This is a genomic window from Adhaeribacter terreus (assembly GCF_042657365.1).
GTDB lineage: Bacteria > Bacteroidota > Bacteroidia > Cytophagales > Hymenobacteraceae > Adhaeribacter_A > Adhaeribacter_A terreus.
Genome location: NZ_JBHSKT010000005.1, coordinates 230,687 through 288,357 on the forward strand (window position 1 = coordinate 230,687; position 57,671 = coordinate 288,357).

Here is a 57,671-nt window from a genome sequence, read left to right on the forward strand (position 1 = left end):
CTGGCTCCGGAAGTTGCGGTATTTTTCGCCTTGCCAGAGTTGTTTGAAGCTTTGGTTTTTCAGGTCGCCCAAACGGTATTCGGCATCTTTATCGAAACAGCACGGCACCACCAGGCCATCCCAGGTAATTACGCAGCTATGCCACATTTTCCAGCAATGGTCTATCAGCTTATTCTTTAACGACCATGTTCCGTTGCCATTGTTCTGGTAGCGCGAATAATAATCGATGGTAGGAATAAGCGGCGACCCGTGCTGGTAATCGTAGATCTGCGCCGTTTTGAACCACACATCGTCCACGCCAATTTCCTTGCCGAGCTGCTTTACATCGGCTATCTGATGCTCATTCGGTTTTACTACCAGAAACTGAAAAATAATAAACGGCGTCTGCGATTTCAATTCCTTTTTCCACTTCACCAGGTTGCGCGTGCCTTCCAGCACTTTATCCAGCTTGCCGCCTACCCGGTAATTCTGGTAAACTTCCTGCGTAGCGCCGTCTATGGAAATAATAATTCTGTCGAGGCCGCTTTCTACCGTTTTACGGGCGTTTTCATCGTTTAAATAATGGGCGTTGGTGGAAGTTGCCGTATAAATTCCTTTACTGGAAGCGTATTTGGCCAGTTCTAAAAACCGCGGGTGCAAATAAGGTTCGCCCTGAAAATAGAAAATGAGATAAAGCAATTTCTGGTGCAGTTCGTCTATCGTTTTTTTGAAAAGATCGTCCTGCAGCATACCGGTGGGCCGGGTGAAAGAGCGCAAACCGCTCGGGCATTCCGGGCATCGTAAATTACAACTGGTAGTCGGTTCAAAAGAAATGCTCAGCGGGCTGCCATAATGGTTGGCTTTGCCGGTTATTTTGGAAAGCACGTAACTACCTACCACCTGCGCCGCGTTAAAACTGCGTTTCAGCGTAAGTTTAGAGAGGAAATTGAAACCGTCGCGTACCTTCGAATTCATCTGGAATGGCTTTCTACGTAAAAGTAATCAGAAAAATGCCCGCGCCCAATCTTATTCTGAAATCAGGAAGCTATTTGAATAATGCTCTGGTTTTAAAGCAAAAAAGCCTACCGTTTTGTGGCAGGCTTTTCAGGCTTATCATACTGTTTTTACCAAAGAGCCTTGGTCTGTGCGCCACAGACCAAGGTGAAGGCAAATGCTATACTTTTTTAACAAAAAAGCCTACCGTTTTCAGGCAGGCTTTTCAGTTTTAGTAGCTCAACAATTTAACAATTAAGCCATTTAACAATTAGTTTATTTTTTCAGTGCAGTTGCCGTATTAGCTGCTTTGCCAAAACTCTGGGCAATTTCGTCGGTAGAGCCGTGGCTGCTTGGGCGTTTCGGTTTGGTATTCAGGAATGTACCGTCTTCGGCAATTAAAAAGTAAGACGGGTTTTCTTTCAGTTCGTAAAGTTTTTTCAGGTCTTCAGAAGCAGTTTTACCAAAGGCATGTACGCCTAAAAGCTGCTTTTTGGTAACCATGTTGCGCCACGCTTTTTCGTCTTTATCCATGCCGATGTTCACAAAAACAATGTCGCGGCCTTCCATTTTCTTGGCCAGATCCTGCGCATACGGCATATCCATCAGGCACAAACCGCAATTCGTTTCCCAGAAGCTCAGGTAAACCAGCTTGCCTTTAAAATCCTGCAGGCTTACAGTGTCGCCGGAAACGGTGGTCATTACAAAATCCGGAGCCGGGCTACCGATAGCAAATTTTTTATTGGCTTCGTAGGTGTCGTTTATCAGCTTGGCAAATTTTGGGTTGCTGTTGCTTTTGTTGAAATCGCGGAGCATGCGGTCGGTAAACCCAATATGGCCGGTTTTGCAAGATTCGAAAATAATGCGGGCCTGCACTAAATTCAGCGCGTTGCCGCTTAATTTGTTTTTAGCCAGTTCAAAAAGCTGGTAGAAATAATCCTGATCGGTTTTCTTGAAATTGCCTGCCGTTGCCAGGTAATGCAGGTAATTCATGGCAAAATCGTTGTAAACCGGGCTAATAAAAGCAGCAGGGTTATTCAGGTCGAGCGTTTTCAGGAATTCAAAATAAGCGGGCGTCATTGTCAGGCGCTTCTCGGCAAATACGATCTTTTCGCGTAAATCCGGGAAGGTCAGACGGTCGTTAGCCCAGGTAAATTCGATCTGTGCTTTGGCGTATTTCTGAAAGGCTTCGGAAAGCGGGCTTTTGGCAATATATTTTTGCAGAAAAATTTCCTGATCCTCTTTCTTCGCGTTTATGAATTTCGAGAACTGTTCTTCACGCATGTAAATATTATCGGGCAAAACCTGATAATCTTCGTTCTCTTCAAATTTCTTTTCCTGCTCGCGCAGATATACGTTTTCTGCTTCGCCCTGGCCTTTAAATTTTATGGTTTTTACCACGTTGTCGGCGCTGAATTTCAGTTCCAGGTTGTCGCCGGGCTGTAAAAAAAGCGTAATGCCGTCTTCGCCGTTGGTCAGGTCGGCCAGTACTGGTTTCTCCAGTTGCAAGGTCATCCGGAATTCGCCTTTTTCGTTCAGGGCAGCATACGTTTTATGCGTGCGGGCGTCAAAAGGGTTGTCGGGAATTTGTAATAAAATGCTATCGCTTTCAGCGTTGCTTACTTTGCCGGTAAGCGTTACGTTCTGGGCCGCCGCCGAAAAACAAATGCCTGTTAAAATGGTGAGGAGTAATCCTTTTCTCATAAATCGTTGCCTATCTCTTTGCTTTGTCTTAATTCTGGAAAGCGATCCGGCTCAAAATGGTTTGCAGAGCCTTGTTATCAGTATGCTTCAGCAGTTTGCGGCTAAGGTATATTGAATTTGTTTCCTAAAGATATTGAAACACAGACAAATTATTTTTAAAAAAATTCGATTCTCCTGCATCTTTTTAAAAGAAATTAAGAAACAAGTCTGTTTGCGGAAATATGGAAGGAACTTATGTTACTATTTAAAGAATTTTTGAATTTAAGCATCAGCCAAACAGGCCGCTTAACACCTCTTCCAGTTTGCTAACTGTGTGAATCTTAATGCCCCGGTTCTTTAAGTCCAGTCCTTTAACATTAAACTTCGAAATATAAATTTCTTTAAAGCCCAGTTTCTCCGCTTCGCTTATCCGGTTCTCGATCCGGTTCACCGCCCGTATCTCGCCGCTCAAGCCAACTTCGGCCGCAAAACAAGTGGTGCTTGGTATGACTAGGTCGTCGAAGGAAGATAAAATAGAAGCACAAACGGCCAGGTCTATAGCCGGGTCTTCCACTTTTAAACCGCCTGCAATATTCAGGAAAACGTCTTGCGTACCCAGTTTAAAACCGCCGCGTTTTTCCAGCACAGCCAGCAACATATTTAAGCGTTTGGCATCGAAGCCGGTACTGGAGCGCTGCGGCGTACCATACGTGGCCGGGCTTACCAGGCTTTGCACTTCAATTAAAAACGGCCGGTTGCCTTCCAGAGTCGCGCCAATAGCAATGCCGCTCAGGCTTTCTTCGCGTTGCGAAATGAGTATTTCCGAAGGATTGTTCACTTGCCTTAAACCGCTGCCCTGCATTTCATAAATACCTAGTTCCGAAGTAGAGCCAAAACGGTTTTTGGTGGTGCGCAGAATACGGTAGGTCATGTGGCGGTCGCCTTCAAACTGCAGAACCGTATCTACCATGTGCTCCAGAATTTTCGGGCCGGCCAGGTTTCCTTCTTTTGTAATGTGGCCAATTAAAAATACCGGGGTGCCACTTTCTTTCGCATATTTTAAAAGTTCCGCCGTGCATTCTCGTACCTGCGAAATGCTGCCCGCGCCGCTCTCAATAAAAGAAGAATGCAACGTTTGAATAGAATCTACGATCAGCAATTCGGGTTGTAATTGTTCTATCTGTTTGAAAATATTCTGCGTGCCGGTTTCGGTAAGAATGAAGCAATTGTTTGGCGTTGGCCCCAAGCGTTCGGCGCGCATTTTTATCTGCAATTCACTTTCTTCGCCGCTTACATAAAGTACCCGTTGGGTTTTAAGCGAAAGTGCAATTTGCAGCATTAATGTAGATTTCCCGATTCCCGGTTCGCCGCCAATTAAAATCATAGAGCCCGGCACGATGCCGCCGCCCAAAACCCGGTTCAGTTCCTGGTCGGAGGTTTCTATGCGGTGTTCTTCCTGGTAGCTTATTTCGGCGAGTGGCTTCGGTTTAGCAGCAATTTGCCGGCTTGAAGAAACCGGTTTCCAGGCGGCTACCGTATTGGCTTCCTCCCGCTGAATTACTTCTTCCACGTAGGTGTTCCATTCGCCGCAAGCCGGGCACCGCCCAATCCATTTTGCCGATTGCGCGCCGCAATTCTGGCAGAAATAAGAGGTTTTAATCTTAGCCATTTACAAATTTAACAATTACGCCGCAGCAATGAGCTTTTTATTAAGTACGGTTGCTGATAAAATGTTTCCCTTTTTGAAGTTGCAGGCCAGATTCAGTAAAAAACGCTATGGTTTTGCACTAAAAAACTGCTTGTCAGGTTTATGCGCCATGTGGCTTGGTAAATACTTTCACAAATAAAAATTGAAGTATTCGGGCAACGAATAATTTTTTGGCGGAAGTATGGAATTATGAATTTATAATTTTTGTAGTGGCTCAGAATACTTACTTTTTTGTCCGAAAACCATAGCGTTTTCCCATGTTCCTGTTAAAGTGCACTTGTCAGAAAAGCAGAAAACGCCATTTCAGAACATTGGGTTAGAGGATTTTTTAAAAAGATGAGTCTTTTTAAACTGTACTGATTGTGTTGCCGGATGTTGGCTGCTTTTTGGTGAAAATGAATGCAGATTACTTGTGTTTTCTGACTTAACTTGTTGAATTTCACTTTTCTGAGTTTGAAAGGAAATATATTGTTAAGTTTTCAAATACTTTAAAAGAAGTAGCTTGAATTATTTGAAAATTGTAGATATTTGATTGACGAAATTCTGCCTGATTCATTCTTGTGTTTTGCTTGGTCGGAATTGTAGTTATTTAAGAAATGTAGCTAGTGGCTTTTATGAATAAAATTGTACTCATAAAATTAATTTTTGTTCTTACTCTTTTTAACGCTTTCGGCCAAACCAAGCCGACGCTCGGGACAATGGGTAATTTTACCGTGTTGGCTGGTACGCATATTACCAGCACCGGCAATACTATTATCTACGACAATATTGGTGCCGGAACTTACTTCAGTGGTTTTACATTTACTACCCCACCTCAAAGTACACCAACCGGCCCCGGAATTATAACGGGTGCGCAGCATCTTAACAACACGGCCTATCAATCTGCCATGACGGATCTGACGGCTGCTTACAACCAGGTTGCGGCGCAAACATTTACCCAAAACCTCAGTGGGCAGGTTTTAGGCGGGCAGGTAAAATCCGTTACGCCCGGCGTTTATCGTTTCAACGGCAATGCCACCCTTTCCGATACTCTTACCCTCAATGCGCAGGGAAATCCGAATGCCGTATTTATTTTTCAGGTTCTCGGTAATCTTACCACATTGCCTAATGCCCTGATCAGTATGCGTCAGGGAGCCCGTTCGCCGAATATTTTCTGGCAGGTAGGTAACTCGGTAATAATGGGTGCCGGTACCAATATTAAGGGTTCCGTTTTTGCAAATCAGAGCATTACCATGGGTAACGGTGCCATTATGCAGGGCCGTGCCATGTCGCTTAATAGTTTTGTGCAGCTGAATAATAACCCCATCACTATTCCGCCGCCCCGCTTCAACTCCGATATTTCTGTTACAAAAACGAAAACTCCCGGCCCATATGCTGTAGGTTCGCAAATTACATACACCATTGTTGTAAAAAACTTAGGCCCGAATAATGAAACCAACCTGCTTGTAAGCGACCTGTTGCCGCCGGGCCTGACTTTTATCAGTGCTACTACTACCAATCATACGCCTTACAGCCAGACAACCGGTTTCTGGTCGGTAGATGAACTGAATAACGGCGATTCCGATACATTAACCATTGTAGCCACTATTACTGCGCCGAACTTTATTACCAATACCGCCACGGTAGCCGGCGATGCGATCGACAATAATCAAAGCAATAATGCTTCCAGTGTAACTATTTGCGCGGTTCCTACCAAACCCGGCGTTATTACCGGCCCTGCTGTACTTTGTATCGGCGGAACGGGAAACACATATTCTATTGCTGCAGTGCCAGGTTCTACCCGTTATAACTGGAGTGTGCCAACCGGCTGGATCATTACTAACGGGCAAAATACAAATTCTATAAGCTTGTTGCCGGGGCCTGATACCGCTTCTGCTGTTATCTCAGTAACTGCTGTAAACTCCTGCGGCGAAAGTGAACCAAGTACGAAACGCATCCGGGCAATTCCGCCTCCGCCACCAGTTCTTCCTCCGATAGCCGGAAATCCTTTCCCTTGTCGTAATTCTACTGGTAATGTATATAGTATTCCACCGCTACTGGCAGTAAACAATTATTCCTGGACGGTGCCAACTGGCTGGACCATTACCGCCGGTCAGGGAACGAATAGCATTACAGTTACGGCAGGTAGCCTGGCAGGAGTGATCAGTCTTACGGTTAGTAATGACTGCGGAACAAGTGGTCCCAAAACCTTGAACGTCAATCCTGCTACCGGACCACCGGCACTTCCGGGTCCTATTACCAGCAACAATGCCGGAGATCCATGTGTCAGCCAGGTAGGTTTGGTTTATTCAGTGCCTGCACTTGTAAATGCTTCTACTTATTCCTGGACTGTACCAACCGGCTGGACTATTACTGCCGGCCAGGGAACGAATAGCATTACTGTTTCTGCCGGTGCTAATCCGGGTGTGATTTCTGTGTTTGCAACAAATGGTTGCGGTAACAGTCCGGTAGCTACTTACATCGTAAATCCGGTTACTGCGCCGCCGGTTGTAACCGGACCAATCACAGGTCAGTTCGTGCCTTGTATCGGTCAGACTTCTATTACATATTCTGTACCGGCTCAAAGCGGAGTTGGATCTTATAACTGGACTGTACCTGCCGGCTGGACTATTACTGCCGGACAAGGAACAAATACAATTACCGTAACAGCTGGTAGCTCTGCCGGTGCTGTGAGTGTAACCGCTACAAATGGTTGCGGGACTGGAGCAGCCGTTGCGCAAGTAGTTACCCCGGCAACAACGGTTCCTCCTGCTCCTGGTGCCATTGTGAGTACCACTGGAGGAAATCCATGCGCAGGCCAGACGAATCTGGTTTATACATTGGTGCCGGTAAGTGGTGCTTCTACTTACAACTGGACCGTGCCAGCCGGCTGGACTATTACCAGTGGTCAGGGTACATCTTCAATCACCGTTACTGCCGGTTCTACTTCCGGGCCAATTTCAGTAGTAGCGGTAAACGGTTGTGGTTCGAGTGCAGCCAGTACCTTAGGTCTTACACCAACCACCACTCCGCCACCTGTTCCAGGTAATATTGCTGGTAACACCGTGCCGTGCGCCGGAAGCACTATGAATGTTTATAGTATTCCGGTAGTAAGTGGTGCTTCTTCTTATAACTGGACTGTACCTGCCGGCTGGACTATTACTTCCGGACAAGGAACAAATACGATTACAGTAACTGCAGGAAATTCTAATGGAAGTATAAGTGTAACGGCATCAAATGCTTGCGGCGCCGGTTCGGCCAGTACTTCACTGGTAATTGCAGCAACAGCTGTTCCTCCGGTTCCAGGGGCTATTACCGGAAATGTAAATATGTGTATCAACCAGACTGGTATTACTTATTCAATTGCACCGGTAAACAATGCTTCAGGTTATACCTGGTCAGTGCCTGCAGGCTGGACTATTACTGCTGGTCAGGGTACTAATACTGTTACTGTTACAGCTGGCACAAATCCGGGTAATATTTCGGTAGTTGCGACAAATGGTTGCGGCAGCGGTCTTTCAACGGCACTTGCTTTGGTCCCGATCACAAATCCGCCGGCTACACCTGGTAATATTACCGGAAACCTGGTGCCTTGTACCGGCCAATCGAACGTAACTTATACTATAGCTCCTGTAACCGGAGCAACCGGGTATAACTGGACCGTGCCTGCCGGCTGGACCATTACAGCTGGTCAGGGTACAACGAGCATTACAGTTACCACCGGAAATAATTCAGGTAATGTGAGTGTTAGTGCTACAAACAGTTGTGGACCTGGTGCACCCCGGACTCTAAACGTTACTCCTTCTTCAACAGCTGCGCCTGCTCCCGGACCGATCACGGGTATTGCTATTCCGTGTATTGGCCAGACAGGATTAACATATTCAATTGCAGCAGTAGCGGGAGCTTCCAGCTATAGCTGGACAGTGCCTGCCGGCTGGACCATAAACAGCGGACAAGGTACTATCTCAATTCAGGTAACTGCCGGAAGCGTAGCCGGTAATATTTCGGTGGTAGCAGCTAATGGTTGCGGAACCGGTATTGCCAGCACTCAAGCTGTGCAACCAACCTTTACCCCGCCAGTTGCGCCGGGAAATATTATCGGGAATAGTGTGCCATGCTCTACAAGTGGTAATTTAACGTATTCTGTGCTGCTTGTTAATAGTGCCTATGCTTATACCTGGACGGTGCCTGCCGGCTGGAATATTGTGAGCGGACAGGGAACAAATAGTATAACGGTAACTCCAGGCACTGGCGCTGGTACTATTGCTGTAACGGCAACAAATGGTTGTGGTACAAGCCCCGCTTCCAGCCTGAATGTGATGATCTCAACAACTGCGCCTCCGCAGCCAGGACAAATAACGGCACCATTTAGTGGTAGTCCGTGTGCTGGCCAAACGGGGTTAGTATATTCTATTAGTCCGGTAGTAGGTGCTTCTTCTTATAACTGGACTTTACCAACCGGTTGGACGCTTGTTAGCGGACAGGGAACAACTTCAATTCAGGTAACAGCCGGAACTTCTTCCGGATTAGTTTCAGTAGTAGCATCAAATGGTTGTGGCAGCAGCAGCGCCAGTACATTGGCTACTACACCTACCTCCAAACCGCCCTTAACTTCCGGTGTAATTGAAGGACCACTTTCGCCATGTACCGGAAATGTTGCTACTACTTACAGAACTACCGGCGTAAACGGTGCAACGGGTTATACCTGGACGGTGCCTTTAGGCTGGCAAATTACTGCCGGACAGGGAACCACTTCTATTACAGTAACCCCTGGAACCAAAGCCGGAAATGTAGGAGTAGTTGCTTACAATGGTTGCGGAGCCGGAACTCCAAGTGAATTAAATGCTACCCCAACAAACCAGCCGCCAGTTATAATTGGTAATATATTGGGTAATACAACGCTTTGCGCTGACGAAAAAGGAGTGATTTTCAGTATTGCCGGAGTTGCAGGCGCCGATTCCTTTAGCTGGGAAGTGCCTAAGGGCTGGAATATTGTAAGCGGGCAGGGTACCGATTCTATTGTAGTGAATGGTGGAACGAATAGTGGTGAAGTGGTGGTAGTTGCAATGAACGGTTGCGGTGCCAGCGCAGCAACCCGTCTGGCTGTAACTGTTCAGGTACCATTGGTTTTCACAAACGAAATTAAAGATGAAAGTTCGCCATGCATTGGCTTACGCTATTCGGTAGATCCTATTCCGGGAGCTGTAGCTTATAACTGGACTGTTCCGGCCGATTGGCAGATACTCAGCGGTGCCGGTACAACTTCTATTGTGGTGAAAGCCGGTTCGGCTGAAGGACAGATCTCGGTGGTTGCGCAAACAGCTACCTGCCAGGGCTTGCCAATAGAAGCGAAAATGAAAGCCAGTGCCTCTGACCCTGACCTTAAAATTCCTAATGCTTTCTCGCCGAATAATGATGACGTGAACGAAAAATGGGTGGTTGAAAATCTGGAGAATTACGATGAAAATGAACTTACGGTAATAAACCGTTGGGGTAATGAGGTTTTCCGCCAGAAGAATTATAAGAATAACTGGAATGGCCAGGGCCTGAGCCCGGGAACCTATTATTATATTCTACAGGTGAAGGTTTGCGATAATTCTGAAAAAACAATGAAAGGTTACGTGATGATTGTTCGCTAACCCAGAAAAATGGTATTAAATATTAGTAAAAAAATGCGCCGTATTATTATAGTTTTAGGAATCTGGTTGGTAGCAGGGAGTGCATACGCGCAGCAGAGTGCCCAGTATACGCAGTATATTTTTAACGGCCTGGTCGTGAATCCGGCTTATGCAGGCAGCAAGGAAATCTGGAATGTGAATGCTATTTACCGGGATCAATGGAGCGGGCTGGAAGGCCGGCCTACTACCCAGACTTTTAGCGCAGATGGAAGTATTAAAGAGAATAAGTTAGGTCTGGGCTTCCAGGCTATTAACGACCAGATAGGGGCAGATGGGCAACTAAGCCTGATGGGAAGTGCGGCGGTGCGGTTGAATGTGAGTGAAACCAGTAAATTCCGGTTTGGTATTTCTGGGGGGATTACCCAATTTTCCCGTGACTGGACCAAGATAAAAATGACGGATATGAACGACCAGGTAAACCCGGGTACGAAAGTTACCGCCATTGCTCCAACCTTAAAGGCCGGGGTTTATTTTCATACCGAACAATTTTATGCAGGTTTTTCGGCAGCTAATTTAATACCAGTAGAAAATGAGTTTGTGCTGACACCAACCCGCCATTATTTCCTTACTTCGGGCTACGTGTTTAACCTGGGGCAAAATGTTAAATTTAAGCCGAGCTTTTTGCTGAAAGAAGATTTTAAAGGCCCGACCAACCTCGATCTGAATGCATTTGTGCTTTTTGCTGAACGGATCTGGGTAGGATCTTCGTACCGAACCGGCCTGAACCTGATCCATAAAGTTTCTACGGAAGATAAAGTAAACCTTTCGAGCGCCTGGGCAGGCATTGTAGAATTATACGTTACGCCAAAACTGAAACTGGGGTACGCTTACGATGTTACGCTGACAGGCCTGAATAATTATGACAGCCACGAAATTTCGCTGGGCTTTTTCTTCCTGAAAAAAGAAGAGACCAATATGCTTTCGCCGCGCTATTTCTAAAATTCCCCTCTGCCCTTGAACATGAACTTACGCTTACTTTTTCTACCCTTTTCCCTGGTGTTTTTTCTGGGTCTTTCCCGGCCGGTTTCCGGACAGACCGATCTGAAAGTTGCTGACCGCCTTTACGATGAAATGGCTTTTGCGCAGGCAACGGAAGCGTATAAAAAACTGCTCGATAAGAATGAACCGAGCCTGGAAATTATCCAGCGCATTGCGCATGGTTACCGATTGATGAATGTGAGCAAGGAAGCTGAATTCTGGTATGCGCAGGTGCTTGCTTTTCCGGGCGCGGCTAGTATCAATACCTTCTTTTATGCCGAAGCAGCGCGCCGGAACGGGAATTATGAAAAGGCGAAACAACTCTATCTGCAATATGGCAACCAGGTAAAGTCCGATCAGGCGATGGCTATGAAACTGGCTTATGCCTGCGATCAGGCGCAATACTGGACCAAAAATCCTCAGCCGGTGGCTTTAACTGCCGAAACTTTTAATTCGACGAATTCTGATTTCAGCCCGGTATTTTATAAGAATGGCATTGTGTTTACTTCAGACCGGGAAAAACAGGAAAAAGGCGCCGATAATGAAATTTATGCCTGGACAGGCAAACCGTATCTGCAGCTGTATTATTTAGAAAAAGACAAGGATAAGAACTGGGGAAAAGTGCAGCCGCTGCCGGAACCTGTGAACAGTACGTATCACAACGGCGCCGCGGTTTTTTCAGCCGATGGAAATACCGTTTTTTATACCCGTACCAACAAAGAGAAATACAAGAAGAAAAAAGTAAATACGGATCCTACAAGCTGGGCTAATCCGCCTTTGAAAGATGCGCCGGTTAGTCGCCTGGAAATTTACATTTCGCAGTTTAAAAATAACGAATGGACCAAGCCTAAACCTTTTGCTTATAATAAACCGCGGGAATATTCTGTTGGTCATCCGGCACTTTCGCCCAATGGTAATATTCTTTATTTCGCGTCTGATATGCCGGGCGGTTTTGGAGAAACAGATCTTTATTACTGCACCAAAGAGGCCGATGGCAGTTGGAGCAAGCCGGTAAACTGCGGCAATGTAGTAAACACTGTCGGCAAAGAATGTTTCCCTACGCTGGCGCCGGATGGTACTTTGCACTTTTCTTCGGACGGGCATTTGGGTATGGGTGGCCTGGATCTGTTTTCGGCAAAAGGTACCAAAGCAAAATGGCAGGCTGTAACCAATCTCGAAACACCTTTTAATTCAGGTGGCGACGATTTCGGGATCATTTTTGACCCGGAAGGAAAAGGAGAGACCGGTTATTTTTCTTCGAACCGCGGCAGCGAAAGTGGTACGGATGATATTTATTCGTTCAAATCGAGCCGCGTGCCTTGTACATTGGCGGGTTTAACCGTTGAGCAGCCAGAAGCGAAACAAGCGCAGACGGAAGGCAAACCGCTTAGCAACGTAACGCTGCGCCTTTACCGGGCCGGCGATACTACCGCTTTGGTTTCGTATTCAGATAAAGATGGTAAGTTTAGTTTCCCGATTCAGGGTGGGGTAAAATACATTGTAAAAGGTTCGAAGGAAGGTTATTTAACCAAATCGGTAGAAGTGATGCCTGAATGCCAGAGCGTATTGGATCTGGCAAAGCTGGCCCTGACGCTGAATAAGAATAAAGTGAACAGCTCTTATATTGTAGAGAACATTTACTACGATCTGGATAAGAGTGAAATACGGCCAGATGCGGCCCGCGAGCTGGATAAGCTGGTGGTGATGTTGCAGGATAACCCGGAAGTGAAAATAGAGCTGAGTTCCCATACCGATAGCCGCCAGACCGATCATTATAACCAGATGCTGTCGCAGTTGCGGGCCGATGCTGCCGTAAAATATATAATTTCCAGAGGCATTGATTACAGACGTATTACGGCCAAAGGTTACGGGGAAAGTCAGTTGCGTAACCGGTGTAAAGACGGCGTAAACTGCTCGGAAGATGAGCACCAGCTGAACCGCCGGACCGAATTTAAACTTATTAAGTAAGTTCGGGTTTTAGTGGCTTCAGGCATAGCGTTTCGGGTTTCTATGAGTTTTTGAGGCTGAAACCATACCGTTTTTAAATAAAAGCGCCCGCTATTTTTATAATAGCGGGCGCTTTTATTTAAGCCTACGTTAAATTACTTTTCGCTGAAATTGATCTCGGTATTGTCTCCGATATTAAGGCTGTAACTCAGGCCTTTGAGGCAGGAATCGTTGCCAATGATGGAGTCGTGCATAACGGTATTGTGCAATTCGCTGTATTCGCCGATGATGGAATTTTGCAGCACGGTATAATCTATAATTGTATTCTGGCCGATGGCAACGTTCGGGCCGATCACGGAATTGGATATGGTACAGCCCTGCCCGATGCTTACCGGCGGAATAATAATGGTGTTCGGGAATTCGGGTTTTTCAGCCTGCAGGAATTCGGGACGGTTGAGCAGAACGGCGTTGGTATGAAGCAGACTTTCTTTGCGGCCGCAATCGTACCAATGGTCTACTTCGCAGGTACTAATCTTTTCGCCATGTTCTATCAGGTCCATGAGCGCGTCGGTCAGGTGGTATTCGTGCTGCGTTTTAATGCCTTCTTTTATAATATATTCCAGGCTTTGAGCCAGCTTTTCGGGATGAGCAATTTTATACAAACCTACCAGCGCAAAATTCGATTTGGGGAAACTTGGTTTTTCTACGAGCTTGGTAATATGGGCATGTTCGTCGGTTTCGATGATACCGAAAAGGGATGGTTGGTTTACTTTTTTTACGCACAGCATCGATTGCTGCGAATCGATGATCTTTTGCATATCTACGTCGATGATCGCGTCGCCGAGCATGATGAGGATGCTTTCTTCGTGGCGGAAACTTTCGCGGGCAACCCAAAGAGCATGGCCTAAACCTTCGCGCGGTTCCTGCACTACAAATTCAGCGCGGATGTTGGGGTAATTCCGTTTTACGTAGGCTTCTACTTTACCTCCCAAATACCCGATAATGAAAACGAAATCCTGAATGCCGGCCTGTTGCAGCCTTTCTATAATGTGGCCGAGTATGGTGTTGCCAGCTACCGGAATAAGCGATTTAGGTTGGGTGTGGGTGTGCGGGCGCAGTTTTTTACCGCTGCCAGCTACCGGAATTACAGCCTTCATACGTTCAGGGTTTTACGCAATATAAACAATTAAAATTGGTTTTGTTGGTACATTAGCAGGATTTTGGCTTCTATGGGCATGAATTTGAACTCTGCACCGGCAGGTTTTCAGACTTTTTAAGCCCTAAACCCTACCGTTTTTTTGTATGGAAAACCGGCTCCGGAAATTTTTAGAATAACTGCAAACAGGTAAATCCGTACGTTAAGCGCAGAACGGCGGGCGTGCCACTTTTTAGGGCGAAAACCCTACCGTTTGTTTATATTGCAGAACCAAAATATTCAAATCAACTCAAAAACTATGAAACGATTATTGCTTTACTTTTTCGGCCTGGTAGTGTTGCTTTCGCAGACTTCGTGTGGCTATAACGAGATGGTGCAGAAAGACGAAAATGTAGCCGGAAAATGGGCCAACGTGCAGAATGCGTATCAGCGCCGTGCCGACCTGGTGCCGAACCTGGTGAATACCGTAAAAGGGGCCGCTAATTTTGAGAAGGAAACACTTACGCAGGTAATTGAGGCGCGCGCCAAAGCTACGAGTGTGCAACTTAACCCCGATCAGCTCACGCCGGAAAACATGCAGAAATTTCAGGAAGCGCAGGGCCAGTTAAGCGGTGCATTGTCCCGGTTGTTAGTAACGGTAGAAAAATATCCGGAGCTGAAAGCGAACCAGAACTTCCTGGAATTGCAGGCGCAGCTGGAAGGTACGGAAAACCGCATTTCGGTGGAGCGCATGAAATACAACGAAGCTGTGCAGGATTATAATACTTACATCCGCTCTTTCCCACGCAACTTCATTGCCGGCTGGTTCGATTTTGAGCGCAAAACGCCGTTTGCCGCCGATGCCGCCGCCCAGAAAGCCCCAACAGTTCAATTTTAATTTAAGTGATTAGTGATTAATGAATTGTGATTAGTCTTCTTTCCGGCGGAAATATTCCTTCCAAAAACGGTATGGTTTTGCATTAAAAAACTGCCTGAAACGCAAACGCTGAAATGATACTAATCTAGATTTACTAATCACTATTCATTAATCACTAAAAAAAGATGCGCGACATTATTACCGAAGATCAGGAAAAGGAAATTGTGGAGGCCATTGCGCAGGCAGAAGCCAATACATCCGGGGAAATACGGGTGCATATTGAGAATAACTGCCAGGTAGATCCGCTGGACCGGGCTGTGGAAGTTTTTGCGAGCCTGCACATGCATCAAACCAAATTGCGCAACGGGGTTTTGTTTTACGTAGCTCTGAAAAGCCACAAATTTGCCGTGATCGGCGATGCCGGGATCAATGCCGTTGTGCCCGATAATTTCTGGGACGAAACTAAAACCACGGTGCTATCGGAGTTTAAGAATGGTAATTACGGCGCCGGTTTGGTGAAAGGCATTTTAATGGCTGGCGAACAACTCCGCACCTTTTTTCCGCACGATCCCGAAACCGATACGAACGAATTGCACAACGATGTTTCCTTCGGGGAATAAACCGGTTTGCAACTTTTATTACCTGTAACTTCCCGTTCCGGCGAAGTTGCCAATAAGTACCTTATGAAAAAGTATTTCCTTTTTTGTTGTTTCCTGTTTCTGGCTTTGCTCAGTTTTGCGCAGGATGCCAGCGATATTCCGCCGCGCCCGAATCCGCCCAAACTGGTGAACGACCTGGCGAATATGCTCGCTCCGCAGGAAGTGGAAATGCTGGAACAGAAACTGGTAAACTACAACGATTCTACTTCCACGCAAATTGCCATTGTAACCGTTACCTCGCTGGGCCCTTACGAAGTAGCCGATTTTGCGTACCGCATTGGTGAAACCTGGGGCGTAGGGGGCAAAGGCAAAAATAACGGCATTCTGATATTGGTATCGAAAAACGAACGAAAAGTCAATATCTCCACCGGTTATGGTCTGGAACATGTAGTGCCCGATGCTTATGCCAAACGCATTATTGAGCAAATAATTAAACCGGCTTTTGCCCGTGGCGACTTCTACCATGGCCTGAACAGCGCTACCGACCAGATCATTTTGCTGGCCAGCGGCGAATACAAAGCGGAACCGAAAGATTACGGCGATGGTGGCAGTTCGCCGATATTGTTCTGGGTGATCATCGGTATTCTGGTAATATTCATTATCTCCAGAATGTTTGGTGGCGGTAAAGGTGGCGGTCGTCGTGGTGGTGGCATGCGCACACTCATGAATCCTTACGGCGGCTTTGGTACGTTTGGCGATTTTTCTTCCGGTCGTGGTCCGTTTGGCGGCGGTGGCTGGGGCGGCGGTGGCGGTGGTTTCGGCGGCTTTGGTGGCGGAAGCTTCGGCGGTGGCGGGGCCAGCGGCGACTGGTAATTTTTCAGGTTAAAATTGATACTGTTCAGAAGCACCGGGGAATTTATTCCGGTGCTTTTTTATGCCAGTTAGCTTAATTTATGAGGGAAGGAACAAGCGGTAAATAAACATCAGGAAAAGTAAATGGTTTTATTTATTCCGGTTGATTTATGGTGAAATGTTTAAATAAACACCAGCCGGAATGAAGAGTGACCTTACAATCTTTAAAAGCTTTTCCTATGAAAAAAATATTTGTGCCTGCTACTTGTATGCTCTTTTCAAGCGTCGTATTTCTAAATGCATGCAATAATGCCGGAAAACCAGTTGAAACAAACGAAAACCAAGCCAATGTAGAACTGGCCGACTCTGGCGAGAAAAAGCTGAGCACCGAAGAATTAGTAACAAAAGGCGAGCACCTAGTAACGGTTGGTGTCTGCGACGATTGCCATTCGCCCAAAAAATACAAAAACGGAATACCGGAGCCGGATCAGGCTAAACGTTTATCCGGCCATCCGGCTGGTCTGAAGCTTGCCCCATACGATGCTAAAACTGTGAAAAATGGCTGGGTGTTGGGCAATGAACATTTTACGGCCTGGGTTGGGCCTTGGGGTACTTCTTTTTCCGCCAACCTCACGCCCGATACTGCTACCGGAATTGGAAATTGGACCGAAGAGCAATTTTTTATATCTATTCGAGAAGGCAAATTTCATGGGCTGGAAGATGGCCGCATGTTGCTCCCACCTATGCCCTGGCCGAATTTTAAAAATTATACCGACGAAGAGTTGAAAGCTATTTTTGCTTACCTGAAATCTATTCCGGCGGTAAAAAATGCTGTGCCGGCTCCAATTCCACCCAAAGGCGCCTGAGTTTTTGTGGTTAAAACCATAGCGTTTTGAAATGGTCGGTAAAGCTGCGGGCTATTTTTTTGTTAGCGGAAGTTCAAATATTAAATAAAATATATGTTTCAGTTAAACGAAGCTAGCTAATTTTGTAAGTTGCTTCCCGTTTTAAATGAACCAGCAAAATTGCGGAACCTGAGAAATGGCTGAGAAAAAAAGAAGAAAATTTAACGACTGTCCGAATTGCACCTACCAGTTTAGCGGTATAAATAACTATTGCCCCAATTGCGGCCAGGAAAATCATAACCTGGATGTGCCTTTCAGCCACGTAGTTATGGAAGTGCTGGAAGGAACGCTGCATTTTGATACCAAGATCTTCAGAACGCTTAAGATTCTTCTGTTCAAGCCCGGGCAGTTAACCGAGCTTTTTATTCAGAACAAGCGGGCTGCGTTTGTCCCTCCTATCCGGATGTACGTGTTTATCAGCTTTATCTTTTTTCTGATCATTGCTGCCGTTTCCGGGCAAGAATCGGAGAAGGACGAAAGCGATGTAAAAATTGGTGCAATTATTTCTGAAAACATGAAAAAAGATAATTTTAGTATTCAGAATATGGCCACCATGTCCGATGCGGAATTAACTGCCCGAATTAAAAAAGCTGGTTTCGAGCCAACTGAATTCAATAAAAACCTGGGCCGCAAGATCGGTAAGTTTTCCGCGGCCAGCACCGAAGAGCGAAATCATAAGGTCTTCAAAAATGTATCGCTGCTCATGTTTGCCCTCATGCCACTTTTTGGCCTCATTCTGCAGAGTGTTTACTTCCGGCAAAAGAAACATTACATTCAGCACCTTATCTTTTCCATCCATTTTCATTGCTTCGCCTTTATTACATTCTCTGTATCGCTGTTGCTGGGCTATTTTACGCACCTGGAAGGGTTTGGCCGCGCCGCATTTTTAATCTGTTTAGTTTACCTGCTGCTGGCCTTGCAGCGCCTCTTCAAGCAAAGTTGGTCACGCACTATCCTGAAAACCATTTATATTTCGGGGGTATATTTATTAACGTTGGTGGTGTTCATGTTAATTGCCATTGGCATCAGTTTGGTCCTTATTTAATGCATTAACCGAAATATGGTGATCGAATTCTGTTTATCAAATAACCGTTGATCGAATTACGTTGATCGAATCTGTTTATCGGATACCGTAGAGACAAGGCAATTCCTTGTCTCTACAAACCACGATTAATAATTCCCGGTCTGCAATTTCCAAGCATGCTTTTTCGGATATTTGTATCCGAAAACCAACTGCTGCGGATTTATCAATCCGCGTTTCTGCGCATTTAACCGGCACATGCGGGGCAATAGACACGCCACAGGTTGCTTCCGGATTTAAAAATCCGAAAGAGCAGCTTCAAATTCCCATCACAGTATTGCGTAAAAAGTCCTCCCCTGAATCAGGGGAGGATTTAGGGAGGTACTTTTTAACCCCAAAACCCTACCGTTTTTACGCCAATTTCTAATTCGTAATTTCTAATTTCTAATTCTTAGAATTACCTTTGGAAATGGCACGTAAAAAACTCTTCCTGCTCGATGCAATGGCCCTTATTTTCCGGGCGCATTTTGCGTTCAGCAAAAATCCACGCATCAATTCCAAAGGCATGAACACGGGCGCTGCGCTCGGGTTTACCAACACGCTTCTAGACGTTCTGAACCGCGAAAAACCGGATCATATTGCGGTTTGCTTCGATGGTCCGGAGAAAACCTTCCGCCACGATAATTTTGCCGAATACAAAGCCAACCGGCAGGCCATGCCCGAAGACCTGGCTATTGCCATTCCGTACGTGAAAAAGATCGTGGAAGCCTTCAACATTCCCATGATCATTTTGCCGGGTTACGAAGCCGATGACCTTATTGGAACCTTAAGCTGCAAAGCTGAAAAAGCCGGCTACGATGTGTATATGATGACGCCGGATAAGGATTATTATCAACTCGTTACCGAACACGTTTTCGTGTACAAACCCGCTTTTTTAGGCAATGCCATCGATATTATTGACGTGCCGAAAGTGCTGGAAAAATGGGAAATCTCGAACGTGAAGCAGGTGATCGATATTCTCGGTTTGCAGGGCGACGCGGTAGATAATATTCCCGGCATTCCCGGCATTGGCGAGAAAACCGCGAAGACCTTAATTCAGAAATACGGTTCGGTAGAAAACCTGATTGCGAACGCGCACGAGCTGAAAGGCAAGCAGCAGGAAAACGTAATGAAGTACGCCGAGCAGGGTTTAATGTCGAAGGAATTAGCCACGATCCATTTAACGGTTCCGGTAGATTTCGACGAAGAAAAGTTTGAATACAACGGCCCCGACGAGGAAAAACTGAAAGCGCTTTTCGACGAACTGGAATTCCGGACGTTGGCGCAGCGCATTTTCGGAAACGCTACCCCTTCAGCCCCAAAAACTGCCAAAGCGGCTCCAGCCAAAATGGTGAAAGGCCAGAAATCGGATCAGCAAATGTCCATCTTTGATTCGCCGGAAACCGCCGTTGCCGAAGCTGACGGAGAAGGCGAAGCTGTTCCAAGTTTCCGTCGCGACATTAATAATTCGCCGCACGATTACCACTTAATAAACACCCCGGAACTGCGCCAGAATCTGATAAAGTACCTGAAGCAGCAAACCGAAATTTCCTGGGATACCGAAACCGACAGCATCGATCCGATCACGGCACGTTTGGTGGGCATGTCGTTCAGCTATATTCCCGGCGAGGCGTATTACGTGGCCATTCCGGAAGACGAAAAAGAAGCGCAAAGCATTGTAAATGAGTTCCGGGAGATCCTGGAAAGCGAAGAAATTCTGAAAATCGGGCAGAACATTAAGTACGATATTCTGGTGCTGAAACGCTATGGTATTTCGGTGAAAAAGCCGATTTTCGATACCATGATCGCGCATTATTTGCTCGAGCCGGATATGCGCCACAACATGGATCTGCTTTCGGAAACCTACCTGAATTATACGCCGATCTCCATTACCGAATTGATTGGAAAAAAAGGTAAAAAGCAGATCACCATGGCAGAACTTTCGCCGGAAGAAATTTCGGATTATGCCTGCGAAGATGCTGATGTAACCTTAAAACTGAAGCATTATTTCGAGCCGCTGCTGGTTAAAAACAACCTGAAAAAACTCTTCGACGAAGTGGAAATGCCTTTGATTACGGTTTTAGCTGAAGTCGAAAAAGAAGGCATTGCGATAGATTCCAAAGCCATGGCCGAAAGCTCGAAAGAACTGGAAGGCTACATTGGTGAAATTGAAAAACGCATTTACGAACTGGCCGGCCAGGAATTCAACATCGGCTCGCCGAAGCAGTTGGGCGAAATTCTGTTCGATAAAATGGGCCTGGGCGGTACGAAACTGAAGAAAACCAAGACCGGACAAGCCGCCACCGGCGAAGAAGTGCTTTCCAAACTCGCTTCCGAACACGAAATTGCGCAACTTATTCTGGATTACCGGCAGCTAAGCAAGCTAAAATCTACGTACATCGATGCGCTGCCGCAGTTGGTTTGCAAGCTCGATGGCCGCGTGCATACGTCTTTCAACCAGGCTGTGGCCGCAACCGGACGATTAAGCTCTACCAATCCAAACTTACAGAACATCCCGATCCGGACGGATAAAGGCAAGGAAATACGCAAAGCATTCGTGCCGCGCGATAAAAACCACGTGCTGCTTTCTGCCGATTATTCGCAGATCGAGTTAAGAATTATTGCGCATTTCAGCGGCGATGCGACCATGAAAGAAGCGTTCCAGAAAGGCATGGATATTCACACTTCAACGGCGGCCAAAGTATATAAAGTAAAGCCCGAAGAAGTTGATTCGGAAATGCGTCGGAAAGCCAAAACCATCAACTTCGGGATCATTTACGGCATTTCTGCATTTGGTCTGGCCGAACGTCTGAAGATTCCGCGCCGCGAAGCTGCCGATATCATTGAAGCGTATTTCCAGGAATTCCCGGCTATAAAGGAATACATGGATAACGTGATAAACGAAGCGCGCGAACAGGAATACGTAGAAACCGTTTTAGGCCGCAGAAGATACTTGCGCGACATCAATTCCCGGAACCAGACTGTGCGCGGTTATGCCGAACGAAACGCCATAAACGCGCCAATTCAGGGAACCGCCGCCGATATCATCAAAATTGCGATGATCAACGTACAGGACTGGCTCGAAAAAGAAAAGCTGCAAACTAAAATGATATTGCAGGTGCACGATGAATTGGTGTTTGACGTACCGCTGAACGAAGTAGACAAAGTAGCTCCGAAAATTGAAGAGCTCATGAAAAATGCCCTGCCGCTAAGCGTACCGATGGAAATTGGTTTAGGCACTGGTAGCAATTGGCTCGAAGCGCACTAAAAACGGTAGGGTTTTGAATCTGAAAAGTGCTGGTTATTGCAATTGCTTAAAAAAACGTAGGGTTTTCAGCAAAAAAAGTATAGTAAACAAAAAAGCGAAGGTGGTGGCCTTCGCTTTTTTATTTGAGATAGGTTTGAATTACTGAGCAGTGAAAGTAGTGATAGCAGTATAAGTTATACCTTGCTCTGTACCGCTGTCTTTAACCACCATTTTAGTAGCGGTCAATTCAACAATCTCCATTTCAGTTTCATCTGTGCCTTCAGTAATTTTTATTTTAGTTTCGTTGCTCGTAAAGGCCCAGGTGCCGGTAGTAAAGGTCTGAGAATCAGCTGTGTCGCATTTTGTAGCGCCTTCATCTACCGTATAAGTGCCGTTAGCTGCAAACTTCTCCAGGTTGTCTAATTCACAAGCAGTATAGAAAGTATTGGTAATATCTATATCTCCGGAACCATTCATGTTCAGGGTCTGCTTCGTCATTTTCCAGTCTTTGGCTGAGATCAGCTGCGTTTTGGTTGCCGCCGGAGTTACAGGAGTTGGGGTTGGATCTTCTTTTTTGTCATCGCCACAAGATGTAAAAGTAAACGCGGACGCCGCAGCCAACAGGAATAAATAATTTTTCATAAATGTTGTTAATGAAAGTTTAAGTGTTTTTAGGTGATTGTTGTTGTGCCTAAAAATACAGGGTTTATGTGTAATTGCAAGTTTGTTCACCGCTATTTTCCCTTGTTTGCCGTAATAAATGCAGTTTGTTAAATCCCGGATTTTCCTGAAACGAATAAGTTTAAACTATGCAGTTCCTATAAACCAAAAAAGCGAAGGCCATAACCTTCGCTTTTTTGGTTTTCTATACTTTGTAGTTTGTTAATGAATATAAGTAGATATTCCAATAGTACCGTTATACTCTTCTCTTAACACCAAGGTGGTAGCTGTTAATTGCATTACTTCAAAAACGGAACCGTCAAGTACTAATTCTGTGTCGTTTTTGTTTAAAAACCAGTACCCGAAACCGATATTGTACGGGTCTGATGGATTGCATTTGGTTGGGCCCTCATAAAGGTAATACTGATTATAAGAATAAGTCCATCTGATGTCTATTATATTATCTCTTTCGCATGCAGGCATTGAGCTGAATACATCTGTAGGCTGTCCTCCGGGAGATTGCATGGTCATGGCCGATAATTTCCATGGTTTTGAAGTCAATAACTTAATTTTAGCAACAGAATGCCATATTTCATAGGTTGCTGTATATTCATTGCCATTTACAGTTTGTTTCAGGATCATTTTAGTATCATTCAGTTGCGTAATACTAAAATCTCCGGTAAGGCCGGTTTGCGACTGATTTGGGTCAGTTATAGTCAGGGTGTTGGCATTTTTCAAATTCCAGCTTCCATTTCTATCCGGCTCTGCCGGGGTGCATTCACCAAAACCCACCTCGATCTTAAGTGTATTATTTTGCGTTTCAAAAATATAAAGGTCATCTTGTTGGCAACTTGGATAGGAATTATTGTACAAGTCAGTATAAATGGCCTGGCCGGCTACATTCTGAGTCAAAGCAATTAACCGCCATTTCTTTGTTGTAAGTAATTGTTTAGTTAACTCAATAGCAGCCGGGTCGTCAGCCGGGTCTGGCTGAACGATAGGGGCTGGATCCTTATCGCTGTTATCATTACAAGAAGTAAGGCCAAGTGTAAAGGCCAGTAGAACAAGAAAATAAAAGTTTTTCATGCGTAAACTGAAAAGTAGCAGATATGAACTTAGGTTTGAAAAAGATAAATGTACTAAATATTTAGTATTCAATGTTGCCATATCGGGTAATTATATTTTGTAACGTTGCCACTATAAAATGGTAGAGTTTAAGCTGGGAAAACCCATAAACAAAAAAAGCGAAGGTGGAGGCCTTCGCTTTTTTTGTTTGTTGTTTAAATTAAAATTGTGCTTCAAAAACGGTTAACTTTTCAGTATTGCCAACTAAACGGCGGAGTACCATTCTTCTTTTTGTTAATTCCACTATTTCATCGTTCAGCGGTAAACTTTTAAAGCCGGCATCCAGATTACGTTCCTGGTTCAGAAACGACCAGCGCGCTACTTCTACAATCTGCGGTTTGCCTTCCTCTTTGGTTGGCCCTTCATCACGCACTGCTTCGCCGTTTGCCTTAAACCGGAAAATATCGTCGCGGGAGAAAGGACTGGTTTTGAGCGCATCGGGCAAATCATTAAAAGCTATCTCATCGCTGGAAACCAAGGTCCAGTTCGTGCTCGTGATCAGTTCCATGCGCGAAGCGGTTGGTGCAACGCTGTTTACAGCGTCATCGTCATCGTTGTCGCATGCAGTTAGGGCCAGGCATGCGATTCCTGCCATAGTGAATAGTAAATTTTTCATAAGTTTGTTAGTTAAAGTGCTTGTAATATGATAATTATAAATACGAGACTGGTGTTTTTTTAAGACAGGTTTTCACCCGGTTTTTTTATCAGTTGCCTTAAAAATTGTTGAAATCTATTTCCTGATCTTTCAGGCAGAAAAAAATAAACCCCATAAAAAAATGCGAAGGTTTAGTGCTTCGCATTTTTTTATGGGGTTCTATCTGTAAAGGGCAAAATTATTGCGCCGTAAACGTAAGGGTGTATTCGCTGTCGTTAACCGTTTGCTTAAGGATCATTTTTGTGGCCGTAATTTCTGAAACGGCAAAATTACCGGTCATGCCGATCATGGTTTGCGAAGGGTTGGTAATTGTGAGGAAAGTGCTGTTGTTGTTCAGATTCCAGGTGCCGCTTTTTTCAGTTTCGCCGGAAGAGCATGTGTTTTGCCCCGGCGCAACCACTAACGCATCAGGCGAATTGAATTTATAAAGATCGTCCTTCTGGCAATTCGGGAAACCAGATTTGTAAAGGTCCGCCTGTAAAGCCGATCCGGGTGCACCTTGAGTAAGGCCGGTCAGGCGCCAGGATTTAGCCTGCAGGTATATGATCTTGGGAGTAGTGTCGGTTTCAGGGGGTGTATTCGGAGTATGGGTTATAGGCTTGACCGGATCTTTTTTTTCGCAGGAATAAAATGCCAGGGAAGCGCCCAAGGCAAGGAACAATGTATATTTTTTCATCTTGATTAATGGTGTATTAACTAAAGCAGATTGTAAATATAACAAAGAATTTAAGATTATGGCTTCCAGAAGCATAAAAATCAGCAGCATTAATAATAGCGCCTGAAAACAAAAAAAGCGAAGGGAATGCCCTCGCTTTTTTTAATTCAACTCATACATTTTTGTCTGACGGTATGCGATTGTGTTTAGTGCTTATAGGTTGAAGTAAACGTGTATGTGGTGCCGGTGCTATCTGCTACCGATTGACTAAGAACTAACGTGTTGCTGGAAATTTCCGTTATTTTATAAGTAGTAGCTGAAGACGTATTGCTGGCAGTTGTTGTCAATTCAGTATCGTTATTTCCCAACGCCCACGTTCCGGAGCGGAAAACCTGCGGATCGGCCGGGTCGCATTTGGTAGCCCCTTCTTCTTCCGAATACGTTTTGTCGGATCTGTAAATCGTAATATCGTCTAAGGTGCAGGCTTTAATAAATTGCGTAAGGTCGGTTTCTATTGTGCCATCGCCATTAAAATCGAGGGCCGGGTTTACTGTAGAAGACGTAATTTTCCAGGAACCTGATGTCAGCAACTGCGTTCTGTTTGGATTTACATCTTCATCGTCGTTGTCGCAGGCAGTGAAAATAAAGACACAGGCAACTGTTAGTAAGCGTAAATAATTTTTCATAAGCCTTATAAGAAACCGTTTAACAATCCATTTATAACGAAATGCTCATGAGGAGCAACAGAACTATTACGGAAATATTAGTTCACTGTTTAGTTAAGTCATTGCGTATCACTTACCGGCTGTTTTCGAGGTTTAAATCAATCATATTAAAAACGGTATAGTTTCCAGCCTGAAAAGTCAAAAACGCTATGCATTTCACTGCAAAAAGTAAGGCTTCAATAATTTCCCTAATCTGTTGAGTTTTCATAACCTCTGAAGCTTACCAGTTCTAAAAACGGTATGCTTTTAGGCCTGAAAAGTCAGGGCATAAAAAAAAGCCCTCCGTATTTACGGAGGGCTTTTCTATTTTAATTCAGCAGCAAGCTTATTCTACGATGAGCTTGTTGATCTGCACGCCTTTTTCAGAAACTACTTTAAGCAGGTAAGTACCGGCCGCCAGGTTCTTCACTTGCAGTTTGGTTACTTCCTGTCCGGCTTTCACGTTTTCCTTCACGATCAGCTGACCAGTCAGGCTGTAAAGCTCTAAAGCAGCATCGTGTTTGTAACCAACCAGCTTCACGTTGAATTTACCGTTGCTTGGGTTCGGGTAAACACTTACGCTCATGCCCGCCATGGCACCTTTAATACCGGTGTTGGTAATATTCACCGCAGCCGAAGTATCAGAAGGACAACCTCCATCCGTTACTACAACTGTATAGTTACCATTAGCAGTAGTCTGGTAAGTCTGGGCAGTTGCACCAGTAATAGCTGTACCATTCAGATACCACTGGTTGCCCGTAGCCGCAGAAGAAGTCAGTTCCTGACCAGAATCACCACCTTGCGTAATAGTTGGCGTAGCCGGACGAGGATTTACCGTAACAGCAGTAACCGTAGAAGTATCGGTACAACCTGAAGCATTTTCAACCACTAATCTGTAGTTACCCGCAGCTTTAGCGTTGAAGGTAGCTGTAGTCGCACCAGTTACTGCAGTGCCGTTCTGTAACCACTGATACGTTACACCGGTGGTTGTAGTAGCACCCGTCAGCATTACCGAATCGCCGGTACAGATAACGGTTGTGCCGCTGGCCGAAATAGTTGGCTTGGCTGGTGCAGGCGTTATAGTTACCGTAATGGCATTAGAAGCGGCGCTGGTAGCTATTCCTAACGTTGCAACGGCAGTATAAGAGCCGGCTGTAGTTGCAGAATAAGTAGCAGCAGTAGCACCCGGAATAGTTACGTTATTGTTCAACCACTGATAAGCAACCCCTGGCGTAGTAGAAGCGGCAGTTAAAACTACCGAGCCACCCGGGCAGAAAGTAGTCGCGCCACCGGCTGTAACGGTTGGCGTAGCCGGTTGTTCGTAAATGGCAATGTCATCAAACGCAAAACCTTCTTCTTCCGTGTATAAATCAGAAGCAAAAGCAATACGTAAACGCACATTAGCCTGACCACCCAGACCGGTCAATGCGTGTGAAGCGGTAACCCAACCGCCACTGCCGTCGGTGCCTGTACCAGACCAGCCAATAAAATTGCCGTTCAGTGAAGCAGGTTGATTACCTGGGTTGGCATCTATGCTATCTGAATTGTACCAGTTATTCGGATCGCCGAAAGCACCTACAGTCTGCCAGGTTGTGCCGCCATCAATAGAAGATTGCAGTATCGCACCATCCCAGTCAGTTTCAATGCTCCACCATACTTTCATGGAAATGCCAGGGTTGGTAAGGCCGGTAAAGTTGAAGCAAGGGCTGGTTACTGCCGAACTTTCAAATGCATTATGATCGCTGGTTAAGCTCGTAACCCATGAATTTGTGCCGGAAGCAGCCGAATTGATAATGGTTTTTGCCGGAGTTCCTAAAGCCCAGGAAGAATTTCTGCCGCCTGCTAACCAGCCTCCGTTACCACTATCAAAGTTCTGGTTGTAAGGGAAAGTGGCTACTACCGGAACAGAATTGATGGTAATCTCGATAGAATCGTTATTTGCCAAAGCATCGCCGCTCAGGTCTGTAGAAGCTGCCAGTGTATAAGTACCGGCAGTGGCAAGGTTAGCGGGCGTAGGGAAAGTAAAGTTAACAGAAGCACCCGACGCAAGCGGACCAGGTACAGTTCCGATTACCGGCGTGCCATTGTTCAATGTGTAATGCACCGGAATATTGGTCTGAGAAGCAGTACCCGAGTTGAAAACGGTAATAGTTACGTTTTCCTGCGCAGATAAGCCGCAACCAGAAACCGGTGCCGTAATTGCAGTTACCCCTACATCGTTAGCTGCTAGATCAAATTCGTAAGCGCCAATGTCCGGAGTGGTAGCGTTACGGGTTGCGCCGGTAATATCGGTAGTTACGGCTGCTAAAGGCTGGCCGGCATTGTTCAACGCATAAGCTGTTGGTTGCAGGTTGCCCGTAGCTACATTTACAAAACGCGGATCTACCGAAACGCTGTTCACATCGAATGGAGCTGTTGTATTAGCAGTTTGCCAGTCAGCCAGGGTAGCGTAAGTAGTGCCATCGTAAATACCTATTGTGCCTTTCGGTACCCACAGGTTATTGTTGTTGCTTTGAATAACGGAAGCTACCGTGTTGAAGTACAGCGCCCGCTGATCTGCAAAAGGACTACCGGTGTTTATTGCAATGTTGTTGTTAATGAATTTGATGTTGGTAGCAGCAGTGGTTTGGTGGAAACCGCGGGAAATACCGGTGCTGGCCGCGTTATCAAAATTAACAGTATTGTGGTAGTAATAAACGCCGTCGCTGCCTGTGTTGTAAAAACCATAAGTAGTGCCCGTATTGTTGAAATTGTAGATCAGGTTGTTCTTGATAACGTTTTCCGATCCGGCCACAGCGTCGCTGGATGTAGTATAAATACCATAAGCAGTTCCGGTAAGCGAAGTTGCGCCGTCGTGCGTATTATGAATGCGGTTACCATCTATAATAGAACCAGTAGAGTTATCGCCCATATAAACACCATAGAAGGTTGTAACGGTAGCTCTTGCCGGCCGACTGATGTTGTTGTTGCGGATCACAGTGTTGTTTGCCTGATCCAGTTCAATACCAGTGCCATAGAAATTCTGGATAATATTGTTGATGATCTGGTTGTTGCCAGCGCCCGGAGTTGCGGCCGAAGCATTGCCATTCACGTGAATACCTTTGTGACCGCCACTGATCGTATTGCCGGTAATCAGGTTGTTATTGCCATTATTACCATTAGTGGTTACCGCAGTAGCAGAATTCGTAAATACAATACCAACCGAATTGCTTTCCGAAGTGCTCAGGGAACCAATATTGATGGTATTATTGCTGATGGTGTTGTTATCAGCGCCATTCATAAAATGAATACCCCAGCCATAATCTGAAGTTCCGGTACCGGTTGTAGCAATGGTAAAGTTGTTGATCGTAACGTAGTCGGCGCCATCCAGTTTAAACATGGCACGGGTAGCAGAAACCGGAGCTGCAGAAACGGTATTGCCATTGCCATTAAAAGTCACGGTATTGGTAGCGCTTGCCCCCAAAATTTCCGGAATTACCACCTGCTCGTTATAAGGACCAGTGCCCGTAACCACATCGAACGTTACCGGGCCGCCAATGCCGCATGCAAGCGAATTAATAGCATCTGCAAAAGTCTGGAAGTTGGTTGCACTGGCCGGCACGTTTTTATTGATCGTAAAATTGCCGCTTATCAGTGCCGGAGAAGTTACAGAAACAGCCGTAGAATATGCCGTTTGGCCGCTACAAGTAACTGCTGCGCGGTAGTAATGCGTGCCGGAAGTTTGAGAGGTCGTAAATATCGGGCTATTTGAGGATGGACCAACTGCAGTCCAGCCGCCTGTACCGGTTGCTGAGGTTTCCCATTGATAAGTCTGCCCGGTTCCAAAAGAGCTTCCCGTTAAATTTAAAGTGAAATCAGTATTGGCGCACAAGTTCGTTTCGCTGGTAGTAGCTGTACCTGCTGTTGGGGGCGCAGTACAGGCAGTAGTAGGAATAATATCCATACCGAAATCATTGTGAGTCGTATTCGCGGTACCGGTGGTAGCTGTTAAAGACTGACCTGAAACACGTTTGTTGCCGGTGCTGGTAGAAGTAGTGGTGCTTATGCCACCGGTTTTTGCCGTGTATTGGATTTCAATGATCAGAGATTGTGTATTATCATACTGAAAATACGGTGCCTGAAGCGGGATTTCGAACCATTTGCCGGCAGTATCACTAGCTGTAACCGTTTGTAGCGCGGCATAATGCACAGTAGTTAAGCCAGTGTAGAAAGATGTGCTTGGAATTGAGGCATCAGCGTTTTGCAAAAAGCTTACCTTAAAATTACTGTAAGTTGCAGACGCGCTTGCCGCAGAATTCCGGAAATAAATCTTGGTAATATAACCCGAAGATGGAGTTGCGTTAAAATCGCCGGGTGCATAAAGGAGTTGCGTTTTCTGGCTCGCCTGGTTTAATGGAATGGTGTTTCCGCTTGTACCGGTTCCGGTTTTATAAAAACCAGGGGTTACTCTTTGCGCTTGTGCCTCTTGTGCAACACCTGCCCAGCCAATGGCAAAGAGCATAAGTAGAAGCCTGGAAAAGGCTTTTCTGTTTTTCAGCTGCTGCTGCCGGGGCGGCTTGGTAGCGCTGTAAAAAGATAAAAGTTTGTTCATTGTGTTTTAGATAAAAGGTGATAAAAGATTGATCATGAATCGTTCCGCAGAAACGGGGCTACTTTTTTGCGGAGAGTTCATCAGTAGTGAAATTCCGGGAAAACCCGGCGTAACGGAGAGCAAGTAAAGCTGCTGAACGGTTGAGAACGAAAGCAGGCTTGAGAAAAAGAAAACCTGAAATGGTTTCCCGAGTGGTTTTTGAAATGTTAATTTCTTGCAGGAAGGCGGACTTTTACTTCAGAAAAGGATGAGAAAAGTATATGGCCTGCGTGCTTTTCAGATGTTAAGCAGCTTGTTGTAAAGTGTCGGCTATGATCTATTTCCGTTCCCGGAGTGCCTGCCAATAGAATAATAGTGTAATATAGTTTGCATCATAGTAGTAAGGTTGGTGATCGAAAAGCTGCTTGTTTAAGCTGTATCGCCAGATTTATCTTAGTAATTCTTTTAATAATCTTATAACAAGTGTCCAAATATATTAAATATTCCTTATTAATCAATTTACTATCAGGAGTTAAGCTAATTCCATAGCAGGCAAATTTGTATTTTTCTGTTTCACGAACCGGTTGTTTCTGAAAAACGGTATGCTGTAAAAGCAAAAAAAGTCGCCCGGTTACGAGCGACTTTTTTGTGGTAAAACCATAGCGTTTTTTCGGTTAAGGGAAAAGCACTGCGTTATAAGCGTTCACATTTACCGTAGGAAGTTTGGCGTTATATTTCGCGTTAATGGTTTTAATGAACTCGTTGGCTACCAAGGCATAACCACGCGGCGTTAAATGCACCCCGTCCAGGCTGAAAATATTACCTGAAATGAAGGCCGGCGTATAATTTACCGCATTAATAACCAGGGCAGGCTGTCCGTTTACCGGCAGAATAGAAGTGAAGAACGGATTTACATCGAATACTCCCAGGTTGTTATTGCTGGCAGTTTCCTTAATAATAGAATTGAATTTATCGGTTGCAGCGGTTACGTTGGCTATTTCGGAGTTGTCTAAGATCAGCGAACTAGGTAGCGGGTTTTCCATGCTGAAACCGAACGCTTTGGTGGTATCTGTAACGCCATACTGTGCCAGCAATACAGGCAAAGCTAAAGCCGGAAGCTGCTGTCTTTTCAACAGGTCGCGCCAGTATTTGGCTGTTGGCAAACCTAAAAGCGGCAGGTAAGCGCTGGCCGTTAAAGGAACCAGTACCGTTCCGCCGGAGGCATCTTTAATGCTGGTTGTTGGCAACGGTATTTTAGTATTTCCCGAACCGGTAAGAATTATCATGCCCGGAAGGCCTTTGGCTGCCAGGGTTGCTTTTAAAGTAGGGCCAACCGTGGTAAAGAACGGAATAAGGGTTACGTCCGGAATGGTTGCTACCACACCTTTTGCGCCGCTTTTGGTAAGTGCCTTCGTTAGGTCTTCGTAATTGGTCCGGAAAGTAGCTTCGTCGGTAATGGAAGCGGTGCCCGTCATACCGCCCGCGGTAGCGTAGCCAAGCACATCGTTATTGCCGAGCCAGTTGGTGAAGAATGTCGGATTACTAGCTTCAACGCGCTCCAGATACGTCTGGTTCTGATTATTATCCGGAGTAATGCGTTCGAAATACGGATTGCCTGCGGTGCTGCCGTAACCTGCTGTTTTAATATCAGCGATCCGGATATCGGGCACACCCAGGTTTTGTACCGGGCCAGTATATTCAATATAAAGCGGAGTGCCTTTGGAATTAACGCCTCTGATCGCCAGGTTATCGGTTACGGTTGCAATTTTAGGCGTGCCATCAGCATTAAAACCGGCTAAACGCAAATAACCGGAACCATTCGCTTTATCTTCCGGGAAAAGTGGTTGCGGGAAATCGCCGCCGCCAGCCAGTTTAAATTGGCCCGCCAGAATATTAGGGTAAGAATTGATCTGTCCGGAACGATACAAGCCCCCATCGGCATAACCTGAGGTCAGGGAATTGCCAACAGAAACATAACGGGTAAAATCGGCGTCGCCTTTGCTTATTTCCGGGGCGTCAATTTCCGGGTCGCAGCCGGTTAAAAAAGCTGCTGCCGCCAGAGCGGCTAATCCTGATCGGGTTATGTGTTTTTTCATGATTTTCTGCTGCTATTAAAATTTGTAACTAACGGCCAGGCCCGGAATGTTAACATTGGTTTTATAGGTGCCGCCAATGCCGCCGGAAAGATCCGAAAGATCGGTCCGCTCTTCTTTGCTGATGTACAGGAACGAGGCATCGATCTGGAAATTATCGCTAACCGCATAGCCTAAGCCACCCGAAATTCCGATCGCATTCGCATCCGGCGTTTCCGGCGTTAAATAACCATCCTGCACAGGCGTATTATCGTAGTAGCCGCCGGCGCGTAACGCAAAAGCATCGGTTATTTTATATTGGGCGCCCAAACGGTAAATATACACGTCTTCGTAATTGCGGGCGTTTTCGGTAAACGTACTGCCGTTAATGGCTGCTCCGTATTCAAAACGCAGGTTCTTGTAAGCACTCCAGTTCACGCGCTGTACATCGGCTGCAATGGTCAGGGCTTCGGTTGGCGTAAAACCAATGCCCAGCGTAATATTGGCAGGCAGTGGCAGTTCGGTAGTAAAAGTAGTATTCGGGAAACGCGATGCCAGGGAAGAAGCCACCTGGAACGTTGCATCTCCTTCGTCCACTTCCATGTTCACCTTAGAACGGTAGGTTAAACCCACCGAAAACTTATCGTTTGGTTTAAAATAAATACCGGCATTATAACCCCAGCCGCTCGCGCTGCCATCCAGTTCAGCGTGGCCGTCGTTGGCGTCCTGGTCCTGCACCGGAATGCTGCGTTGCAGGTTTACGCCGCCGCGACTGTAAACCACGCCCGCGCCAATACCAACTTTATCTCCAATTTTATAGCTAACCGTTGGCTGAATAAAAATTGCACTTAATTCCAGCTCATTCAAACCATAACGGCCGATCCATTCATCGCCCCATTTTACTTTGCTTCCGAAAGGCGTATAAACCCCCAGGCCAAATTTCAGGCTGCTTTCTTCTTTTCCGAAAACGCCATAAGCCGAGAAAGGCGTGCCTGTAGGGTTGTCAGATTTAGCGGTAGTGTTGCCGGGAGCCGTTTCGAGGTAAGCAATTTTAGAAATTATGCCGCTGGCGCCCAACTGAAACCCGTTTTGCCGCAGATGACTCATGGCGCCGGGGTTAAAAAATACGCTGGCTTCGTCTAGAGCCAGACCGGTGCCCGCGTGCCCCATGCCTATTTGTTTTTGCCCCTGCAGGTTTACCTGGAAACCGCCGGCCTGCACCATTCCGGAAAGCAAGGCACAGCCCAGAAAGGTTAGTAATTTTCGTTTCATAGTTAAGAATAATGATATAGTAGTCCGCTAAATGTATAAAACTATTTCATCATTTCCATAGACTTTACCCAAATTTATTATGCTTGCCGATTACTGTTTTTGAAAGAAGTTTGCCTAAAACGGTAGGGTTCTGGTGCAAAAAAGTAAAAGGCTGTTCCGGAGAATAAAAACGCTGTCATTTTCAGCCTGAAAACCCGACCAAAACTGCGAAAATTCCGTTAAGCGAAAGTTATGCAAAACGAACACACATACGATGTAATGATAATTGGCGGCGGACCGGCGGGCCTGAGTGCTGCCATGGTTTTAGGCCGCTGCCGCCGCAAAGTAATTCTTTTCGATACGCACAAACAACGCAACCGCTTTTCCGATGCTATGAACGGCTTTATTACCCGCGATGGCATTAAACCTTCTAAATTTATAGAAATTGCACGCGAAGAACTGGTTGAATACCACGTGGTTTTGCGGGCCGCTACCATAAAGAAAGTGCATCATACCAAAGGCGGTTTCGAGGCCGAAGATGAAGTTGGGGAGAAATTCCGGTCGAAGAAATTACTGCTGGCCACCGGCTTAAAAGACCGCGTTCCGGAAATTCCCGGCATTGAAAAAATGTATGGCAAAAGCGTGCACCACTGCCCGTATTGCGATGGCTGGGAAAGCCGCGATAAACCCATTGCCGCTTACGGCAAAAACCGCAACGGCGTAGGCCTGGCTTTATCTTTAAAAACCTGGAGCGACCACGTAACGCTTTTCACCGATGGCACCGATAAACTTACCAGCGACGAAGTTTCGCAGCTTAAGCGGAACGGCATTGGCATAAATAAGAAAAAAATAGCCCGGCTGGAAGGAGAAGAAACGCAATTAAAGCAAATTGTTTTAGACGATGATACTTCCGAAAAATGTGAAGCCATGTTCTTTAGCACCGGCACCGACCAGCAATGCGATCTGGGAAATATGCTCGGCTGTGAGTTTACCCGGAAAGGCGTAGTAAAAACCCGCAAACTGCAAAAAACCAACGTAAAAGGTCTGTTTGTGGCCGGCGATGCTTCCCGCGATGTGCAGCTTGTAATTGTAGCCGCTGCCGAAGGTACCAAAGCCGCCGTAGCCATTAATATGGAACTTCAGGAAGAAGACCGGCAGTAAAAAACGCTATGGTTTGAGGGGTAAAAAGTCCGGAGCCATAGCGTTTTTTAGTTGAAATATAAATTGAACTGATAAACGATCTCGCCATAAGAGGCTGTTGCTATATAATGGGTAGCGGTTTTGTCCAGGATCCGGTATTTATACTGGTCGCCTTTCTGGCTGAACTGCCCTTTATTAGGGTCGGTGCTTTCCAGGAAAGTTAAAATGAATTCGCAGTTGTTTTTGGGTTTAAAATCGAGCCGGGAAACATATCTGGCTTTGCCAACCGTTTCCTGCCATACTCCGCCCGATAACGCAACCCGGGTAGTATCGCCGTTGCCTTCTATGTAAAATAGCTGCCGGTGGCTGGCAAGTTGCTGGCAAACGTCGTTCGTTAATTTTGTTTCCGGGTTGATTTTAAGCAAAACCCAGTCGCCTTTCACCGGGTTAAGTTTATCGAGGATCCTTACATATTCGGTGCAGTTCTTTTGCAGCTCAAGATCAATATTCCGGGCCAGTTCCAGCTTTTCCGTTTCATCTTCGGCGTTCGCAAAAGCTTTTCCGAGCACCTTGGTAAAGCAGCTCTTAAATTTTACCGAATCTACACCTGGTTCCGTTGCCAGGCAATTGCAATAGCTTTTCGTAATATTCCTGCTCTGCCCGAATACCACGTTAAAAGATAAACTCAATAGGAGAAGCAAAAAAATGTTTTTCATATAGAAGCTAAATTTTGCTTCTAACATACAAAAAAATCTTTATATATAAACATTAATTTGCTTTTAAGGGTGAGATTATACTGGATTTTTTATTTGTCAGCTAAAAAAGTGCCAGGTTTTTTTATTCTGAAAAGTGTTGCAGGCTACAACATGAATAAAAATCCGGACCTTACTTTTTCCCTTCTAATTCATACGTTACGCCATCCACGGTTTTGCTTTGCTTTTCAATTTGCTTGTCGAGCACGATCTTCAGGCCGGAACCGGTTTGTTCAATTTCCATAATGGCTTCGCTGGCAGTTGGGTCCTGAAATCTGGCTTCGAAAAGCTGCGTAGTATCCTGCGGGCCGGCCAGTATAAACTTGTAATGGAACTTCTCGGTACCGGTGAGCCACATTTCATACATCAGGTTTTTGCCTTTCACTTCGGTGATCACTTCGCTGCGCACCCGGTCAGTTTTTTCCAAAGCATCGCAGCTGGCCAGGGTAAATACGAAACTGAAAAATACAAGTAAGTCGCGGAGGATTTTCATGATAAGGGAGTTAAGTTAAAAAGGTAAGTTACCCTTTCTTCTACTGATTTCAAATTGTGAATTATTCAGAAAAGAATGCAGCTGTTATTGCCGGTAAATTCTGAAGATAGAGGTTTTGCTTTTGGTTTGTATAGTCAATAAATATACGCCGGCGCGCAATTTTTCCAGGTTTTCTATCCGGTTACTGGCAGCATGTCCTTTTATAAGTTCCTGTCCGGTTAAGTTCGTTATGCTGTAATTAAAAGGTGCCTGGAAACCCTCAACAGAGATATTGTCTTTAAAAGGATTAGGGTAAAGTGAAATAGCGTGGGGCTCAATTTCCTTAATTCCTGTATAACGGAAAATATCGCCATAGCTGCCGGCAAATTCAACCGAACAATCATAATACACCTTAAACTTCCAGAACCTCCGGTTGATGCATCCACTCAGGCAATCTCCCCAGCCATAAGAATAGATTAACTCCACGTGACCGGTATGAATGGAATCCTGAATATCATTGCCGTCGCCGCCAAAGCTGCCTGGGTGTGCATACTGTACGCCATTAATTGCCTCAAACATATTGCTTAAAGCGGAAATGTTGTAATTGCTGTCTGATTTTAAAACAACAATTGGATTGAAGATTGTGAAAGTCCGGTCAAAAGTTAAATGGTACTTGGTTATTAACTGATCAACATAAGCATCGCCGGTATTCATATTCCCTAACTGAAGTTGCTGCATCCAGGGTAAGCTCCCGCTGGCAGAAATTATTATAGAATTCATTACCGGGTGTGGAAAAGTATGAATATCCAGTAGCGAAATCACTGTATCGCGGGCTGCGAGATTTGAATTATAAACCGCAAGCATTGCATTTAGTACTGTATCTACGTGGGTTTTCGGAATAACTACCGAGTCTTTGTAGGCCAGATTGTTACGTAGTATCTTTCTTAAGGCCAGCCGGCTTGCATCTTCCTGGTATAACCCAACAATACTATCCTGTGCTGAACAGGTAGAAGAAACCGTTTGTGCATGCGCTAAAGTTGTTCCATAAGAAAGCAGGAAGATAAGTAAAGCTCTGATCATAGCATTATCTTTTTTGTCTTGAAAGAGTACGATTTTCAGGAATATGCACACCTGTTTACAGGACGTACAAATACCGCCTATCCGTTGCTTGCCCGATCAAATAAATAATAAAACGCTATGCTTTCCGCCCCAAAAACTCAAATTTCTGAAACTCCGGTATCAGCCGCTGCATTAAACCAGCGCATGCGGTAAGCATTTATGGCCGTAACGCCCAGCTTCGTAGTGAGTTTATAATTGGCTACAACCCCAACCGGCGCGCCAATAACCGGAATAAGCTGCGCCATTTTAGCCAGGTCTATGTAATCTCGGTATTCCTGCTGAAAGCTCCGCCAATCGAACTGGTGAATATCGGCGGGCAGGTTTTGCTTGTGCGTTTCCCAGTTTGCCATTTGCAAATAAATTTCGCGGCGTTTTTCAGCACTGCTAAATGCCAGCTGAAATATGTAAAGCAAATAGATCCGCTCGCGGTAATCGTCGGAAGCAAAGCCATACAAAGCGGATATTTCAAAAAGCAGTTTCAGTTTCAGGCTCAGGAAGATCGGGAAATCGGCGAGGCCCAGTAAAAGGCCGCCTGCGCCCGTAATGCCGCCTTCTGCCGCTGCCGCCGTCCGGTAAAAGTTTATCCGTTCCAGCACCTTCGCTTCTTTTTCCGCCAACGAAACCGCCGTAACCTGCTTCCGGGAAACGAATTCTGCGCCAAACAACACGCCCCTGATCATTTGTTTCATAGTAGCGGTAATTGCCACGTGGATCTTTTCGGGAATGAAGCTGTTCATTTTCTGCTGCATTTTTCTCGAAACCCGATCGGTGAAGGAAGGCGGACGCAGCATTTTTTCCTGCCAGGCGGCCAGTTCCCGGCGCACATTTTCATCGGCAGCAGCAAAAAGATCGGTCATGGTTCAGGAACATTCAGAAATACCTGAAAAGATACGGATTTCAGCCGGAAGGTTTACCGGGGGGCGGAAAACGCTATGCTTTTAAGGTGAAAAACTGAAATGCCATTGAAGCTCAAATGCCGTGATACAAGCAAGCTGTACATAGACAAACGCTTCAGGCAAAAAAAGAAAATAAAAACGGTAGGATTTGGGAGGTAAAAAGTGGAGCAAAGCCGGCTGGTTAATTATAGTAGAGTTTAAACTGGTAAACCACGCTGCCATGCGAAGTGGTAGCGATGTAATACGTAGGCGTTTTAGCTACCAGCCGGTATTTATACTGGTCGCCTGGAGAACTGGACCGATTGATGCCGGGGTTGGTACTGCCCTGAAACACGAGCACAAATTCACCATTTTTTCTGGGCTTAAAATCGAGCAGTGAAAGGTGTTTCTTTTTTCCTACCGTTTCCTTCCAGATCCCATTCGCTAAATTCACCCGGGTGGTATCGCCGTTGTCTTCCAGATAGAATAAATTCTGATGGGTGGCTAATTGCTTACACGCATTTTTGGCAAGGTTCGATTTCGGGTTGGTTTTAATTATTTCCCAATCGCCTTTCGGCGGGTTAAGTTTATGGTGCAGACGCGCATATTCGGCGCAGGTCTTTTGCAGATCTATATCTACCATAGCTGCCAGTTCCAGCTTCTGCCGTTCATTTTTCTGTTTCCTGAGTTCAGTTGCCAGTACCTTGTCAAAACAACGTTTCAGCTTTACCGAATCTGCGCTTGCTTCCGTTTCCAGGCAATGGCAATAGGTATAGCTTATATGTAAGCGTTGCCCGAAAGCAGTAGTAAAGGCCAGGCAGCCCGTTATCAGAAGCAGGATCAGTTTCATAATTCAGGGAAAATCAAGAATTAAGTGCAATAAAATCTTGATATATGAATATAAAACGGACTGCTTAAAGAATAATCCGGTTACTAAACGCTATTTTACGTGAAGGGGGTTAATAAATAAGGTGTACAGGTAACAGATCGGGGTAAATATGATGCGCCTGAAAACCGATTTGCGGGCGGCGTACAAAATTGCCGAAAAGCTAAGGCGAGAAAATGTGCAAAAAACCGGTAAACATCAGTTTGGTATTTTTAGCAAAGTGCTGTTTACCGGTTTTCTTTAAAAGATGAATCAGTCTTCTTTTATTGCTTTTACGTTCATTGGCTGGAACAAGCGTTCGGCCAGGCAATAACGATAACCTTCCACCAGGAAATGCATAGTCAGGTTTTCTACGGCCACCGGCGCACCAAACTCCACTTCATCCAGATTTGTAGAAAGTATTTTGCTGCCGTCTATGATTGTTACCACGCCAATGCCAAATGCTTCTATCTGGTCGCCTTCCCTGATGATCACACCCGTGCCTTCGCCTAAGCCTACGCCAATGTAATCGGGCCACTTGGCAACCGCCATGGCTAAACGCCCGAAGCGCCCTCTTTCCGTAAAATGCGAATCGATGTAAACACCGTGAATAAAAGAAAGTGCGGTGCTGGTTTTGGTACGTCCTTTTTCCAGCGAATAAGAACCGTACCCTTCGTAGATCATTCTATCCGATAACGCCACGGCGCCCGCGCTGGTACCCGCAATCACAATTTCGTCGGTAATGTAGCGTTCGCGCATAATTTGCAATACCTGCGTGCCGCGCAGAAAATCGGCAATGCGCCGCTGGTCGCCGCCGGTAAAAAAGAGTACATCGGCTCTGCGTATGCGTTCCATGTTTTCGGGAGTATCGGCTTCGTTCTCTTCGTCTATGCGCAAATAATGGGCGTTACACAAACCAAGTTCCCGGAAAGCATCTTTATAAGCCTGCCCCGATTCGTCGGGCTCCGGCGCCGCCGTGGTAATTACTTCTACATAAGAATCGGTGTGGCAGAAAGAAGAATGAATAAGTTGCAGCAAAGCATCGTCGCCGCCGCCGCCAAGTGCAATTAAAGTACCTTTTATTTTCAGTTGATTCATGTAAGCTGGTTATGCCGTTAGCAATGCTTCAGCCCGAATACGTAATTAACGGGCAAAAAGTAGTATTCTGGTAAAAATAAGCCGCTTTTTATGTGGGCTGAATAAGAAATAAAAAGCCCGCATACCAGTAGTTTGCGGGCTAATAAGTTTAAAAAGGGCAATATAAGGTCTTGATTCAGCCGTTACCCTGGCGCACCAGGGTTGGTATTCCGGCTTTGGAAAGTTCGGTTTTCACGCGGTCGGCAATCTGGCGATCGGTAAAGCGGCCCGCCAGCACGCGGTGCACCGTTTTGCCGTTCACAGTTTCCTGCGTAAGCGTAACCAGCACATCGTTTTGCAGCGCTTTGATCTTTTGCGATTGCAGTTCTGCATTTTTCAGATCGGAAAAAGAACCGGCCTGGATCACGTAATACACTTCCGAAACCACCGAATCTGGCAGGGTAGCAGTAGTTGCTACTTCGGAGGCCGGCTTGGTAAGAATTTCCATCTCTACCTTGGCAAGTCCGCTCCGGATCATGTCTATTTCGCGGGCAGCCGCTTCGGAAAGGTCTATCAGGCGGCGGCCTTTAAACGGACCCCGATCTGTAATGCGAACAATTACCGACTTGTTGTTAGCCAGGTTTGTAACTTTTACCTCCGTGCCAAATGGCAGGGAAGGATGCGCAGCCGTAAGTTTGTTCTTATTATAGATCTCGCCGTTGCTGCTCTTGCGGCCGTGGTATTTGGTGCCGTACCACGAAGCGGTTCCGGTTTGCGTTTTGCCTTTACCGGTAGCAAACGCTGAAATATTCAGCGCAAAAAAAATGATGAGAATAAAGCTGAAAACATAATTTAGTCTTCGTAAATCCATGTGTTCCTTTATTGGTGAACCGCAAATCTACGAACGATTTTTTTAAAAACTAATTTTAAAGCCATTTAAGCGCTTATCGGGGTGTGGCAATGAGGGGATATGCATACCAGCAACTACGGTTTAAAAACGTTATAATTCAAAAAGTATGTTTCCATATGGCGCTTACGCGTACATTTTTCCGGGTGTGGTGCAAAACAAGATTCGTATTTAAAAAGACTAAAAAAACCTGGAACTTTTTTTCAGATTTTTCTGTCCGCAACCGTTTTGATTAGTTTTTTAGTAAAAAATGATAGCGTTTTTAGCAAAGTTGATTTTCGGCTGGTACCGTCAGCGAAAGCAGATTGCAATGACAATTCTCTGAATTGGGATTTGTCAGATTCAGGGATTAATGGATTTAACCACCCTCACCCCCCTTGAAAAGGAGGGGAGCTTTTCCTTCCATTGTTTCACTTCATTAATTTACTCATTCCGCCAGCGCAGCGTCACACGAAAATCACGTTTGCTAGAAAGCTCAACTAAAAAGAAGCTGACTATGGAGGGAAATGATACCAGTTTCTGCGTTCGCGGCCTCCGCACTTTCCGATTTCGTCAGAAAAGCCGCGCGCGGCCAGGAAAGTGTGAGACGCGAACGCAGAAACAAAGCCACCCGGCTTGAGGGAGAAAATTGCCGATGAAAATTAAAAGCCAGATGTTTAGCAGAAAAAGTATTTCAAAACGCTAGCACTTTTAGTTGAAAAACTGCTGCCCGCCGACGAGGTCCTTCAGAGCTACGCTCGCAATCTTCGCGCTCCCGCGCTCAATTGTGCTCAGAATGACAAAAATGGTATGCTTTTGAGCCTAAAAACTCAGAAATGCGGCTTTATAAGTTCCCTCGACTAACGCTCGGGATGACGGAAAACGCATAGCAAACTGCCTCATTACTAATACATCTTTGGCAACGAAATCCCTTTGATCTTCCGGTAAAGCGTAATCGCCGCCTGATCGGTTAAGCCCGAAATAAAATCCGTAACGTTCAAGATCTTTTCGTAATCGGAAGGGCTTATTTTGCGGTCTAAACCCAGGAACTGATCCGGAATAAGATCGAGCATTTTCTGGTTTCGGCGCGACTGCGTGAAGAAAACCGCATTCAGAAACACATCGAGCAAACCGCCTAAAACTTCGAAACCAGCGGCTTCAATTTCTAAAACCGGACGGTTCTGGTAAATTTTCTGGATGGAGAGTTTCTTGATCTCATCCAGAGCAGGTTTGCAGCGTAGTTCACCGATCAAAGCTTTATCGAAACGGCCGGCTAAAATGGCTTCTTCTTCCAGCAGGAAAATTTCCGCCGATTCTGCAATTAATTTCCCGATGATCTTCGCCCGCAGAAACCCGATTTCCTCGCGCCAATCCGAAAAATGAATGCGGGAAACTTTGCCTTCCGGCTCTTCCAGCAGGTCTTTTAGCAGTTTTTTGCCTTCTGCCGCCGGAATTAAGCCTAATTTGCAGCCGTCCTCAAAATCTACAATGCGGTAGCAAATATCGTCGGCGGCTTCTACTAAAAAAGCCAGCGGGTGCCGGTGAAAAAACACGCCCGATTCCGAGCTTTTCCGGAGCAAACCCAATTCAGATGCAATGTTGCTGAAACGCTCTTTCTCGCTCTGGAAAAAACCGTATTTCTTTTCGCTGCAAAGTTTAGAATTCGGGAAATGCGGCACGCTTTCTTTCGGGTATTTGGTGAAAGTGGCCAGCGTGGTATAAGTTAAGCGCAAACCGCCGGGCGTGTCGCATTGCGCCGGATACGTGTGCGTCAGGATCCGGAAACCGGCGGCGTTGCCTTCAAAACGCTGTAAATCGGCTTTTTCAGCTTCCGATAAATTACGCAGAAAAGGCGCGGCTTCCGAACTCTGAAAATAAGCCGAAATAGCGTCTTCGCCGGAATGCCCGAACGGCGGATTACCAATGTCGTGCGCCAGACAAGCGGCCGCTACGGCATCGCCAAAATCGTTGTCGGAAATGTTTTTATGCTGCGTAAGTTTGGGGTGGCGTTCTACAATGTTTTTACCCACAATTCTGCCCAGGCTCCTGCCCACACAACTGGTTTCTAAACTATGCGTAAGGCGGGTGTGCACAAAATCGCTTTCGGGCAGGGGCATTACCTGCGTTTTATTTTGCAGTCTTCGGAAGGCCGAAGAAAAAACAATACGGTCGTAGTCGCGCTGAAATTCTCCGCGCACCGATTCGTCGGCCTCGTGGTGTTTGGCCTGATCTTCGAAACGTTTTTTTGAAAGCAGTTTTTCCCAGTGCATTGGCTCCATACGCGCAGATTTTCAGAAATATGTTCCGAAGCTACGGCAAGCCGGGCAAAGCTGCAAACCTGTGGCCATTTTTCCGTAAAAACGCTGGTAAACTTTCCGGTTTCAGGCTGGTTTACTTTTTGTGCCCCAAACCCTACCGTTTTTTAGCTCTTAATTTTATGCGAAACCGCCTTTTAGTTTTTCTGCCCGTTTTCATAGCGTTTTTGGGTTGCAGCAAGCCCGCCGGAAAAAGCACCGATATGCAAACTGCTTCTACTACCGCTTCCACAGAAGCCGTTTCGCAAACCTGCCCCGAATATTTTTATTACTACAACCAGGAAAAAATTCCGATGCAGGTTAACCCCGCCGTTTTATTAGTAGGTTTTACAGAAGGACAAACGCCGGAAAATCAGCGGAAGCTATTGAGCCGTTTCACAGAATTTGCGGAACTGGGTTCGGAGCAACGTTCGGCGGCCGGAGCATTTACCATTGTAAAACTGAAACCCGCCACTACGTGTCCGCAGGCGCTGGCAATGGCAAAAAAACTGCAGCAAATGCCGGAAGTTACGTTTGCCAACCCAACCTTTAAATCGCCGCCTACATTGGGAAATACTTATGCCTGGGTGGGCGTTACCTCGGAATTTATTGTAACCCTGAAACGCAGAGAAGACCTGCCAACCTTTGAAAACGCGATCGCGCAAACCAAAACCAAAATCCTCGATCCGCTGGGAGAAACTACTTTCCTGGTTCAGGCTACCAAAACCGCGCAAGGCAACACCCTGGAAATGGCCAATTACTTTCACGAGCAACCGTATGTGCAGAATTCAGAACCCGATTTTTTCCTGGCCAGTCCGCAAAATTAAAGCTTAAAACCGCCTTTTTCAGGTTTGTAAAACGCTATGGGAAAGCACCGTAAAACTGTCTTTTGTTTTCATAACTAACTGAAAATCTATATATTAAAATTAACATAGAATAAAAATATTCGGAAAAATTTCAGCCATTTCGTAGCCGCGCGCCGTAGAATGGGTAGAAGCTCACCTTTAACCGCCCTTTTACCTATGAAACGACTTATCTACATCACTTATCTGGGCCTTCTTGCGCTCATTCTTATTTCGTGCCACAAAGAAAACGTTGCCCCGGATGGCGCGCTGGCCACTCCTACTCCCAATGAGGCCCGCTTTGGTTCCTGTTTTTCCTACCATTATTTAACTAAAACCGGCGTGTTCCAGTTAGGCAATGCGCGCACCGATTATGTGCTTGTAGGTTTTGGCGGCAATGTAACGTTGGCACAACAACAGGCTTTACTTTCGCAGTACACCATTTTCGACCAGATAGACGGCGATTATTTCTCCGATTCCGGCATTATTACCATTGTAAAACTGAACAGCAACGCTACCTGCCAGGCTGTTGCCAATATGATCAATAATCTGGAAAGGAAACGACAGGTTAAATTTGCCGGTCCGGTTTTCAACGATCCGAACGGTGTGCTGGCCTGGATCGGGCAAACCAATGAAATAACGGTAACCCTGAAAAACGCGGCTTATTATCCGCATTTGCAGCAGCTGGCCAGAATAACCAGAACTACCATTGTTACTAATTTGTGGGATGATACCTATTTGCTGAGCGCCGATAAAAATTCTGCCGGAAACAGCCTGCAAATGACCAGTCTCTTCAACGTATCTCCTTTTGTAGCGCTAGCCGAACCAAATTTTCTGGCCCAATCTCCACCATTAAGAACCGGCGACAAACCGCAGCGGAAGCTAGCTAAAACATTCCTGCCAGCGCTGGCTGCACTATAAAACGCATTAAAACGCTATGTTTTCAGGTATAAAAAGTCGGGTATGCTAAAATCCGGCCTTAAAGATTCATAACCTCGGAAGGGTTAACAAAGAAAGGACAGGGTATTTTATCCTGTCGTTTCTTTTTTAGGGCTTCTCCTTTTCACATGCTTAAACCTGAATAAAGCAGTCAGTATAAATGAAAAAAAGGAAGGCACAAGTTGCGCCCTCCTTTTCATTCACCCAAAACATTTTAATAATTAATTCTCGTTTATCACTTCATTGTAGTTGCCGCCTTTTTCCAGACCCGGGTGGAAGAGTTTCTTATATTTCTCGAAGGTAGCTTTTGGTTGTTTTTTACCGTTAATGGTCAGCCCGTCTTTGTTTATCTGGTAATTAAAGCTCTTATCGTTTTCCCCGATCAGTTTGTCTTTTCGAAGTTCGGTTTTTAGTTTTTCTAACCGTTCGGTGCGTTCTTTGGCGGCTTTGGCTCTTGCCTCAGCAGCTTTTGCTCTGAGTTCAGCCGCCTTGGCACGATCAAGGGCTGCTTTTTCTCTGATCTTAGTTGCTTTGGCCCGGTCTACAGCCGCTGCTTCTCTTAACCTGGCGGCATTTTCACGGTCTTTGGCGCTACGTTCCCGGATCTCTACCGATCTTTCGCGGGCGTCTTTATGAATGCGTTCAATTTCAGCTGCGTTGGGTACGGTTACGTAGATCTGCTTCCGGATATTTTTAGAAAGTTCGGTGCCGTAATCCGCCATTTCTTTGCTGTATTCCTCCATTTCCCGCTCGTACTCGGCCATTTCGGTTTCGTATTCTTTCCATTCTGAGCCCCGGTTTTCCGAAAATTCCTTCATCTCTGTGTCGAATTCTTTCATTTCCGCCTCAAATTCCTTCAGTTCTGCTTCGTAAGCTTTTTTCTCAGCTGCGGAAGCATCGCTAGAAGGTGCCATCGGTTTTATAGGACGCATGGGCGCCATAGGAGCTAAAGGTGGCATCGGCGGCATCGGGGCAACCAGCACTTCAGGAGCAGGAGGTGCTGGCGGAGCCGGATATTGGTACCGGAAACGCGTATTGAATTCCGGGCGGGCATGAGCTTCAGGAGCGGAATACACGTAAACACGCGGGCTGGGCGAAGGAAAAGCCTGTACATTCGGCATATCTTTCAGCGCTTTGCGGGCTTCTTTCACTTCTTCTTTCGAAGCATATTCTTTCTTTTTCTTTTTGCCTTTTTCGCGCGCTTCGTTCCGTTCGTCAATTATTTTCTGAAAAGAAGCCATGTCTTTTTTGCGCACTTTTTTACCGTTTACATAAAGCTCCGCGATTTTGCCGTTCTTATCTTTCACAATAATAATGTCTTCGCCGTCGCCGTCGGGCGCTGCACAAACCGAAAGACTATAGCCATTGGCTTCAAAATCGGTAGAAAAATCGGCGGGCATATTCTTCTTGATCGCCGGTTTAGCTACCTCGGTAATGTCAGTCGTTTTTGCTTCCGACCAGGCCGCAGTGAGGTTAGGTTTTGTTTTTTCTACCGAAATGCTGCCTACGTAAAACGGAAACTCTTCGAATTCAGGCTTCAACTGCGCCATAGCACTTAAAGAAATAGCGCTGATGCTCACCATTAAAATGCAGGCCGCAATAAAACCTTCAGAAAAACTGGCACTGCGGCGCGGTTGGTTCAGCATGCGTTTTATGCGACCAAGTAGCGAACCGCGTTTGCCGTTAAAAGCCATGGCCATAGCCGGGCCGGCTGCAAAATTCATTTCTTCCAGTTCGGCCAACGCGACCGCAAACGCAATGGAATCGCCGCATAAATTCAGGGCAATATCGTCGCAGCAGTTTTCGCGTTCGGCTCGCACATTGGCACTGATCCACCACATGGCCGGGTGATAAAAAAAGATCGTTTCCACTACTGATTGTACCAGGTTAAACAGATAATCGTGGCGGTAAATATGACCCAGTTCATGCGCTAAAATCGCTTCAACCTGCTTTTCCGTTAAGCCGTTTACCGCACCTACCGGCACCAGAATTACGGGTTTCAGGTAACCAATAGCCACCGGCACTTTCACCTGAAGCGATTCCAGCAAAGCTACCGGTTTGGTAAAGTTGAGTTTTGCCTGAAGTTCGTTCAGTTTATTCTGCCAGCGCAAGCCAAGCGGTTTTGCCTGGTAATGTTTTAAACGCTGCACATATGCCAGTCCGCCCAGCATTTTCAGCGCCATAACCAGCAAACCCATGAACCAGATGGTTACAATAAGCGGCAAATGTTTTTCGAAATACGAAGCGAAGAAATCAGCAAAGGGCAAACTTTCGTACCACGTTTCTGAAGCAGCAGCAACGGTTGAAACGCTATGGTTTTGGGCTGAAAAAGTGGTTGTTGTTGCTGGTGTAGTAATTTGGGCTGGCTCCTGGTAAAGCCTGAAGAACGTGAAAACGGCCAGCGCCAGCGTGGTAAACAGCGCCGTAGCCGAAATAAAATAACGTACCTGCGCCGAAGCACGGTTCAGAAAAACCAGCACCACCGAAAGCGCCAACGCTACGAGTGCCCCCTGCCAGAGCGAATGCAGCAGCGTCCAGCCCAAAGCCTGGGTAAGCTCCTGCGAAAGAAAAGTGTCTGCGTACTTCATTTTTCGTCTTTTTTAAGGTTATCCAATAAATTCCGTATTTCATTTAAGTCTTGCTGCGAAGTTTTTTTATTGCCCAGCGCCTGCATCACCAACTTTAAAGCCGAACCCCGGAACGCCGTATCTAAAAACCGGTCGAGGAGTTGTTTCTGGGTAGCGGTTTCGGTAATGGCGGCGCTGTAAATATGCGAACGGCCACTTTCATCGCGGTTTACCATACCCTTTTCGTGCATGATCTGCATCAGCTTAAGGGTAGTAGTATAACCGGTTTCTTTCGCTTTTGATAGTTCATCGTTCACAAAGCGAACGGTATTGGGTCCGTGTTGCCAGAGCACCTGCAAAATTTCAAGCTCCGATTCGGTAGGTTTAATATTATTTGTCTTCTCAGCCATCAGAAAGGTTTGTTTAAAACGTACGAATGTTTTCGTATGCAATTGTACGAAGCTTTTCGTAAAAGGTCAAAGTTTTCTACGAATTTTTTCGTAAATAAATCTGTGAGCAATTCCCGGGACTTGGTAAAAGGAAATTACAGAATAGGAAATTTGCGGAGAATAGTTGGCTTTTGCTTCAGGAAACGACTTTTTAAGGCCAAACGCATAGCGTTTTCAGAAGTTTATTTCCCGGAATTAAGGTGGCTATTTCCGGCGGAAATAAATTAGCATCCGCGGATCTTCGTGAAACAGGAAATAGCCGGAAAGATCGAATGGAACCGGCGCAGCATTTTCAGTACCTATAATAACTACGTCGTATTGGCGGCCAGGCTTGGGTGTATTTTCATCGAAAATGTAATCGCCTTCGCCGGAATAAAGGAATTCGTAAACCACATTAATGCCATAAGCATTGCAATTGGAGAAAACGGTGCGGTGCCCGTACTGGTGAACATTGCGGAGAGAACGCTCTATCCTTTTGCTTTGCGAATGATCCGCATTGAAATCGCGTTGCTGTTTTACTACCTGGTAACCAATGTAAAATGCCATAAAAACCACAGTAAAGCCGGGTGTCATTTTTTGATATTTCGAGGGAAGAAAGCTGACAACCACCTGAAACGCGATGCCCAGCAACAGAAAATCGGCAAAAATTAAAAACAGCCAGATCCTTTCCGGAGGCATTACGCCATGTAAAGTCAATAAGAAAAACGGCAGCACCGATCCGCAAAGCACCCAGCTTAACACAACCAGATCGATGGCAGCGTTCGCATAAATTGCTTTCAATCTCTGCCGGAAAACGAGTAGAAAAAGGAATAAGCTTACGCCACCAAGCCATAGATATTTGCCCAGGGTTTCCTGGCCGAGCATGGCACCATGCATATAACTTACGTAAGCCGGAAGCTTTGCGAAGAACATTTGCCGGCTCATTGCTTGCACATAATCGTTTCCGTAAAGCTGGCCGCCGCCGCTAACGAGCATGGCCGGAAGGTAAAGCAACAAGGTAATAACGCCGATAAAAACGCAGGCAGTAACGAAATGCTTAAGTCCGCGGAAATTCCTGGTAATAAGAAAATAACCCGCCCCAAAAATAACCAGAGAACCAAACGGATACAAAAAAATCGGAATAGTTAAGAAACCGGCCACGCTTGCAAGTATGAATACAAGCCAGTAAGCCGGGTCTTTTTGCTGCACGATCTTCAGCAGGGCAAGGGTGGCAACAATGGTGCAGAAAAGCAAAAGCGTATAACCGCGTCCATGAACGGCATAAAATAAAGCATAATTAGAAAAGCCGCAGCCAACCGCAACAATAAAAGCCACCGGAAACCGGAAAACCGAACGCAGGCTTAAATGCACAACCGGAAACACCGCCAAACTGATCAGTAAAGAAGGCAGTTTCAGAACCAAAAAAGCTTTATCGAAAACAAGATCGAAGGGCAGGCATAAAACGGAATATAGAATGTGGTTATTCGGGAGCGGATAATACGAAAGACTGGCCTCAAGACCTTTGGAAACAAAAAGCAGGTAAGTAGCCGCCTCGTCGGTAATTACCGGGTGCAAACGGAGCATATAAATGCGGGCTGCAACCAATAAAATGCCGGCAGCCAGCAATAAGGATTTTTCCCAAGTTGGCAGTAAAGCCCACTGTTGCTTGAGTTTTTTGAACGGAAACCCTGGCGTTTTTAAATGCAGGCCAAAGGCTTCCGTTAGATTATTTTGCGATGTTCTTCGGAAATGGTAAAATAAAAACATGCAGCTAAACGTCAGCAATGCGAGTGCACCAATTACGATCTGGTAAGTGCTGTAAGAAAAGCCGAAAGCATGCGTATTGCCGGTAAATCTTCTTTCGTAGCAGAAAACCTGGAAAAGCTGCTCAAAGGTCTGGTAAGTATTTGCCGCGAAAAATAACAGCAAAAACCCGGTAACTACCGTCAGTATTCCAAAACCATAGCGTAAGATCTGTCTGTATTCAGGCTGCATCGGTAACAAAACTACAGAAATTTTCAGCAAGCGCAGGAATGAATTTAACAAGTAAAAATGCTATGGTTTCTGCCCGAAAAAGTGGCTTCCCTGATTTTTGAGTAAGGTTTCCTGGTTTACTTTAAAATTTAGCTTTCAGGAGTTTACTCCGGGCGCTTCAGAAAATATACCTGCACAAAATTATCCTGATGAATAAGGCGGTAGCGCGAAAGATCCAGGTTTGTCTGTACGGGGTTGGTGCGACTCAGAATAAGTACATTATAGTGCCTTCCAGGCTCCGTCTGAAACACGTCCATTACCGGAAAGCGTTTATCGTGGGCTAAAAAATCGTACGTAATAAAAAAACTGTAATAGCCATCGGAAGTGTAAATAACCGGGTCGGGTTGTTGCCGAATGACCGTCAGGATTTCGTAGAACGGATCGTTGCTGGTGTGCGGAACCTGCTTGTTGCGCCAATGTTTGCTGGTTTCATAAGTGCCGTAAAATGCCATAAACAGCACCACGAAGGCAATGCTTATTTTTTTGTGCTTGCGCAGAAAAAAGTAAAAGAATACTTGCAGCAAAACGGCTATGGTCAGGAAATCGGCAAAAGCTTTGTAGGTCCAGGTGCGTTCCGGCGGCAAAACGCCCTGCACAAAAATCAAAGCCCAGGGCACCAGCGCACCGCATAAGATCCAGACCAGGTAAACCGGTTTCAGGCCGGAATATTGCCAGAAACCCGCGGCTTTTCTTCGGAATATTAAAAGCAAAAATACGCTTAAAACTGCCAGCAGCCATAAATAAGCACTCATTCCTTCCTGGCCTAAAACCGAGCCCTGCGTGAACGGAAAGAAAAAACTGAGTTTGCTGAACAAAACATCATAAGGCTTGCGCGCCACATAGGCATTATTGAACAGCAGTTCCGGGCCGCTTACCAGTATTACAGGCAGGTAAAGCAAAAGGGTAGCTATTCCGGCGAAAAAAGTAACGAGAATGAACAGCCGTAGAGCCTTAAAATTTTTAGAATGGATGAAAGCAAAAACGGCGAATAGAGAAATGCTGGCAAACGGATACAGAAAAACCGGAACGGTGTAAAACCCGGTCACGGTACAAATCAGGAACAGCAGCCAGTAATAGTTTTGCCGGCCTTCGTATAATTTCAGAATAGCAATAAAGGCAAAAACGGTACACAAAAGCAGCAGCGAATAACCCCGGCCGTGCACCGCATAATACAGCAAATGGTACGAAAAACTAAGCCCCGTTACGGCAAAAAATGCAATACTGAATTTAAAAATTGACCGCACCGCCAGGTACAAAACCGGAAATCCAAGCGTGCTGATTAAGAGCGTCGGGAGTTTATAAGCCCAGTACGGATCCTGAAAAACCGATAGCAATGGCAGGCAAAGCAGCGAATAAAAAACGTGGTTGTTCGGGATAATGTAATAGGTAATTGCGCCAGGCAAGCCGCGGTACAGAAATAAAAAGTACGCGGAGGCTTCGTCTATTTCGTATTGGTAGAGACTGAGCAAGTACAAACGCGCGGCGGTAAGTGCCAGAAATGTAATTAGTAGCAGTTTCTTTTCAAAAAGCGGTAGTTTTTGCCATTGCGCGCGGAGTTTTTGCCCGAAAAAAGCTACCGTTTCCAGAGGCAGGAAATTTGCAAAAAAGGCTGTACGCGGCGCTGTTCTTAGCCGGTAAAGCATAAAAACGCAGCCCGAAAAGAAAACAGCTACGGCAATTTTGGTAATGGTATAAGTGGCTTCAGACATTCCGAAAACCCGGTTTACTTCCACCAGGCCTTCCGAGATAAAGGGTTTATCGGCGTTGAAAGCGGCAAAAACCGGCAGCAGTTCTTCGTAGGTCCAGCTTAAAAAGAACACCAGCAGAAAACCGGCCACCACGGCCAGCATTCCAAAACCATAGCGTAAAACCTGTTTGTATTCGTTGTGCATTTGCAACAAAACTACTGAAATTCCGCTTCCATTAATAGGCTGAAAACGCTATGCTTTCGGGTTAAAAAAGTAAGAGCACCCGGTTCTCAAAACCAGATGCTCCAGATGAAAGAAAAATGCTATACTTTCAGGCCTTAAAACTCATTCCCACTTCAGGCTTTTTACCGGATTGGTATAGGCGGCTTTTATGGCTTGGTAGCTAACGGTAAGCACTGCAATAAGCAAACCGAGGAAACCTGCTAAAACGAAAACCCAAACCGGGATCTGTACGCGGTAAGCAAAATTCTCAAGCCAGTGGTGCATACCGAAATACGCCAGCGGAAATGCAATTAAAGCCGCCAGCATTACCAGTTTCACGAAATCTTTGGTCAGTAAATATACAATGCTCCGCACCGAAGCGCCCATCACTTTTCTTATTCCAATTTCCTTAGTGCGTTGCTGCGCGGTAAAAGAAGCCAGTGCAAACAAACCTAAACACGCGATCATAATAGCCAGAACAGAGAAATAACCGACGAGTTTGCCCAGATTTTCCTGCGTTTTATATTGCTGGTCTAAGCGTTGGTCCAGGAAGAAATATTCCAGCGGAAATTCCGGCGAAAATTTGCCCCAGACCTGTTCCACGTGCGCCATCGTTTGTTCATGGTTTTCCGGGGAAATGCGGAGCGCCAGGTATTTTTTCCAGAAGAAAGAATGTTTGCGGTGCGGCAGATCCAACACAAACGGCCCGATATTATTGGCTACCGAAACGAAATTGAAATCTTTCACCACGCCAATTACTTTTTCGCTGCCACCCGGCGTATCAAAACGTTTCCCAATCGCATTTTCCGGCGTGCCCCAGCCTAAATGTTTTACCATGGCCTCGTTTATGAGCAAACCCAGGGAATCGTCGCGCTGGTGCGTTTTGCTGAAATCGCGGCCGGCTACGAGTTGCAGCCCCATGGTTTTTACAAAATCTTCGTTTATGATCAGGGCAGGAAAATAGATCCACTTGCCGCGTTCCATGCCTTCGTAGTTAAATTCGTGGGTATTGTGGTTTTCGCCCAGAATTTCGTTCATAGTGGTTACGCTGGTAATGTTTTTGTTGCGCTGCAGTTCGTTGATCATAGCATCGGTTTTAGGAGCCAGCGGCGGACGAAGCGGTAAAATCACCACTTGTTCTTTCTTAAAACCCAGATCTACCGAACGCATGTATTTCAGCTGCCGGTTTATTATGAAAGTGCCTACAATTAAGCCCAGCGAAATAGCGAACTGCAAAACCACCAGGCTTTTGCGCAAAACCGCACTTCCGGAACCGGCTTTGGCGGCGCTGCCTTTCAGAACTTTCACCGGCTCGAACGCCGACAGGAAAAACGCCGGATACAAGCCCGAAGCCAAACCGGTAAGCAACCCGATCAGCAGTAAACCAACCAGCAAAGCCGGGTTCGTAAATATATTCGCGTCGAGTGCTTTGCCCGACACTTCACTGAAAATGGGTAGCAGAATTTCCACCAAAGCCAGCGCCAGAATTACGGCCAGGAAACTGAGTAAAACCGCTTCGGCTAAAAACTGACCAATTAACTGCGAACGGTACGCGCCCGAAACTTTACGAATTCCGACTTCTTTGGCCCGGCCGGCAGCGCGTGCAGTAGCCAGGTTCATGAAATTGATGCAGGCAATAACCAGAATGAAAATACCGATCACGCCGAAAATGAAAATATTGTTGATGTCGCCGTTGGGCTGCATTTCGTAATCGAGGTGCGAGTGCAGGTGAATGCTTTTGAGTGGTTGCAAATAATGCGTGATCTGCGGCTGCACAAATTCCGGGTAATATTTCTTGATAAAGTTCGGGAATTGCGCTTCCAGCTCTTTCGGGTTTACGCCTTCTTTAAGCAGCAAATACGTCCAGGCCGGGTTCCAGATCCAGTTTTTGTCCAGGTTCGGGCTCATTAAATAAGCGGTCCGGAAAGAGATCAGACCTTCGAAAGGAATGTGGGTTGGGTGCTCAATTTCTTCAAAAACGCCGGTAACTTTCAGATCGAATTTCCCTTCAAATTTCAGCACTTTGCCCATCGGGTCTTCGTCGCCGAAATATTTTTCTGCCAGTTTTTGGGTAAGCACAATAGAATTAGGTTCGGCCAGCGCTTTCTCCGGATTGCCCTGCGCCAGCGGAAAATCGAAAACCCTGAACAGCGTGGAATCGGCAAAGAAAAGGTGTTTTTCGTTCAGCTTTTTCTCGCCGCGCTCCAAGGTTAAAGTAGGCTGCTGAAAATTGAAAAAGCGCACCGTTTCTTCAATTAAATGCGGATAATCGGTTTTTAAAGCTTTGGCTACCGGCGGCGGATTGCTCGAAGCTTCTTCGCCCTGTCCTTCTTCCGAATCAAGTTTGCCCACCATGCGGTAAATGCGGTCGGCTTTGCTGTGGAATTTATCGTAGCGCACTTCATCCTGAATGAACATGAAAATAAGCAGGAAGCACGCAATGCCTGTAGCTAAACCAAGCACAGTAATGGCCGAATAGAACTTGTGGCGCAGCAAATTGCGGTAAGCAGTCTTGAAATAATTCTTCAGCATAGCAGCAAAAAACGGTAGGTGAAAAGGTGCAAAAACCCGAAGCAGCAAGCAAACGCTTCGCCCGGAATTATAATACTTACACGAAATATGCCACGCTGAAAACGGTAGGCTTTTGGGCTGAAAAAGTGGTTTTGAAGTTGAAATTGAATGAATTGGTGTTCGTTTTCAAACAGTTGTTTATCCGGTTTTGGACGGTAGTAATTGAAAACACAAAGGGCTGACTGAAAATTCAGACAGCCCTTAGTGTAAACTAAGCAAAAGCTTTTCCTTACTTCTTTCTTATAAACTTCCGGAAGGAAATGGTAATTGCATCATTCTTCAAATTCGATTTGGAAACGATTCTTAATTGTGGTTCTACTGTGTGTTCATAATCAGGGCCTATTTCCATGATTGGTTTACTTGAAAACCTATTTGCATAGCGATATCCAATACCAATTTCGCAAGCTTTGCCTACCCGACCATTCAGATTTAAACCGGCATGGTAACCCACAAAATAATCGTGATAACCCTTAAGGCGCGTAACCATCCCATTCATTCTTGGATAGCCTTCCATGCTACCCAGATCATCAACATAGCTTTGCCATAAACCAACTTCCGGTGAAATGAATAATTTATTGCGCACTATAGGTAATGCATATCTCACCGAAACCGGGGTCGTTAAGATCAATAGTGACCAACCACCATAACCTATACGAGAAGTGCTTGCATAATTAATATTGCTGGTGCCTACTCGAAAGCCAGCTTCCAGATTCAAACGGCTTCTAAACTGGTAGCCTTTATAAAAAGTTAAATAAGACGTCCAGGTAGAGGCAACTTGCGCTTTTTGTGTATAACCCGGATCTTCCTGCACTTGATTGGCATAAAAGGTTTGCTTCCCGGTTTCCAGGCCCCAGTATTTTCCGTGGTAAATCGGCTTTGCGACTGAATCGGATCTCGGAAATTTAACAGCTTTGTAGAAGTTTACAAATTTCTGGATTGGCATCCGGTATCCAAGCCTGATCTCGGCATAATCGCCTTTGGTTTTTATAGAAGATTCATAATGCAGTACATTCGGGGTTTGGCTCAGGTAATCATCCATCTTGAAATCAAAACTTCCGATCGTATTAAATCCTTTATAGTAGGCTGCTTCAAGCAAAAAAGCATTCCCTCTTTTGGTTTTGTATTCTAAGCCAAGCGCAGCGTTTACCAAAACAGATTTTTCTTTTAGCGTATTGGTGCCAGCCGATACCCAATAAACCATGTCCGGATGAGGTTCGCTTAATACATCAGACTTGATAGGCATGCTCACATTTTCCAGATCCAGCAAGGCAACTCCCAGACTGCCGGTAAAATGTAAGGCTTTTGTAATATTTTTCCGATAACCTAGGCTCAGTTCATATTGCTTGTTGTCGAAACCGGCCTCATAATCCCTTTCTATACCTAAAGTATCTTTTCCAAAATGCTGGAAGCGGTTTTTTAAGTTAATAGTGCCTTTCTTAAAAGTACCTCTTACAAATAAATTATCGGTAAGCTCGTATTGCAGGAAAATTCCTTTGGAAGAAGCCGTTGTACGATTCGATTTAAAACTATTGGGTTGCTTGCCCTGCACGCGGATATGCATGGGTGTGTTTAAGCCGCCAAGTATACCAAGGCTTAGTTTTTGAGTGGTTTGCGCATTAACGGTGCCGATCAGGCAAAAGCTTAAAAGAATAAGGAAAAGCGATTTCATTTCGCAATATTAACAATAGCCAAGTGAAATACATCGATTTTTATTGTTAAAGTATTAATCAAAATAATTTCAATGTTTTCTAATTTCAGGGAAAGAAGAGACTTCTCCTCACGCCGAGATGACCGCAAAAAACGCTATGCTTTCATGCTCAAAAACTACAGCAACGTACCCCTTAAAAAGAAAAACGCAAACGAAAAATAGATAACCAAACCCGTTACATCTACCAAAGTAGCTACAAAAGGCGCGGAAGAAGTAGCCGGGTCGAGTTTCAGTTTTTTGAGCAAAATAGGCAGCATAGAACCCGATAAAGATCCCCATAAAACCACACCAACCAGCGAGAAACCTACCGTATAAGCAATTCCCAGCCAATGCGGACCGTATGAATTCATAAATTTCGCCCAGACCAGAATGCGCAGGAAACCAATTAAGCCCAATATTCCACCAAGCATTAAACCCAATAGCAATTCTCGCCGCATCACCCGCCACCAGTCCGAAAGGTAAACTTCGCCAATCGCCATAGCCCTGATAATAAGCGTAGTTGCCTGCGAACCGGTATTGCCGCCGCTGGAAATAATAAGCGGAATAAATAACGTGAGTACCACCGCTTTGGCAATTTCATCTTCAAAAAAACTCATGGCCGAAGCCGTAAGCATTTCGCCTAAAAGCAGGATCACGAGCCAGCCGGCGCGTTTTTTTACCATATCCAGCAGCGGAATAGTAAGATACGGTTCTTCGAGTGCTTCGGTACCACCCAGTTTCTGAATATCTTCGGTGTCTTCTTCTTTAACCACCGAAAGCATATCATCTACGGTTACAATACCAAAAAGCAGACCTTCTTCGTCTAGAACCGGTAACGCGTTGCGGTCGTTTTTGCGGAAAATTTCTACGGCTTCTTCCTGGTCCTGCATGGCGCGCAGGGCCACGAATTTATGGTCTATCAGGTCGCGGACCAGCGTGCCTTTGGGTGCCAGAATTACTTCGCGCAGCCGGATATCGTCGATTAGAATGCCTTTTTCATCTACTACATACAGCACCGAAATGGTTTCCGAATCGTGGCCGAATTCGCGGATGTGGTCAATTACTTCTTCCACCGTCATGTCTTCCTTAATGGCTACATAATCGGGGGTTACCAGGCGGCCAACGCTGGATTCGGGGTAGCCTAAAAGCTCGAGCGTAACTTTGCGTTCTGTTTCCGAAAGAATGGCGATCAGCTCTTTTACAACCGTATTGGGCAGGTATTCGAGCAAAGCGGTCCGGTCGTCGGGCGACATTTCGTTCAGGATGGCCGCAACTTTATCGTTGTTCAGCGCATTGATAAAATATTCCTGGGTTTCGAAATCGAGGTACTCGAAGGTGCGGGCGGCCAGTTTGGTGGGCAGCAGCCGGAAAATAATAAGTTGTTCCTTTTCTTCCTGTTCGTTGATGAGCTCCACCAGTTCGGCTGGTTCCAGTTCTTTCAGCACATCTTTCAGCGTATAGAATTCGCCTTCCTCGATCAGGTAATTTATTTCGGCCAGCTTTGCGTGCTCCATTTTGCTGCTACATCTTCGGGTAAAAAATCTTGTTGCCGCAAAAGTATTAAGTTCTGCGCATATCCGGTTACGTACCACCGAAATACTACGTGCGCGGGGCAAATAAAACTCCCAAAACGGTAGAGTTTGGGCCTTAAAAAGTAATTTGTCTAATAAATGCGGAAGTTTAACGGAAAATTTACATTTGGTTATAGATGAAGCTGCGCGCAAAAACGTAAAGCTTACTATACGCAAACAAAGAAGTTCGGAAAGGAGGGTGCGCTATGCGAATACCAAAAATGAGATCGGCACATCTGATCTTTATTCACCGGGAGCTTTATTTTAAACACAACTATTACCGGCGGAATCATTTTTTCGGTAACAGAACCAGCCGTCCGGGTTGGCGCA

Annotated in this window: 40 protein-coding genes (1 of these 40 cut by a window edge); 13 read left to right on the plus strand and 27 right to left on the minus strand. The window is 45.7% G+C overall.

The annotated features are described in order from the left end of the window. The 3 genes from ACFPIB_RS10535 to radA all read right to left on the minus strand — a co-directional run. A protein-coding gene (locus tag ACFPIB_RS10535) for an SPASM domain-containing protein (protein WP_378017414.1) crosses the window boundary here: on the minus strand, positions 1–954 show its 5' portion. Its footprint begins 69 nt before the window's first position; the window shows 954 of its 1,023 coding nt (coding positions 1–954); the start codon lies at positions 952–954; its stop codon lies beyond the left edge, outside the window. Positions 955–1,248: 294 nt separating this feature from the next. Beyond that, a complete protein-coding gene (locus tag ACFPIB_RS10540; protein ID WP_378017415.1) occupies positions 1,249–2,676 on the minus strand; it encodes a TlpA family protein disulfide reductase in 1,428 nt (475 codons plus the stop codon). Between the two features lie 268 nt (positions 2,677–2,944). After that, complete coding sequence (radA, locus tag ACFPIB_RS10545; RefSeq protein ID WP_378017416.1) at positions 2,945–4,324, minus strand: DNA repair protein RadA; 1,380 nt, start codon at positions 4,322–4,324, stop codon at positions 2,945–2,947. 737 nt (positions 4,325–5,061) lie between these two features. On the opposite strand from radA, the gene ACFPIB_RS10550 reads away from it, so the two are divergent. From ACFPIB_RS10550 to ACFPIB_RS10560, 3 genes are read left to right on the plus strand one after another with little or no spacing between them, the layout of a single operon-like run. Beyond that, positions 5,062–9,981, plus strand: coding sequence for an ice-binding family protein (locus ACFPIB_RS10550; protein WP_378017417.1), 4,920 nt, complete (start codon positions 5,062–5,064; stop codon positions 9,979–9,981). A 33-nt stretch (positions 9,982–10,014) separates the two neighbouring features. Further along, positions 10,015–10,959: a PorP/SprF family type IX secretion system membrane protein gene (locus ACFPIB_RS10555; RefSeq protein WP_378017418.1), complete on the plus strand. Its 945-nt coding sequence runs from the start codon at positions 10,015–10,017 to the stop codon at positions 10,957–10,959. A 21-nt stretch (positions 10,960–10,980) separates the two neighbouring features. Next, entirely contained in the window at positions 10,981–12,966 is a 1,986-nt protein-coding gene (locus ACFPIB_RS10560; protein WP_378017419.1) for an OmpA family protein, read from the plus strand. A 134-nt stretch (positions 12,967–13,100) separates the two neighbouring features. Here the strand turns inward: ACFPIB_RS10560 and ACFPIB_RS10565 are convergent, their stop codons facing one another. Next, positions 13,101–14,102 (minus strand): sugar phosphate nucleotidyltransferase, encoded by a 1,002-nt coding sequence (locus ACFPIB_RS10565; RefSeq protein ID WP_378017420.1) that lies wholly within the window; start codon positions 14,100–14,102, stop codon positions 13,101–13,103. A gap of 297 nt (positions 14,103–14,399) precedes the next feature. Here ACFPIB_RS10565 and ACFPIB_RS10570 point away from each other — a divergent pair, with 297 nt between their 5' ends. The 7 genes from ACFPIB_RS10570 (at position 14,400) to polA (ending at position 21,641) form a co-directional block, all read left to right on the plus strand. Beyond that, complete coding sequence (locus tag ACFPIB_RS10570) at positions 14,400–14,978, plus strand: LemA family protein (RefSeq protein WP_378017421.1); 579 nt, start codon at positions 14,400–14,402, stop codon at positions 14,976–14,978. Between the two features lie 164 nt (positions 14,979–15,142). Then, positions 15,143–15,577 (plus strand): TPM domain-containing protein, encoded by a 435-nt coding sequence (locus tag ACFPIB_RS10575; protein ID WP_378017422.1) that lies wholly within the window; start codon positions 15,143–15,145, stop codon positions 15,575–15,577. 63 nt (positions 15,578–15,640) lie between these two features. Continuing rightward, complete coding sequence (locus tag ACFPIB_RS10580; RefSeq protein ID WP_378017423.1) at positions 15,641–16,429, plus strand: TPM domain-containing protein; 789 nt, start codon at positions 15,641–15,643, stop codon at positions 16,427–16,429. A 218-nt stretch (positions 16,430–16,647) separates the two neighbouring features. Further along, entirely contained in the window at positions 16,648–17,274 is a 627-nt protein-coding gene (locus ACFPIB_RS10585; protein ID WP_378017424.1) for a c-type cytochrome, read from the plus strand. A gap of 175 nt (positions 17,275–17,449) precedes the next feature. Beyond that, positions 17,450–18,358: a DUF3667 domain-containing protein gene (locus ACFPIB_RS10590; protein WP_378017425.1), complete on the plus strand. Its 909-nt coding sequence runs from the start codon at positions 17,450–17,452 to the stop codon at positions 18,356–18,358. A gap of 106 nt (positions 18,359–18,464) precedes the next feature. Further along, entirely contained in the window at positions 18,465–18,761 is a 297-nt protein-coding gene (locus tag ACFPIB_RS10595) for a hypothetical protein (RefSeq protein WP_378017426.1), read from the plus strand. 42 nt (positions 18,762–18,803) lie between these two features. Beyond that, positions 18,804–21,641, plus strand: a complete 2,838-nt coding sequence (polA, locus tag ACFPIB_RS10600) for a DNA polymerase I (protein ID WP_378017427.1) — start codon at positions 18,804–18,806, stop codon at positions 21,639–21,641. A 138-nt stretch (positions 21,642–21,779) separates the two neighbouring features. On the opposite strand, the gene ACFPIB_RS10605 is transcribed toward polA, so the two are convergent. The 8 genes from ACFPIB_RS10605 to ACFPIB_RS10640 all read right to left on the minus strand — a co-directional run bounded on the left by ACFPIB_RS10605 (position 21,780) and on the right by ACFPIB_RS10640 (position 33,333). Continuing rightward, positions 21,780–22,262, minus strand: a complete 483-nt coding sequence (locus ACFPIB_RS10605) for a lipocalin-like domain-containing protein (protein WP_378017428.1) — start codon at positions 22,260–22,262, stop codon at positions 21,780–21,782. Between the two features lie 240 nt (positions 22,263–22,502). Continuing rightward, positions 22,503–23,366: a hypothetical protein gene (locus ACFPIB_RS10610; RefSeq protein WP_378017429.1), complete on the minus strand. Its 864-nt coding sequence runs from the start codon at positions 23,364–23,366 to the stop codon at positions 22,503–22,505. A 199-nt stretch (positions 23,367–23,565) separates the two neighbouring features. Next, on the minus strand, positions 23,566–24,000 hold the full coding sequence (locus ACFPIB_RS10615; RefSeq protein WP_378017430.1) for a hypothetical protein: 435 nt from the start codon (positions 23,998–24,000) through the stop codon (positions 23,566–23,568). A gap of 238 nt (positions 24,001–24,238) precedes the next feature. Beyond that, positions 24,239–24,736 carry a lipocalin family protein gene (locus ACFPIB_RS10620; RefSeq protein WP_378017431.1) on the minus strand — a complete coding sequence of 166 codons (498 nt, stop codon included), beginning with the start codon at positions 24,734–24,736 and terminating at the stop codon, positions 24,239–24,241. A 185-nt stretch (positions 24,737–24,921) separates the two neighbouring features. Further along, complete coding sequence (locus ACFPIB_RS10625) at positions 24,922–25,401, minus strand: DUF5004 domain-containing protein (protein WP_378017432.1); 480 nt, start codon at positions 25,399–25,401, stop codon at positions 24,922–24,924. 364 nt (positions 25,402–25,765) lie between these two features. Beyond that, positions 25,766–30,010: a T9SS type A sorting domain-containing protein gene (locus ACFPIB_RS10630; protein ID WP_378017433.1), complete on the minus strand. Its 4,245-nt coding sequence runs from the start codon at positions 30,008–30,010 to the stop codon at positions 25,766–25,768. A gap of 653 nt (positions 30,011–30,663) precedes the next feature. Continuing rightward, positions 30,664–32,085, minus strand: a complete 1,422-nt coding sequence (locus ACFPIB_RS10635; RefSeq protein WP_378017434.1) for an SGNH/GDSL hydrolase family protein — start codon at positions 32,083–32,085, stop codon at positions 30,664–30,666. Between the two features lie 15 nt (positions 32,086–32,100). Continuing rightward, positions 32,101–33,333: an OmpP1/FadL family transporter gene (locus ACFPIB_RS10640; RefSeq protein ID WP_378017435.1), complete on the minus strand. Its 1,233-nt coding sequence runs from the start codon at positions 33,331–33,333 to the stop codon at positions 32,101–32,103. 231 nt (positions 33,334–33,564) lie between these two features. Here ACFPIB_RS10640 and ACFPIB_RS10645 point away from each other — a divergent pair, with 231 nt between their 5' ends. Continuing rightward, entirely contained in the window at positions 33,565–34,473 is a 909-nt protein-coding gene (locus ACFPIB_RS10645; RefSeq protein WP_378017436.1) for an NAD(P)/FAD-dependent oxidoreductase, read from the plus strand. A gap of 47 nt (positions 34,474–34,520) precedes the next feature. Here the strand turns inward: ACFPIB_RS10645 and ACFPIB_RS10650 are convergent, their stop codons facing one another. The 8 genes from ACFPIB_RS10650 to ACFPIB_RS10685 all read right to left on the minus strand — a co-directional run bounded on the left by ACFPIB_RS10650 (position 34,521) and on the right by ACFPIB_RS10685 (position 42,777). Next, positions 34,521–35,168, minus strand: a complete 648-nt coding sequence (locus ACFPIB_RS10650) for a hypothetical protein (RefSeq protein ID WP_378017437.1) — start codon at positions 35,166–35,168, stop codon at positions 34,521–34,523. A 169-nt stretch (positions 35,169–35,337) separates the two neighbouring features. After that, positions 35,338–35,697 (minus strand): hypothetical protein, encoded by a 360-nt coding sequence (locus ACFPIB_RS10655; protein ID WP_378017438.1) that lies wholly within the window; start codon positions 35,695–35,697, stop codon positions 35,338–35,340. Positions 35,698–35,781: 84 nt separating this feature from the next. Further along, positions 35,782–36,756, minus strand: a complete 975-nt coding sequence (locus ACFPIB_RS10660) for a T9SS type A sorting domain-containing protein (protein WP_378017439.1) — start codon at positions 36,754–36,756, stop codon at positions 35,782–35,784. Positions 36,757–36,893: 137 nt separating this feature from the next. Continuing rightward, on the minus strand, positions 36,894–37,652 hold the full coding sequence (locus tag ACFPIB_RS10665) for an EcsC family protein (protein ID WP_378017440.1): 759 nt from the start codon (positions 37,650–37,652) through the stop codon (positions 36,894–36,896). 220 nt (positions 37,653–37,872) lie between these two features. Then, the gene (locus ACFPIB_RS10670; protein ID WP_378017441.1) at positions 37,873–38,520 is read right to left on the minus strand and encodes a hypothetical protein; all 648 of its coding nucleotides are present in this window, start codon (positions 38,518–38,520) and stop codon (positions 37,873–37,875) included. Positions 38,521–38,808: 288 nt separating this feature from the next. After that, positions 38,809–39,633, minus strand: coding sequence for a cyanophycinase (locus tag ACFPIB_RS10675; RefSeq protein ID WP_378017442.1), 825 nt, complete (start codon positions 39,631–39,633; stop codon positions 38,809–38,811). Positions 39,634–39,808: 175 nt separating this feature from the next. Next, a complete protein-coding gene (locus ACFPIB_RS10680) occupies positions 39,809–40,483 on the minus strand; it encodes a septal ring lytic transglycosylase RlpA family protein (protein ID WP_378017443.1) in 675 nt (224 codons plus the stop codon). 920 nt (positions 40,484–41,403) lie between these two features. After that, positions 41,404–42,777 carry a deoxyguanosinetriphosphate triphosphohydrolase gene (locus ACFPIB_RS10685; protein WP_378017444.1) on the minus strand — a complete coding sequence of 458 codons (1,374 nt, stop codon included), beginning with the start codon at positions 42,775–42,777 and terminating at the stop codon, positions 41,404–41,406. A 158-nt stretch (positions 42,778–42,935) separates the two neighbouring features. Between ACFPIB_RS10685 and ACFPIB_RS10690 the strand changes: the two genes are divergently transcribed. Further along, complete coding sequence (locus ACFPIB_RS10690; RefSeq protein ID WP_378017445.1) at positions 42,936–43,619, plus strand: hypothetical protein; 684 nt, start codon at positions 42,936–42,938, stop codon at positions 43,617–43,619. 195 nt (positions 43,620–43,814) lie between these two features. Continuing rightward, complete coding sequence (locus tag ACFPIB_RS10695) at positions 43,815–44,555, plus strand: hypothetical protein (protein ID WP_378017446.1); 741 nt, start codon at positions 43,815–43,817, stop codon at positions 44,553–44,555. A gap of 239 nt (positions 44,556–44,794) precedes the next feature. On the opposite strand, the gene ACFPIB_RS10700 is transcribed toward ACFPIB_RS10695, so the two are convergent. From ACFPIB_RS10700 to mgtE, 7 genes are all read right to left on the minus strand, one after another. Continuing rightward, the gene (locus ACFPIB_RS10700) at positions 44,795–47,161 is read right to left on the minus strand and encodes a M56 family metallopeptidase (protein ID WP_378017447.1); all 2,367 of its coding nucleotides are present in this window, start codon (positions 47,159–47,161) and stop codon (positions 44,795–44,797) included. Next, on the minus strand, positions 47,158–47,550 hold the full coding sequence (locus ACFPIB_RS10705; RefSeq protein WP_378017448.1) for a BlaI/MecI/CopY family transcriptional regulator: 393 nt from the start codon (positions 47,548–47,550) through the stop codon (positions 47,158–47,160). The genes ACFPIB_RS10700 and ACFPIB_RS10705 overlap by 4 nt, the downstream gene beginning before the upstream one ends. A gap of 243 nt (positions 47,551–47,793) precedes the next feature. Beyond that, on the minus strand, positions 47,794–49,593 hold the full coding sequence (locus tag ACFPIB_RS10710) for a hypothetical protein (protein WP_378017449.1): 1,800 nt from the start codon (positions 49,591–49,593) through the stop codon (positions 47,794–47,796). Between the two features lie 113 nt (positions 49,594–49,706). After that, entirely contained in the window at positions 49,707–51,494 is a 1,788-nt protein-coding gene (locus tag ACFPIB_RS10715) for a hypothetical protein (RefSeq protein ID WP_378017450.1), read from the minus strand. Between the two features lie 141 nt (positions 51,495–51,635). Next, the gene (locus ACFPIB_RS10720) at positions 51,636–54,044 is read right to left on the minus strand and encodes an ABC transporter permease (protein ID WP_378017451.1); all 2,409 of its coding nucleotides are present in this window, start codon (positions 54,042–54,044) and stop codon (positions 51,636–51,638) included. Between the two features lie 268 nt (positions 54,045–54,312). Continuing rightward, positions 54,313–55,752 (minus strand): hypothetical protein, encoded by a 1,440-nt coding sequence (locus ACFPIB_RS10725; RefSeq protein WP_378017452.1) that lies wholly within the window; start codon positions 55,750–55,752, stop codon positions 54,313–54,315. Positions 55,753–55,907: 155 nt separating this feature from the next. Next, positions 55,908–57,284, minus strand: a complete 1,377-nt coding sequence (mgtE, locus tag ACFPIB_RS10730) for a magnesium transporter (protein ID WP_378017453.1) — start codon at positions 57,282–57,284, stop codon at positions 55,908–55,910. Positions 57,285–57,671 lie beyond the last annotated feature (387 nt).

Excerpts from the sequence above, each read along its gene's own strand:
- ACFPIB_RS10540 (WP_378017415.1), bottom strand. The coding sequence starts at position 2,676 with ATGAGAAAAGGATTACTCCTCACCATTTTAACAGGCATTTGTTTTTCG.
- radA (WP_378017416.1), bottom strand. The coding sequence starts at position 4,324 with ATGGCTAAGATTAAAACCTCTTATTTCTGCCAGAATTGCGGCGCGCAA.
- ACFPIB_RS10550 (WP_378017417.1), top strand. The coding sequence starts at position 5,062 with ATGGGTAATTTTACCGTGTTGGCTGGTACGCATATTACCAGCACCGGC.
- ACFPIB_RS10555 (WP_378017418.1), top strand. The coding sequence starts at position 10,015 with ATGCGCCGTATTATTATAGTTTTAGGAATCTGGTTGGTAGCAGGGAGT.
- ACFPIB_RS10560 (WP_378017419.1), top strand. The coding sequence starts at position 10,981 with ATGAACTTACGCTTACTTTTTCTACCCTTTTCCCTGGTGTTTTTTCTG.
- ACFPIB_RS10565 (WP_378017420.1), bottom strand. The coding sequence starts at position 14,102 with ATGAAGGCTGTAATTCCGGTAGCTGGCAGCGGTAAAAAACTGCGCCCG.
- ACFPIB_RS10570 (WP_378017421.1), top strand. The coding sequence starts at position 14,400 with ATGAAACGATTATTGCTTTACTTTTTCGGCCTGGTAGTGTTGCTTTCG.
- ACFPIB_RS10575 (WP_378017422.1), top strand. The coding sequence starts at position 15,143 with ATGCGCGACATTATTACCGAAGATCAGGAAAAGGAAATTGTGGAGGCC.
- ACFPIB_RS10580 (WP_378017423.1), top strand. The coding sequence starts at position 15,641 with ATGAAAAAGTATTTCCTTTTTTGTTGTTTCCTGTTTCTGGCTTTGCTC.
- ACFPIB_RS10585 (WP_378017424.1), top strand. The coding sequence starts at position 16,648 with ATGAAAAAAATATTTGTGCCTGCTACTTGTATGCTCTTTTCAAGCGTC.
- ACFPIB_RS10590 (WP_378017425.1), top strand. The coding sequence starts at position 17,450 with ATGGCTGAGAAAAAAAGAAGAAAATTTAACGACTGTCCGAATTGCACC.
- polA (WP_378017427.1), top strand. The coding sequence starts at position 18,804 with ATGGCACGTAAAAAACTCTTCCTGCTCGATGCAATGGCCCTTATTTTC.
- ACFPIB_RS10605 (WP_378017428.1), bottom strand. The coding sequence starts at position 22,262 with ATGAAAAATTATTTATTCCTGTTGGCTGCGGCGTCCGCGTTTACTTTT.
- ACFPIB_RS10610 (WP_378017429.1), bottom strand. The coding sequence starts at position 23,366 with ATGAAAAACTTTTATTTTCTTGTTCTACTGGCCTTTACACTTGGCCTT.
- ACFPIB_RS10615 (WP_378017430.1), bottom strand. The coding sequence starts at position 24,000 with ATGGCAGGAATCGCATGCCTGGCCCTAACTGCATGCGACAACGATGAC.
- ACFPIB_RS10620 (WP_378017431.1), bottom strand. The coding sequence starts at position 24,736 with ATGAAAAAATATACATTGTTCCTTGCCTTGGGCGCTTCCCTGGCATTT.
- ACFPIB_RS10625 (WP_378017432.1), bottom strand. The coding sequence starts at position 25,401 with ATGAAAAATTATTTACGCTTACTAACAGTTGCCTGTGTCTTTATTTTC.
- ACFPIB_RS10630 (WP_378017433.1), bottom strand. The coding sequence starts at position 30,010 with ATGAACAAACTTTTATCTTTTTACAGCGCTACCAAGCCGCCCCGGCAG.
- ACFPIB_RS10635 (WP_378017434.1), bottom strand. The coding sequence starts at position 32,085 with ATGAAAAAACACATAACCCGATCAGGATTAGCCGCTCTGGCGGCAGCA.
- ACFPIB_RS10640 (WP_378017435.1), bottom strand. The coding sequence starts at position 33,333 with ATGAAACGAAAATTACTAACCTTTCTGGGCTGTGCCTTGCTTTCCGGA.
- ACFPIB_RS10645 (WP_378017436.1), top strand. The coding sequence starts at position 33,565 with ATGCAAAACGAACACACATACGATGTAATGATAATTGGCGGCGGACCG.
- ACFPIB_RS10650 (WP_378017437.1), bottom strand. The coding sequence starts at position 35,168 with ATGAAAAACATTTTTTTGCTTCTCCTATTGAGTTTATCTTTTAACGTG.
- ACFPIB_RS10655 (WP_378017438.1), bottom strand. The coding sequence starts at position 35,697 with ATGAAAATCCTCCGCGACTTACTTGTATTTTTCAGTTTCGTATTTACC.
- ACFPIB_RS10660 (WP_378017439.1), bottom strand. The coding sequence starts at position 36,756 with ATGATCAGAGCTTTACTTATCTTCCTGCTTTCTTATGGAACAACTTTA.
- ACFPIB_RS10665 (WP_378017440.1), bottom strand. The coding sequence starts at position 37,652 with ATGACCGATCTTTTTGCTGCTGCCGATGAAAATGTGCGCCGGGAACTG.
- ACFPIB_RS10670 (WP_378017441.1), bottom strand. The coding sequence starts at position 38,520 with ATGAAACTGATCCTGCTTCTGATAACGGGCTGCCTGGCCTTTACTACT.
- ACFPIB_RS10675 (WP_378017442.1), bottom strand. The coding sequence starts at position 39,633 with ATGAATCAACTGAAAATAAAAGGTACTTTAATTGCACTTGGCGGCGGC.
- ACFPIB_RS10680 (WP_378017443.1), bottom strand. The coding sequence starts at position 40,483 with ATGGATTTACGAAGACTAAATTATGTTTTCAGCTTTATTCTCATCATT.
- ACFPIB_RS10685 (WP_378017444.1), bottom strand. The coding sequence starts at position 42,777 with ATGGAGCCAATGCACTGGGAAAAACTGCTTTCAAAAAAACGTTTCGAA.
- ACFPIB_RS10690 (WP_378017445.1), top strand. The coding sequence starts at position 42,936 with ATGCGAAACCGCCTTTTAGTTTTTCTGCCCGTTTTCATAGCGTTTTTG.
- ACFPIB_RS10695 (WP_378017446.1), top strand. The coding sequence starts at position 43,815 with ATGAAACGACTTATCTACATCACTTATCTGGGCCTTCTTGCGCTCATT.
- ACFPIB_RS10700 (WP_378017447.1), bottom strand. The coding sequence starts at position 47,161 with ATGAAGTACGCAGACACTTTTCTTTCGCAGGAGCTTACCCAGGCTTTG.
- ACFPIB_RS10705 (WP_378017448.1), bottom strand. The coding sequence starts at position 47,550 with ATGGCTGAGAAGACAAATAATATTAAACCTACCGAATCGGAGCTTGAA.
- ACFPIB_RS10715 (WP_378017450.1), bottom strand. The coding sequence starts at position 51,494 with ATGCACAACGAATACAAACAGGTTTTACGCTATGGTTTTGGAATGCTG.
- ACFPIB_RS10720 (WP_378017451.1), bottom strand. The coding sequence starts at position 54,044 with ATGCTGAAGAATTATTTCAAGACTGCTTACCGCAATTTGCTGCGCCAC.
- ACFPIB_RS10725 (WP_378017452.1), bottom strand. The coding sequence starts at position 55,752 with ATGAAATCGCTTTTCCTTATTCTTTTAAGCTTTTGCCTGATCGGCACC.
- mgtE (WP_378017453.1), bottom strand. The coding sequence starts at position 57,284 with ATGGAGCACGCAAAGCTGGCCGAAATAAATTACCTGATCGAGGAAGGC.